The sequence below is a fragment of the Acidovorax sp. genome (assembly GCF_046314175.1).
Classification (GTDB): Bacteria; Pseudomonadota; Gammaproteobacteria; order Burkholderiales; family Burkholderiaceae_C; genus Acidovorax.
Genome location: NZ_JBKBXG010000027.1, coordinates 1 through 56,656 on the forward strand (window position 1 = coordinate 1; position 56,656 = coordinate 56,656).

The following is a 56,656-nucleotide window of genomic DNA, read 5'->3' on the forward strand; positions in this document are numbered from 1 at the left end:
TGGGCCGCGCGCCGCCACGGCGTGGCCTGCACCATCGTCGTGCCACGCGGCAATTCGGTCGAGAAAAACGCTGCCATGCGCGCACTGGGCGTCACGCTCATCGAACACGGCGACGACTTCCAAGAAGCGCGCGAACACGCCATCCAGCTCGCGGCCCAGCGCGGCGCCCACATGGTGCCCAGCTTCCACCCCGACCTGCTGCGCGGCGTGAGCACGTATTGGTGGGAGTTCTTGCGCGCCGTGCCTCAGCTCGACGTGGTGTATGTGCCCATCGGCCAAGGCTCGGGTGCGTGCTCGGCCATCGCGGCCAAGCTGGCCCTGCAGCACTCGGTGCGCGTGGTCGGAGTGGTCAGCAGCCACGCCACCACCTATGCCGATTCGCTGGCCGCCGGCCGCGTGATCGAGGCGCCCGTCAGCACCCATCTGGCCGACGGCATGGCCTGCCGCGTGGCCGACCCCGAGGCGCTGGCCGTGATGGCCCCGCACATCGACCACATCGTGCAGGTCAGCGACGCCGAAGTGGCCGCCGCCATGCGCGCCTTGTTCACCGACACGCACAACGTGGCCGAAGGTGCAGGGGCGGCTGCGCTGGCGGCGGCGCTGCAGGAGCGCGACGAGCTCAAGGGCTTGCACGTGGGCCTGGCGTTGACCGGCGGCAACGTGGATGCGCCGATGTTTGCAGGTGCGCTGCAAGCCGCCTGAGGCCAAACCTGCGGCGCACAAAAAAAGGGGCCAAAGCCCCTTCTCTTTCCGACCGCTGTGAATTTACTTCACTGGAGGGCGGCACTTGCCGCTTTCTGCCAGCTCCAGCTTGGCCACATCTGCCTTGCCTTGCTCTTCAGTCACTTGCTCCAAATCAGCACCGCCGACAAAAACGCCCATCTTGATGAACTGGCGAATGAAGTAGTTTTTGCCCGAATCAAAAAGCAGCTCGAGCTTGTTGGGCGAGAACTCCGACTCGGTCTCCACAACGTGCTTTTTACCGCCCTCGACCTCGGTGTAGAAAAACACATCGGGCGCGCTGGAGCCCACGCAAGCGCCGTCAATGCGCAGGTCCTTGGTCAATGCCTTGCCCACAAAGCTGTTGCGGTAAAGATAGACCCCGGCCTTGCCAGCTGGCGGTGGCTGAAACTGCTTGACCTTGGCCGACTCCTCTTTGGAAGCCATATTGACTGACGCGCAACCAGTCATCAGCACAGAAAGTGCCAGCGCGAGATAAATTGATTTCTTCATGATTGTTGTGAAATGAATGACAGCAAAGCCACCGAACTCCCGTCAAAGAGTCAAGCTTCCCTACGCCTTGCTTTGAGAATTCTAGCTACGGCATATGGCAAATCGCCACGCGCAAATCCGGGTGTTTGACCATCACGAGATTTGTTGCTTTGCAGCACACACGCTCGTTAATTGATAGCACCAGTCGCTCCAGCGACAAGCATTCAGAAGCTTTGTTTCCACAATGCTCCAGATGGGAACCCTCTACCTCGTGCGCCACGGCCAGGCCTCGTTTGGCGCTGAAAACTACGACCAGCTGAGCGCACGCGGCCGAGAGCAGGCGGTGCTTTTGGGCGAACACTGGCGAGCGCGCAGCATGCAGTTTGACGCTGTCATCACTGGCACGCTGCGCCGCCACACGCAAACGCTGGAGGGCATTGCAGAGGGCTTGCAGATCACGCCCGAGGTACTGCAACTGCCGGGACTGAACGAGTACGACAGCCATGCACTCATCAGCGCCATCCACCCCCAACCCCTGGGTCCGGCCGACACGCCCGAGCGCTACCGTGCACACTTTCGTGTTCTGTGCGACGCGCTGGCGCAATGGATGGCGGGCGTCATCAGCCCGCAGGGCATGCCGACGTGGAACGAATTTTCAGCCGGCGTGCGCGCTGCGCTGGACCATATACGCCAACACCACGCGGGCCAGAAAGTGCTGCTGGTGAGCAGCGGCGGCCCCATTTCCACGGCCGTGGGAGAGGTGCTGGGCACCGCACCCGAGGTGACCATTGCGCTGAACATGCGCATCCGCAACAGCGCGGTGACGGAGTTCTCGATCTCGCCCAAACGGTTGATGCTGCAGACGTTCAATACGCTGCCGCATCTGAATGAGCTGGAGCATGCGGAGTGGGTGACGCACGCGTGACCCCCTGAACATGAGTTTTTCTGGTCTCTAGCGCTTATTGGACAATCTTTTTTTGCTATTTAATTTATAGCTAACCCGCATGACAAAAAAATGGGTGATCAGACTTCGGGTTCTCCCAATGGTCATTCACTGGACAGGCCCGCATCGGTAAACCAAAGGCCGCGAGCATGTTTCGGCAAGCGGGAGGTTTGGGGTACGGACTCAGCCAGGAATCTGGGTAAATCGAGGCTGCGCAAGCCCAGTGAGAGAATCCCGCCGCCATGCCCACTTCAAGCACTAGCTACTTCCAAAACCAACATTCCGTAGAGTCCTTTTCCAAATGAACTGGGCAGACATCGCATTTCGCTTCGGGCCTGCAGAGTACGTGGCCATATTGACACTTTTGCTGCTTGTGGCTTGCGTAGCAGCGCCACAACCGCTGACCCGATCTAGCGGTATGGCGGTGATGGGTTTGCTTCTGGGCACTCAGGGGCTGGACGGGTTCGGTGACCCACGCCACTTGCCGGGACTGGAGCTGTTGCAAGAGGACCCTATGGTATTGGTGAGCTGCGTGGCTCTGTTTGCTCTAGTGGTACCTCAGATCGCGCGGCACGCCATGCCTCGGATCCCCGCGACATCCAGGAGGATGGCAATTTGGAACACGGTGTACCAATGTCTGGGCTTCTGGCCTGCATCGGCCGCGCTCATTGCCACCGCAGGCTGGTCGCAGCGTCCCGCTTGGACAGGACCGTTCGCTGCAGCGTGGTGTGGCGGGCTCATGGCTTGGTATGGATTGACGCCAGAGTTGTGGGGAGTTTGCGCTGTGGCAGCGGCTGCAGGCTTGGTGTTTATGCAGCTCGGTTGCGCCGTGGTACCGCTGTTGGTAGGCATGTTGGCATCCCCCCTGTTGGAGCAGAACCTGCGGCGTGCGTTGCTGTTGAGTCGCGGTGAATGGGCGCCGGGGTTGCTGCACCGTCCCATAGTGGCCGGACTGATTCTTGCGGGTGTGCTTGTGCTTGTATTGCGCGCCTATCTGCTCGAGCGTAGTCAAACTAGCCGCGTGGCGGCGAATCCCGTGCGTGGATAAAGCGATAAGCCGCCAGGGCGGGCGGCAGCGCTTGCTGACGTTTGAGTGCTGACAAAAATCTAAAGCGACCGAACCTCGTCCACCAGGGTCGAAAGCGGCAACGCCTGCAACTCCCGAAGCAGCGCCACCAGTTGCCCTGCCGCAGCGTCCACCACCGACCTCCCTTTGCCGGCCGTGGCTCCGGCCGCATTACCCACCGCACCGGCCGGGTGGTAGTCCTGCATCTGCCAGCCCAGCTTGGCGCTTTTTCCGTTACCCAGAATGGCGTAGCGCTCCGACCGGTCTTGCGACGTGGAGCGGAAATCCCGCGCATGCTCCATGTACACGGTGGCGGGCGCGAGGTGCAGCATCATCGATGTCTCGATCTCGCCCGCGTGGATGCCAAAGCGGTGCTCCTCGCCGCTGAACTGGCCCGCCACCGCCTCGGGCAGCGGCAGGCTGAACCAGCTGGCGCTGTAGACGATGAGGTCGCAGCGGGTGCGCAGCTCGCGCGCGACGATGTCCATCACGCTGACCTGGCCGCCGTGGCCGTTGAACAGCAGCAGCTTCTTGATGCCCGCACGGGCCACACACTCGCCGATCTCGGTCCACAGCGCAATCACGGTGGCGGGCGACAGGGTGAGCGTGCCGGGGAAGCGGATGTGCTCCGGGCTCAGGCCCACGTTCTGCGGGGGCAAAAACAGCACGGGCAGGTCGGCAGGCAGCTGCGGCATCGCGGCGTCGATCACGCCCTGCAGCAGCGTGGCATCTACCGACAGCGGCAGGTGCGGGCCGTGCTGCTCGATGGCCGCCACTGGCAGCACGGCGACCACCAGATCGGCCTGGCCCGTGCTTTGCAGCGCGGCAAAGTCGCGGGTGGACAGGTCGGCCCAGAAGCGCGAGGGCAGTACAGGCGAGGCGGAGGGGGGCGCAGCGGCAGCGGTCATGGCGTGATGGTAGTCGCAGCAGCGGTGCGCGCCCAGGCACCCGGCGGTTGCGCTATCGGAGTGCAGTGGTGCCCAGCCAGTAAAGCAGGTGCCCCGCGCCCATCACCGATATGCCTACAAACGCCAGCCCGCTGGTACGGGTGCCCAGGCCACGGCGGCGCTGCCACGCGCGCACCACCCATGCCACCACCCAGCCCACGGTGGCACACACGACCCACAGCATCCACATCAGCCCCTTGCCAATGCAGCCGAAGTTCTCGCAATACAGCGTGAAGCTGTAGTACGACAGCGCCACCAGCAGCGCACACAGAGCCAGCAAAAATCCGTCCAGCAGACAGGACCAACGCACCGCTGCGCGGGAAGGGCGCGGAGCAGATGGAGAATCAGACGGCGGTATGGGTGCAAGCGGGTTCATGAATAACAACACCACAAAGATACGGCAACAGGCCGCGCGGCCCAGCATATCGCCCGCCGCCTGGCAACGCGCCGCCGCCCATCCCGCTACCATCACCGCATGACCCAAGACCTCTTCCGACAAGACGCCTACCTGCGCGAATGTGGCGCGCAGGTCACTGCCATCACCGACATCGGCGGCATCGTGCTGGACCGCACGGTGTTCTACCCGCTGGGTGGCGGCCAGGCCGGTGACAGCGGCGTGCTGGTGCTGGCCAATGGCACCGAAATCGCCATCGCCGACACCCGCAAGGGCAAGGATGCCGAAGGCAACGCCACCAGCGACATCGTGCACATCCCCGCGCCGGGCCAGGAAGACCGCGTGGCACAGCTCGCACCCGGCGCCACCGTCACGGCCCGCATCGACTGGGAACGCCGCCACCGCATGATGCGCCTGCACACCACCAGCCACCTGCTGTGCCACGTGGTGCCGCAACTGGTCAACGGCTGCTCCATCACGCCCGACTATGCGCGGCTGGATTTTGCGATGACCGACCCGCTGGACAAGGAGCAGCTCACCGCTGCCATCGCCTCCCTGGTGGCCGCCGCGCACCCACTCACGGTGGCCTCGATCAGCGACGAAGAACTGGACGCCAACCCCGCCCTGGTCAAAAGCATGAGCGTGCAGCCCCCGCGCGGCAGTGGGCGCATCCGCACCATCCGCATTGGTGGCGACGACGCGCCGCTGATCGACCTGCAGCCTTGTGGGGGCACGCATGTGGCCAACACGTCGGAAATCGGTGCCATCGTGGTGACGAAGATTGAAAAGAAAAGCGCCACCACCCGCAGGGTGGTTCTGGGCTTCGCCCAGTGAGCGAAGCGAAGAGCATCCAACGCTACTGTCAACAATCTTGAGCCACCGCAGCCGCCGGTTGCATTGGCTTACTCGGGCTGGTGGACAACAGGGACAATAACGCCCGCGCGCAGCACCAGCCCGATTCTCGGGTTGCTGCGACCGGTTCTCCCGGCGCTGCAGCGCTCACCTTGCCTGCTGCCATGCCGATCTCCCTGCGCTCCGTGTCCTTTGCCTTCCTGCGCCAGCACCGCTGGTTCCGCCCTGCCCTCCGCGCAATGGCGGCTTTGATTGTGTTGTGGCTGGTCACCTGGCTGGCCGTTCCACCGCTGGCCAAGGGGCCCCTGGAGCGCATCGCCTCCGAGCGACTGGGCCGCGCAGTGACTATCGGCGCCCTCGACTTTCAGCCATGGAGCCTGGAATTTGCCCTGCGTGATGTGGCCGTGGCGGGTGCCAACGGCGCGCCGCCGCAGCTAACAATTGGCCGCATCTATGCCAATGGCGAGCTGCAATCCATTGTGCGCATGGCCCCGGTGGTGGACGCCTTCACCATTGAAAACCCGGTGCTGCGTATCACCTACCTGGGTGACGGCCGCTATGACGTGGACGACATCATCGCCAAGGTCACAGCGCCCCCCAGCGAGCCCGAGCCCGCCACGGGCCCCGCGCGCTTGGCGCTGTACAACCTGGCCCTGACCGGCGGCAGCATCGACTTCACCGACCAGTCCGTGGGCACCACCCCCACGACAAACGAAGTGCGCGCGCTGGCACTCACCGTGCCCTTTATCAGCACCCTGCCCTCGCAGCGCGAAGTCAAGGTCGAGCCGCACTTGGCGTTCGCGCTCGATGGCAGCCAGTTCGATTCGTCGGCGCAAGGCACGCCGTTTACCCAAACGGGCAAGGCCGACGCCCAACTGCGCCTGGACGGACTGAACCTCGCACCCTACCTGGCCTACCTGCCGGCCGACCTGCCCATCAAGGTGCAGGGCGCCACGCTGGATGCCGACGTGAAAGTGGCCTTTGAGCAGCACCCGCGCATGGCCGTCAAGCTGACGGGCACCGTGGTGGCCAGCGGCGTGCGGATCACCGACCGCCAGGGCGCCGACCTGCTGAGCTACGAGCGCCTGAAGATCGACATGGCCGACGTGCGCCCGCTGGAGCAGGTGGTGCGCCTGCAGCACGTGGAGCTGACCGCGCCTGTGGTCACCGCCACGCGCGACGCCGCAGGCGTGATCAACCTGGCGCAATGGGCGCCGCCCGCAGCGCCTGCCAAGCCTTCACTTCCCACCAAGGAGGAGCCCGCTGCACCGGTTGCACCCGCCACCACAAACGCATCTGCACCTGCATCAACAGAACCAGCCTCCTCGCCCGAGGCCGCGGCGAGCACAACATCGGCATCGGCCCCGGCCGTCACCGCCTCTGCAGCCAAAACCAAGGCCAAGGCCAAAGCCGCACCGTCCTGGGCCGTAGAAGTCGCCACTGCCGCAGTGCGCGGCGGCACCTTGCGCTGGTCCGACCAAACCACCCGCCCCGCAGCCGCTGTGCAGGCCACCGACTTCACGCTGGATGTGGCCGACGTGGCGCTGCCCTTCGCCCCCCAGGACGCCAAGCCTTTCACCTTCAAGGGCGGGATCAATCTGCAGGGCACCACGCACAGTTTTACCGGCGAAGCCACCGACCAGAAAGCGCAGGTCAATGCCACCCTGAATGCGCTGGCACTGCAACTAGCCGCCCCCTACCTGGCCCAGGCGCTGGAGCCCGTGGTGACCGGCCAGCTCACCGGCGAGGTGGGCGTGTTGTGGCAAGCACCCCCACCCCAAGCCGCACAAACCGGAGCCACCGGCGTCACGCTGACCGCTGGCCCCTTGGCTCTGGAGCAATTGGCCGTCAAGCAGGGCAAAACCACGCTGGCCAGTCTGGGCAAGCTGGAACTGGCCGGTGTACTGGTGCCGCTAGACACCCGCACCGCCACGCTGGAGCGCCTGGCCCTGAGCCAGCTCCAGGCCATCATCGAGCGCGGCGCGGACGGGCGCTGGATGTTTGAGCGCTGGCTCAAAGCTGCAGCCGCGCCCCAAGGCACGCCCCCCGCCACCGAGGCGGTTTCTGCGACCACCCCGCCCTGGAAGCTGCGCGTGGCCGATTTCTCGCTGCAAGGCGGAACCGTCTCTTTTGCGGACAACGCCCAGCAGCGCCCTGTGGCACTGGAAGTGACCGCCCTGGGCATCACCGCCCGCAACCTGGCCACCGACGGCAGCAAGCCCGAAGCTTTCCAGCTCACGGCCCGCGCAGCGGCGCCGGGCAAGGGCGGTAGTAACAACAAGGCTGCACCGGGCAAGCTCGACTACCAGGGCACACTGGCGCTGCAGCCGCTGGCCACAGAGGGCAAGCTCGACGCCACCCGCCTGCCCCTGCACGCCCTGGACGGCTACCTAGCCGGCCAGTTTGCGGTGGAGCTGCTGCGCGCCGATGTGGGCTATCGCGGTCAGGTCGCCCTGACGCAGACGGACAAAGGCATCAGCCTGCGCCTAGCGGGCGATGCGGTGGTCGAAGAACTCCAGGCCAACAGCACCGCCGCATCCACCCCCAAGACCGAAGCCCAGGTGGGCGAGGAACTGCTGGCCTGGAAGAGCCTGAACCTGCGGGGCCTGAGCGTCGCCACCGCGCCCGGCACCGCGCCGCGCGTGGAGGTTAAAGAAACCAGCCTGGTGGACTTTTTTGCCCGCGTCACCATCAACGAAGCGGGCCGTATCAACCTGAGCGACATTGCCAAGACCCCGGCGGAGGCCCAGGCCGCCAATGCGGCGAGCGCCAACGCACCTGCGGTGCCCCCCGCGAAGGCAGCGCCCGCAGCGTCTGCCCCAGCCGCTGCCGCCGTAGCCCAGGCCGACCCGCTGGCCCCTGTGGTGGTGTTTGGCCCAGTGAGCCTGGTCAACGGCAAGGTGTTGTTCTCGGACTTTTTCATCAAGCCCAACTACTCGGCCGACCTCTCGGAGCTGACCGGCAAGCTCAGCGCGTTCTCGTCCCAAGCGCCCGGTGGCGAGCCCGTGCTGGCCGACCTGGAGCTGCGCGGCCGCGCCGAGGGCTCGGCGTCACTCGAAGTCACCGGCAAGCTGAACCCGCTGGCCAAGCCGCTGGCCCTCGACATCGTGGGCAAGGTGCGCGACCTGGAGCTGCCACCGCTCACGCCGTACGCGGTCAAGTACGCGGGCCATGGCATCGAACGCGGCAAGCTCAGCGTGGACGTGAACTACAAGGTGCTGCCCAATGGCCAGCTCACCGCCAGCAACCGGCTGGTGCTCCACCAGCTGACCTTTGGCGAGCCCGTGGAGGGCGCCCCCAACAGCCTGCCCGTGAAGCTGGCCGTGGCCCTGCTGGCCGACCGCAACGGCGTGATCGACCTGGACCTGCCCATCAGCGGCTCGCTGAACGACCCGCAGTTCCGCGTGGGCCCCGTGATCTTCAAGATCATCGTCAACCTGATCGGCAAGGCGCTGACCTCGCCGTTCAGCCTGCTGGCCAGCGCCTTGGGTGGCGGCGACGAGATGAGCAACGTGCCCTTTGCCCCCGGCAGCGCCACGCTCACACCCGAGGCGCAGCAGAACCTGGGCAAGGTGGTCAAGGCACTGGCCGAACGCCCTGCGCTCAAGATCACCGTGACCGGCATGGCCAGCCTGCAAGACGAGCGTGAGGGCCTGCAGCGCGAAAGCCTGCAGCAAAAGGTGCTGGCCGAAAAACGCCGCGCCAACCCGGCGGACACCGCCCCCGTGTCGGCCGCTGAATACCCCGCCCTGCTCAAGGCGGTGTATGGCCGCGCCGACATGCCCAAGCCGCGCAACCTGGTCGGTCTGGCCAAGGAGCTCACGGTGCCCGAGATGGAAGCCCTGCTGCTGGCCAACCAACCCGCCACCGAGGCCATAGCGGCTGATCTGGCCACGCAGCGCGGTCAGGCCATCCGTTCGTATCTGGTGTCGCAAAAGCTGCCGGTGGACCGACTGTTTGTGGCGGCACCCAAATCGGGCAAGCAGCCCGAAAAGTGGACACCGCGTGCGGAATTGACCCTGGCGACACAATAGGCGGCTGGCTGGCGGGAGGTTCCGGGGAATCTCCCGCCAGCCAGCCTGATCGCCCCGCAGGCAGAGCGCTGGGCACAGGAACCAAAACCACCTGCCCCGCTCCCACACTGCAACCATGCCCTACCGCCTGCTCCACCGCCTTGCAGTTACTCTGCTTTTGATAGCTGCTAGCGCTTACTGGACGAGCGCTAGCGCCCAATTTAGCTCAAAAACCACCGGACAAGGCACCAGCGTGGTCACCACGCCGTATGTGCGCGCCGAGTTGCTGGCCCATGCGCCGCAGGGCGTGGCGCCGGGCCAGCCGCTGTGGCTGGGGCTGCAGATCACCCACCAGCCCGAGTGGCACACCTACTGGAAAAACCCCGGCGACTCCGGCCTGCCCACCGAGCTGGAGTGGCAGCTTCCCGCCGGGCTGGACGCGAACGAGATCGCCTGGCCCCTGCCCAAGAAGATTCCCATTGGCACGCTGGCCAACTATGGCTATGAGGGCACGGTGCTGCTGCCCATCCCGGTCACCGTGGCCAGCACCTTTGCACCCGGCCCACTGGTGCAGGACGCCACCATCAAGCTGCGCGCCTCGTGGCTGGTGTGCCGCAAGGAGTGCATTCCTGAAGAGGGCGAGTTCACACTGCAGTTGCCCATCAAAAGCACCACCGCACTGAACGGTGCCGCTTTCGAGGCGGCCGCCCAGGCACAACCCAAGCCCGTGATGGCGGGCACCAACGGCATCGTGCCCGACAGCCAGGCGCAGTTGGCAGACGACAGCAAGGCGCTGCAGGTCAGCGTGCAGGGCCTGCCCGTGGCGCTGCGCGGCAAGACGCTGGATCTGTTCCCTGAAACCAGCGAAGTCATCGAAAACGCCGCGCAGTGGAAACAGGCATGGAACGGCAGCGTGTGGACCGCCAAGATTCCCCTGTCAGCCCAGCGCAGCAACGGCCCCAGCCTGATGCCCGTGGTGCTGGCCGAGCAGACGCCCGCACACGCCCCCGGCCCCGACACCCGCACCGGCTACCGGGTCGAGCTAAAGGTGCTGGGCACCTGGCCCCAAGCGGCGTCGATGGCCACCGTGTCGCCCGCCCTGGAGGCGGCGCTCAAGGCCAATGCGGCGCAGGCTGTGGCAGCTTCAACTTCGGGTTCAGGCGCATCGTCCCTCACCCTCACCGCCGCACTGCTGGGCGCCTTGCTCGGCGGCCTGATCCTCAACCTCATGCCCTGCGTGTTCCCGGTGCTGGCGATCAAAGTGGTGGGTTTCACCCAGCATGCGCAGGACCGGCGCGCGCACCGCATCAGCGGCATCGCCTACACAGCGGGCGTGGTGCTGTCGTTCATTGCGCTGGGCGCGCTCATGCTGGGCTTGCGCGCGGCGGGCGAGGCGATTGGCTGGGGCTTTCAGCTGCAGTCGCCCGCCGTGGTGGCGTCGCTGGCAGCGCTGTTCACGCTGATCGCGCTCAATCTGGCGGGCGTGTTCGAGTTCGGGCATTTCCTACCCTCTTCGGTGGCCAGCCTGCAGGCGAGGCACCCTGTGGCCGACAGTTTTCTGACCGGAGTGCTGGCCGTGGCCGTGGCGTCGCCCTGCACCGCACCGTTCATGGGCGCATCGCTGGGCCTCACCGCTACTTTGCCCGCACTGCAGGCGCTGGCCGTGTTTGCGGCGCTGGGCCTGGGGCTGGCGCTGCCGTTTCTGGCCGCCAGCTTCATCCCCGCCGTGGCACGCGCACTGCCCCGCCCCGGCGCGTGGATGGACACGTTCCGCAAGCTCATGGCGTTTCCCATGTTTGCCACCGTGGTCTGGCTGGTGTGGGTGCTGGGGCAACAAAGTGGCATCGACGGCGCGGGTGCGCTGTTGATCCTGCTGGTGGGGCTGTCGCTGGTGGTGTGGGCGCTGTCGCTGGCCGGGCGTGCGCGTGTGTGGATGGCCACCGTATCGCTGGCGACGATGGCGCTGCTGGGTTGGGCCTTTGTGCCCCACATCACCAACGTGCCTACTAAGCAAAGCGCCACGCAGGCATCCGCCACCGACTGGCAACCCTGGGCACCTGGCGCCGCCGAGCAGATCGTGGCCGGTGGCCGCCCCGTGTTTGTGGACTTCACCGCCGCCTGGTGCGTGACCTGCCAGTACAACAAGAAAACCACGCTGGCCAATGCGGACGTCCTGGCCGACCTGCAGACCAAGAACGTGGCCCTGCTGCGCGCCGACTGGACGCGCCGCGACCCGGCCATCACCGCCGCGCTGGCCGCGCTGGGCCGCAGCGGCGTGCCCGTGTATGTGTTCTACCGCCCCGGCAAGCCGCCGGTGGTGTTGACCGAGGTGCTGAGCGTGGACGAAGTCCGCGCCACCATTGCACAGTTGTAGATAGATAGACAGAGGTTTCGCCCGCGTTCTTTTTTCAACCACCGACCCTTCAGGAGATTTGTCATGAAGATGCTTCGCCGTACGTTGATCGCCACCGCCGCCGCCCTGTTTGCCGCAGGCAGCGCCCAAGCCGCCGCCACCGTGGGCCAGCCCGCCCCCGACTTCACGCTCAAGGACGCCACCGGTAAAACCGTGCGGCTGTCGGACTTCAAGGGCAAACATGTGGTGCTGGAATGGACCAACCCCGGCTGCCCCTTTGTGCGCAAACACTACGACAGCGGCAACATGCCCGCCACGCAGAAAGACGCCACCGGCAAAGGCGTAGTGTGGCTTGCCATCAACTCCACCGAAAAAGCCAGCAGCGACTACCTGGAGCCCGCCAAGCTGGTGGCCTGGAAGGCAGAGCGCAAGTCCGCCCCCAGCGCCATCCTGATGGATGAAGAAGGCACAGTGGGCAAGAGCTATGGCGCGCGCACCACACCCCACATGTACATCGTCAACCCGCAAGGCCAGTTGGTGTATGCAGGCGGCATCGACAGCATCCCGTCGGCCCGCCCGGCGGACATTGAGAAGGCCACCAACTATGTGAAGGTGGGGCTGTCGGAGGCGCTGGCGGGCAAGCCGATTTCGGCGGCAACGACGCAGCCGTATGGGTGCAGCATCAAGTACAAGTCGCCCGCCTGAGGGGCTGCTCGTGGCGGTCTGCAGACGCAGAGCAGGCAGCGCTAAACCGTCTACGCACTCGACAACAAGTTGGCCTACGAACCGCCCCTGGGCGGTTCAGTGCGTTCAAGTGTTTCTCGATCAAGCGCTGCTCTACGGTGGAAATTACGGCGTCGTGAGTGCACCAGCGCCCCTCCTGCATCCGCATCGGATTTCATTTGTGCGCGCAGTTATCTCTTAAGGTCGTGTTAGTGCCCTGATCTGAGCCAGCCACGCAGCGAAGAATGCGCATTCAGCCTCGATTTTGGTAAGTCCAATCTTCTGGGCCGCGATGGGACCATGCGTACGCTTGCGATAGCTAGGGTTCTTCAGCTCACGCTCCAAGTGTGCGGCTGGTTTGGTTTCTGGTCGATCATTGATGTGCTCGGGCGACTCCGCTGCTGCGCGTGCCGCCGCCAACACACCATTGGCGGCTAGCCAGCCGGGCTCCACCTGCGTCAATGTCGGTACATCGCTGAATAGCAGAGCCTCGAATTCATATGGCTGGATGTGGGGGATGAAGCGGCCCGGTTGGCAACCCGCAGCGGCTACCACATCAGCATGCAACTCACGCCGAAGCAGATCGAGCTTTTGACCCAAATCAGGAGTGAACCTGGATTGCTCAAACCCCGGAAATCGCTTGTCGAGCTTGTATAGGTCAAACAGCGTTGTTACAACAGGCGCGCTCTTCTGGCGCAAAGTGTTGCGTAAATGGGGCTTCACCCTGTCATAGTTCAACGCGCCACCGCGATGTCCTGGCGAGGTTTCCACCATTTGCGGTTCAAGGTACAGGCCGACGCCATAAAAGCCCGGCGCCAACACATCTCGGACGAATTCTTCTTCGGTCTCGCCCTCGCAGACCACGACAACGCGGCTCATCGGGTTGGCCTCCCGCCCAGCACGTTGCGCTTCCACAATTCGCCCAGGCTGTAGTCATCGGTCAGCCAATCCGCCAGCTCGTCGGCATCCAGGCGTTTAAAGACGGAGGCATCGCCCTCTCGTTGCACAACCACCACATCTTCCGGCTGAAAGTTGTTCAACAACTCCACTGACTGCGTGGAAACGATTACCTGTTTCGAATCTGCGGCGCCCTTCAACATCTCGGCCAACAAATTGATCGCAAACGGGTGCAAGCCCAGTTCAGGTTCATCAATCAGCACGGTCTCCGGCAACAGTGCCTTGGGCTGGAGCAGCAATGTGGTCAGGCAAATGAAACGCAGAGTGCCATCAGAAAGCACATGAGCTTTCCAAGGCGTGTCGGGGCGCCCACGTTCAGTCCACTCCAATTCGATGAACTCGGTCGCTTCATCACGGAACACAAAATCACCAAAGAACGGTGCCGCTCGGCGTATGGTTTCCACAATGCGGTCATAACTGGCTTCGAAGGCTGGTGTGGTCTTGAGCTTGCGCAGATAGGCAGCCAGATTGGCTGCATCTGGCTTCAAACGCAGGTTGTCATTGACTGCATGGATGCGCTTAACCGCCGCCATGTCACCCGTGTCATGGAAGTGGTACTGCCGCCAGATTTGCAGCTTTTCCAGTACATATCGGCTGACGGTGGCGCTGGAACTGTCTTTGTCGGTTCGAATTCGTGCGCTGTCATGCCCGGAACCCAGCGAATAAGCCTTAGGAAAGCTGTAGGCCGTCCCGCGAACCGTGGGCTCCTCCCGCGAGAAAACCAAGCGGTTGTCTTGTGTGGCCTCCAGCGTTACGCGATAGCCATTTTCAAACGACCCAGTGAACCCTGAATTCGCCGAGAACTGAATCTCCAGATCCATTCGAGGTGTCACCTTGCTACCGTAATGCAGCAGCGCCTCAGGCCCACCCCATTTTTGAACATCGACCGGAAAGTTATCACCCACCACCGAAGCGAGGAACCGAAACAGTCCGATGAAATTGCTTTTGCCTGCACCGTTGGCACCAATCAGAACGTTCAGCGGGCGCAGCGCAAAGCTCTCCAACTTGGCGATGGATTTGTAACCCTTGACGGTCAGCTTTTGGATTTGAGTCATGCCGAGACCTGTGATTCGGGGACGATATTTTGAACAGCCAACGCACCGGAGGGGAATTCGAGGAGAAGGGTGTCATGCGTTTCGCCGAGTTCGGTGAAAAATTCTTGTTCGGCGGGATTCATTGCATGCGCTGGATAGATTTCTCTGCGCTATTTTGGCCCATACGTAAACTGACCCCATGCTCCACACCCCCGACACCATCAGCACCTTGCGTGATCTGCTCACCCACTGCCGCACGATTGCGGTAGTAGGCCTGTCGCCGCAGTGGCATCGGCCCAGCTACTTTGCGGCCAAGTACATGCAGGCGCATGGCTATCGCATCGTGCCGGTCAATCCGCTGGTGGCGCGCGAGGGCGGGCTGATCCTGAGCGAGACGGTTTATGGCAGCGTGACCGAGGCCGCGACAGCCCTGGCAGCGCAGGGCGTGAATATCGACATGGTGGACTGCTTTCGCAAAAGCGAAGACATCCCGCCGCTGGCCGACGAGGCGATCGCTATCGGCGCAAAGTGCCTGTGGCTGCAACTGGGTGTGTTCAACGAGGTGGCCGGTTTGCGCGCCGAAGCGGCGGGGTTGCAAGTGATTCAGAACCGCTGCGTAAAGATCGAACACGCGCGGCTGTTTGGCGGGCTGGGCTGGATGGGTGTGAACACCAAGGTCATCAGCGCCAAGCGCCTGCGGCAGTTGCCTTACTAGCAAATTAATAGCTGCTAGCGCTTATGGAATAAGCGCTAGAGGCCAATTTGGCTTAAATCTTCAACCCCTACCACCGCGCAGCGTCTGCGCCACTGCCATGACCGAGCCCCTCTCGAACAGCACCCCCGCAGCCTCCGGCGCCGACCGCGACTTCGGCTTTGGCACCCGCGCCATCCACGCGGGCGCCCAGCCCGACCCAGTGACCGGCGCGCGCGCCACGCCCATCCACCAGACGACCAGCTTTGTGTTCGACAACGCTGAACACGCGAGCAGCCTGTTCAACCTGCAGACCTTTGGCAACGTCTACAGCCGCATCAGCAACCCCACGGTGGCGGTGTTTGAAGAGCGCATCGCCAGCCTCGAAAACGGTCGTGCCGCGCTGGCCTGCGCCAGCGGCATGGCCGCGCAGATGGCGGCGCTGCTGGCCATCCTGAAGACCGGCGACCACATCGTGGCGGCCAGCACGCTCTATGGCGGCACGGTGGGGCAGCTGGGCGTGGGCTTCAGCCGCTTAGGGATAGAGACCACGTTTGTGGACCCGGCCGACCCCGAGAACTTTGCCCGCGCCATGCGCCCCAACACCCGCGCCGTGTATGGCGAGACCATCGGCAACCCGCTGGTCAACGTGCTCGACATCGCGGCCGTGGCCGAGGTGGCGCATGCGCACGGCGTGCCGCTCATCATCGACAACACGGTGGCCAGCCCCTACCTGTGCAACCCGCTGGCGCTGGGCGCCGACATCGTGGTGCACAGCGCCACCAAATACATCGGTGGCCACGGCACCACCATGGGCGGCGTGGTGGTGGAGGGTGGCAAGTTCCCCTGGGACAACGGCAAGTTCCCCGAGATGGTGGAGCCGAGCCGCGCGTACCACGGCGTGAAGTTCTATGAGACCTTTGGCGACTTTGGCTACACCATGAAGGCGCGCATGGAGGTCAACCGCACCTTTGGCGGCGTGCTGTCGCCCATGAACGCGTGGCAGCTGCTGCAGGGCGCCGAAACGCTGCACCTGCGCATGCGCGAACACTGCCGCAATGCACTTGCCGTGGCGAAGTTTTTGCAAAGCCATCCACAGGTGGCGTGGGTCAACTACCCCGGGCTGCCGGATTCGCCGTATTTCGACCTCGCGCAAAAGCAGTTCCGCACGGTGGACGGCACGCCCGGCGCTTCGGGCATCCTCACCTTTGGCGTGAAGGGTGGGACCGCAGCGGGCGAGAAGTTCATCGACGCCTGCGAATTTTTGAGCCACCTCGCCAACATCGGCGATGCGAAGACGCTGGTGATTCACCCCGCATCAACCACGCACCGCCAGCTGAGCGAAGAAGAACTGGGCCGTGCGGGCGTGAGCGCGGACATGGTGCGGCTGTCGGTGGGGATTGAGGACTTGGACGACATCCTGTGGGATGTGGACCAGGCGCTGGGGCGGGCGACGGCCTGATCGCCCAGGACGACTACGCGGCGGTTACCGGCGCCCCCAGCCGCTGCGACAGACTCCGCGCCGCCTCCCTCAGATGCTGCGCTGCCGAACTCGTTGGCCCCGTATGTAGCGTTGCGCTCGGCCCGATCACCGCAAGGCACAACACCAACTGCCCAAACCCGTCAAACACCGGCGTCGCCAACGCGCTGATGCCCGGCAGAAGCTGATCCGTGACTTCCGCAACCTCGTGTTGGCGCACCGCATCCAGCTCTGCTGCAAACGCAGACTCGTCCAGTGCCCCCGCAAATCCCTCTGCCGCCAGCGCCGCAGCCGCGCGATCGCGTGGGCCGAAAGCCGCAAACACCTTGCCCGTGGCCGTGTGCCGCACCGATGCCGTGGTGCCATGGCGCATCGCCACGTACACCGCCGTAGGGCCTTCTTCGACGCGGATGATGACCGGGCCGCTGTCGCCCCAGACCGAGGCCGACACGGTGTAGCCGATGCGCTGCGCCAGGGCGGGCAGCTCGGCAATGGCAAGGCGCACGGGGTCCACCTGCTGCAGGCTGATGAGGCCCAGCTGCATGGCCAAAGGGCCCAGGCCGTAGTGGCCGCTCACTGCATCTTGCTCAACCAAGCCGAGCTTGCCAAAACTCACTAGGTAGGGGTGGGCCTTGGCGGCCGTCATGTCCGCCGCACGGGCCAGGTCTTTGAGAGCCATGCGGCGACCGGTGCGCGCCAGCACTTTCAGCAACTGCCCGCCCACCTCCACGCTCTGGATGCCGCGCGGCGTACGCGGGCTGCTGTCGTCTTCGTCGTCGGGGCGGGGCAAGTCGGGGGCGTGGGTGGGCATGGGGTGATTGTCCACCGCGCAGCAGTCGCCCTGCCTCTTCGGGTTTTCACCTAAACAAATGCATTAGACATTAACGAACGTTGTGACTAACATCAAAACATTCCGTTTAGTTAAACGCATTCATCCATAGCAAACTCACCCATGACCACCACCAAAACCTTTGCCTCCGCCGCCGACCTTGAAGTCAAGAAGGTGAGCTTCGACAAGCTCTCCGACCACGCCTACGCCTACACGGCCGAGGGCGACCCGAACACCGGCATCATCATTGGCGATGACGCGGTGATGGTCATCGACACCCAGGCCACGCCCGTGATGGCGCAGGACGTGATCCGCCGCATCCGCGAGGTGACGGACAAGCCGATCAAGTACGTGCTGCTGAGCCACTACCACGCCGTGCGCGTGCTGGGCGCCAGCGCCTATGGGGCCGAGCACATCATCGCCAGCGAGGACACGCGCGACCTGATCGTGGAGCGCGGCCAGTTCGACAAAGACAGCGAGATTGGCCGCTTTCCGCGCCTGTTCCAGAACGTGGAGAGCGTGCCGGACGGCCTGACCTGGCCGACCATGACCTTCAACAAGAAGATGACGCTGTGGCTGGGCAAGCTCGAAGTGCAGATCCTGCAGCTGGGCCGGGGCCATACCAAGGGCGACACGGTGGCCTGGCTGCCGCAGGAGAAGATTCTGTTCAGCGGCGACCTGGTCGAGTTCGACGCCACGCCGTATGCGGGCGATGCGTATTTCAAGGACTGGCCGCAGACGCTGGACAACTTGGCGGCTTTGAAGCCCGAAAAGCTGGTGCCCGGCCGCGGCGCCGCGCTGCAGACGCCCGAGCAGGTGCAGGCTGGCCTCGCTGGCACACGCGCGTTCATCAGCGACCTGTATGAGAGCGTGAAGGCCAGCGCGGCCCAGGGCGAAGACCTGCGCAAGGTGTACGAGGCCACGTTTGCCAAGCTGCAGCCCAAATATGGCCACTGGGTGATCTTCAACCACTGCATGCCGTTTGATGTGACTCGCGCTTACGACGAAGCGACCCAGTACCCGGACCCACGCATCTGGACGGCTGAACGCGACGTGCAGATGTGGAAGTCGTTGGAAGGCTGAGCGCAGGGGACGGAGGAGACAAGAACATGAACCCCAGATACATCCCTGCCGAGGCCTTCCAAGCCAGCGGCGCCGAGTTGCAGGCCATCGACTTTGGCTATGTGCGCTCGCCCGACCAGGACAGCGCCACGCCCGCACAGCACCCCGTCGTGATCGTGGGCGCGGGCCCCGTCGGCCTCTCGCTCGCCATCGACCTGGCCCAGCGGGGGCAACACGTGGTGGTGCTGGACAACGACCACAAGCTCTCCATCGGCTCGCGCGCCATCTGCTTTGCCAAGCGCACGCTCGAAATCTGGGACCGCCTGGGCGTGGGCCAGCGCATGGTGGACAAGGGCGTGTCGTGGAACGTGGGCAAGGTGTTTCTGAAGGACGAGCAGCTGTACGAGTTCAACCTGCTGCCCGAAGCGGGCCACGAGCGTCCGGCCTTCATCAACCTGCAGCAGTACTACGCCGAGGCCTACCTGGTGGAGCGCGCGCTGCAGCTGTCGGGCATCGACATCCGCTGGCACAACAAGGTGACGGCGGTGGCCGCGCGGGACGATGGAGCGTTGCTCAGCATCGAGACGCCTGAAGGCACCTACCAGATCGACGCGCAATGGGTGACGGCCTGCGATGGATCGCGCTCGCCGATGCGCCGGATGATGGGACTGGAGAGCAAGGGTCGCATCTTTCAGGACCGCTTTCTGATCGCTGATGTGAAGCTGGCGGATGAGGCGAACTTCCCGACCGAGCGCTGGTTCTGGTTTGACCCACCGTTTCACCCCAACCAGAGCGTGCTGCTGCACCGCCAGCCCGACAACGTGTGGCGCATCGACTTCCAGCTGGGCTGGGATGCGGACCCCGAGGAAGAGAAGAAGCCCGAAAACATCATCCCGCGCGTAAAGGCACTACTGGGCGAGGACGCACAGTTCGAGCTGGACTGGGCCAGCGTCTACACCTTTGCCTGCCTGCGCATGGACCGCTTTGTGCACGGCCGCGTGGTGTTTGCGGGTGACAGCGCGCACGGGGTGTCGCCCTTTGGCGCACGCGGCGCCAACAGTGGCGTGCAAGATGCCGAGAACCTGGCCTGGAAGCTGGACTGGGTGCTCAAGGGCCGCGCCAGCGCTGCCCTGCTGGCCACCTACGGACCCGAGCGTGAATACGCGGCCGACGAGAACCTGTGCAACTCGACCCGCGCGACGGACTTCATTACGCCCAAGAGTGAGGTGAGCCGCCTGTTCCGCGACGCCGCGCTGCACCTGGCACGCGACCACGCGTTTGCACGCCGCATCGTCAACAGCGGGCGCCTTTCGGTGCCGGCCACGCTGCACACATCGCCATTGAACACGCCCGACACCGACGCTTTTGCAGGCACGCAGGTGCCCGGCGCCGTGCTGCTGGATGCGCCGTTGACGAAACAAGGCCAACCCACCTGGCTGCTGCGCGAGCTGGGGCACAACTTCACGCTGCTGGTGTTTGGCCCCGCGCCCACGTGGGCACAGGCCTTGCCGCAGGTGAAGGTGCTGCAGATCGGCATCGACGTGATCGACCACCAAGCCCTGGCCGCCCAGCGGCTGGACGCCTTGCCGCGCACCATGTACCTGGTGCGCCCTGACCAGCATGTGTGCGCGCGCTGGCGCATGCCTACCGAATCGACTGTGCGCGCGGCAATGGCTCGCGCCACGGCCACCAGCCTCTGACAAGGAAACCGCACATGCTGAACACCCAGCCCCATCTGCAGGCTTGCGACGATTTTTATGAGGCGCTGATCACGGCACACCAAGGCCTGTCCACGCCAGACAGCCACGCCATGAACGCCCGCCTGGTGCTGCTGCTGGCCAATCACATCGGCCACCAGGCGACGCTGCTGCATGCGCTGCAACTGGCGCGTGGAAACGCGCTGCACAGCGCCGCACCCATGGCTGCCACTGCAGCTGCAGAACTCAAGGCCATCATGCCCGTGGTGCCCACCCACACCACGGCCTGACACGCCAGCCGGACACGCCGGTCCCAACCCTTTCCATCGCGTTATTGACTGACACGCGCACCGCCCGAGCGCCGCACAGACGGCGCAGGCACCGCTTCGCCCTTTCACAACCCACCACTGGAGACAAACCACCATGCTGCGCAAACACTTTCTCGCCACCCTGGCCGGGCTCGCTATGACAAGCGCCCTGCCGTTGGCCCATGCCCAAGACACCAAGCCGCTCGAATGGGTGGTGGGCTATGCCGCAGGCGGCGGCTCGGACATCGTGGCGCGGACCATTGCCGAGTCGATGTCGGCCACGCTCGGTCGCCCCATCGTCATCAACAACAAGCCCGGCGCAGGCACCAACATTGCGGCCGAATACAGCGCCCGCAACAAGGACTACGGGAACCTCATCTTCTCGGCCGACTTCGCCACGCTGGCGGCCAACCCGTTCTTGTTCAGCAAGCTGAGCTACAACGCTGAAAAAGACTTTCAACCCGTGGGCCTGCTGGTGCGCTTTCCGATGTTTCTGGTGGTGTCCAACAACGTGCCCGCCAAGAACCTCAAGGAGTTCACGGCCTGGGCCAAGGGGATGCCTGACGGCGTGAACTGGGCATCGGCGGGGCCTGGCAGCCCGCACCACTTGGTGGGCGAGCTGTTCCGTGAGCAAAGTGGCCTCAAGCTCACCCATGTGCCGTATCGCGGCGCGGCGCCCGCCATTCAGGACGTGATTGGGGGGCAGGTGTCGGCCATGTGGATCGACAGCGCCACGGTGTACCCGTTTCTCAACGGTGGCAAGGTCAAGGCCATCGGCGTGGCCAGCCCGCAGCGGGTGCCCACCATGCCGGATGTACCCACCATGGCAGAGCAAGGTCTGCAGGGTTTTGAGGGGTTTGCATGGCAAGGCATCGTCGCGCCCACGGGCACCTCGGCCGACGCCGTGACAAATTTCAGCAAGGCCTTGCAGACTGCACTGGCCGACACACGCACCAAGGCGCGCCTGCAGGCGCTGGGCGTAGAGCCCATGCCCGGTACGCCCGCGCAGATGGGTACGTTTGCGCGCACGGAGCGCGAAAAATGGGGGCGCGTGATCACCAAGGTGGGCGTAAAACTCGATTGAGCCCCCTGTGTCACCTTCGGTGCCTTCCCCCTGAAGGGGGACGCCACCAGCGCGGCGGGGCGGCCCTTGCGCGGTGGCCGCTGGTTTCAGGCAACGCCCGCTTCAAGCGCTCAAGGTTACCCCCAGCGGCTGCGCGCGAGCCGCCGCTTGCGCTGCAGGGCGGGTGCCAGCCACAGCAGCTGCACCGTGGCATACCCCAGCACAGCCAGCAGCAGGCCCAGCGTCGGCAGGCCCACCAGCAGCGGCGTGCCCAGGGCCTGCACCCACGTGGCCAGCGCCTGCACCGACAAATCGCCGCCCGGTGCCACGCTGCCCCAGGCGGGCAACACCTGCTCGCCCGGCATCACCAGCGCGCCCAGGTAAAAAGCCAGCGCGTACAGCGGCACCGTGGTGAGCGGATTTGTATAGAAGGTGGCCACACCGCCCGCCACAATATTGCCGCGCAACCAGGCACAGACCAGCAGCGTTCCCGGAATCTGCAGCGGCCCGGGGATCAACCCGCAAAACATGCCCGCCGCCACCCCGCGCGCCAGCGGCTGGCGCTGAAAGCGGAACAATGCGCGCTGCTCCAGCCAGGGCTGGAACTGCGCCAGCCAGCTGCGCTCCAGGTAGGTGCGCGCTTTGGGCTCCAGCCCACGCAACCAGCGGCGCAGGGAACACAGGGTCTGGCTCACCACAGCGTTCAGTCTTTGCGGGGCGCTGCAGGAGCGCCGTGGGCGCTTTCGCCCGAGTTTCTCAGCGACAGCAGGATGGACCCTGCAATCAGCGTCGCTGTCACCAGCAGCGCGTAGCCGATTGGTATCTTCACCAGGTCGATGAGCAGCATCTTGCTGCCGATGAACACCAGCACCAGCGCCAGGCCATAGGCCAGCAGGTGGAAGCGGTTGGCCAGGTCCGCCAGCAGGAAGTACAGCGCGCGCAGGCCCAGGATGGCGAAGATGTTGGCAGTGAGCACGATGAACGGGTCGTTCGTGATGGCGAAGATGGCGGGAATGCTGTCCACCGCAAAGATGATGTCGGTGGTGCCGATGAGCACCAGCACCGCGAACAGCGGGGTGTAGTGCTTGACGCCGTTGACCATGGTGCTGAGCTTTTCGCCATCAAACTGGTCGGTGATGCGGATGCGCTTTTTCAGGAACTTGAGCACCGGGTTGGTGGCAATGTCAGGCTCTTGCCCCGCGGCAAACCACATCTTGGCGCCGGTAATGACCAAGAACGCCCCAAACACATACAACAGCCAGTGGAAGGTGGCCAGCAGCCAGGCACCGGCCAGGATGAGCAGCGTGCGCAGCACAATGGCGCCGATGATGCCGATGATGAGCGCGCGCTTTTGGTACTGTGGCGGCACGGCAAAGTAGCTGAACAGCATCAAGAACACAAAGATGTTGTCGATCGACAGGCTCTTTTCCACCAGATAGCCGGTGATGAACTGCATCGACACGGTGTTGGCCACCTCCCGGCCCTGGCTGCCGTCGAGGTACCACCACAGAATGGCTACAAACACAAAGGCCAGCGAGAACCACAGCAGGCTCCAGCGCACGGCCTCGCCCATGGTGACCTTGTGCGCGCCCTGGCGCTCCATCACCAGCAGATCGACGCCAATGGCGACGATCACAAAGACGGCAAAACCCGCCCACATCCACCAGGTACCTATGGTTTCCATGAATCTTCACTCCGAGGGGAAATTGGTATGCGCGGCGCAGAGTGCGCCAACGTTGACCCAGCGGACTGTAGGGTGGTCAGCGTTTCTTAAAAACCTGTGGTTTCGGTAGTATTGGTTCGGTTTTTACGAACCAAACAGTTCACTTTGAGGGGCACCCATGAGCCAGAGCTTCAATTACCGCCATCTTTTCTACTTTTGGGTGGTGGCCAAAGAGGGCGGCATTGCCCGCGCCGCCGAACGGCTGGACATGGCCGTGCAGACCATCAGCGCCCAGGTGCGCGAGCTGGAAAAGTCGCTCGGCGTGAGCCTGCTGCGCACCGAAGGCCGCAATTTGGTGCTGACCGATGCGGGCGTGGCCGCGCTGCATGAGGCGGACCACATCTTTGCGCTGGGTGAGCAACTGCCCCTGCGCGTGCGCGAGGCCGCCAGCGGGCAAACGCTGCGGCTGAACCTGGGCATCTCCGACGGCATTGCCAAACTGGCCGTACACCGGCTGCTGACCCCCGTGCTGGACGAGCCGCACCTGCGGCTGTTGTGCCACGAGGGCGAGTTCCAGCCCCTGCTGGGCGAGCTGGCCCTGCACAAACTCGACGCCGTGCTGGCCGACCGCGCGGCCCCACCCAACCCTGCCCTGCGCACCACCAGCCAACTGCTGGGCACCAGCGCCATCGCCTGGTACGCGCCCCCGCTGTGGGCCGAGGCGGCGGCCCACAACTTCCCGCACAGCCTGGCCGTGGTGCCCGTGCTGCTGCCCACCGACCATGCGGCCATGCGCGCACGCATCGACCACTGGATGGAGCGCGAACGCATCCGCCCGCTCATCGCCGGAGAATTTGAAGACAGCGCTTTGCTGAGCACTTTTGCCGCCACCGGTATGGGCGTGATGCCCGCGCCAGTATCGCTGGGCGAGCACCTGGCCACCACACACGGGCTGGTGCAGGTAGGCACCACGACCGACGTGCAGGAGCAGTTCCACCTGATCTTCAGCGCGCGCAAGGTGATGCACCCGCTGCTCACGCGACTGCTGGAGGCAGGTCACGGCGGAATGCTACTCAATTGATAGCTATTAGCGCAATACTGAAAAGCGCTAGAGGCCAAAAACACTTAAAACTTCAGCGTTGTGGATAGTCTTTGGCCGAATAGCCCAGGCTGACCGTGGCGTCGCCTGGGATGGCAGGCATCGACGCATTCCACGCCTCCCATGCTTCGCGCATGGCCTGCAGCCGCTCGGGCTCCACAGGTGCGCGGTTGGCGCGCTCGCGCTCGTCCTGCGACAGGTTGAACAGGTAGTCGTTGTCATCCACCCGCAGGTACTTCCACACGCCCTGGCGCATGGCGCGCTGGCCGCGGTGGTTCATGCGCCAGAACAGCGGGGGCTCGTCGTGCACGGCGACACCAGAAGCATCGCGCAGCAACGGCATCAGCGAGCGGCCGTCCAGCGGGTAGTCCGGCGCAGCGGGCACGCCAGCAGCGTCCAGCATCGTGGCGGACCAGTCCATGGTCATGCAGGTCTGGGCGCTCTCGCTGCCGGCGGCGATCACCGCAGGCCAGTGGGCAATCCACGGCACGCGGATGCCGCCTTCGGTCAGGTCCATCTTGCCACCCACCAGCGGCCAGTTGTCCGAGAAGCGCTCGCCGCCGTTGTCGCTTGTGAAAACCACCAGCGTGTTGTGCGCCAGGCCCTGCTTTTCCAGCAGCGCCATGAGGCGGCCGATGCCCTCGTCCATGTGGTGGATCATGCGGCGGTAGGTCTCGATGTTGCCGCCGTGCAGGTGGAACAGGTTCGTCTTCACCTCTTGCGCCAGCGCCTCGTCGTCGCGCGTCTCCCACGGCCAATGGGGGGCGGTGTAGTGCAGGCTCAGAAAGAACGGGGCACCGGCCTGCGCGCCGGGCGCCATGCGCTGCACGTAGTCGAGTGCGTGGTCGGTGATGAGATCGGTGAGGTAGCCGTCCTGCTGCTTCTCCTCCTCGCCCAGGTACAGGTCGTGCTGACCTCCAGAACTGCAGTGCGTGAAGTAGTCCACCCCGCCCGACATGGGGCCAAAGAACTCGTCATAGCCCGACTGCAGCGGCCCGAACGCAGGCGGGTAGCCCAGGTGCCACTTACCCATCAGCGCCGTGCGGTAACCCGACGCGCGCAGCAACGACGGCAGCGTGGGGTGCTCGGGCGGCAGGCCCAGCGTGGTGCTGCCCCGGCTTTTACTGTTGATGGGTTCCTCGGCCGCGCCGCGCAGACGGTACTGGTAGCGCGCCGTCATCAGCGCAAAACGCGTGGGCGAGCAAACAGGGGAGTTGGAATAGCCCTGCGTGAGCTTGAGACCGTTGGCTGCCAACTGGTCCAGCACCGGCGATACCGGACCAAAGGCGGCCTCGCGCCCGCCATAGCAGCCCAGGTCGGCGTAGCCGAGGTCGTCGGCGACGATGAAGATGATGTTGGGGCGCTGGCCGCTCATGAATACGTCCTCAAGGTTTAAAGCCAGAGCGCTGCACCACCGGCGCCCACTGCGCGCGGTAGGCCTTGAGCATGGCTTCGGTCTGCGCCATGGTCGCCACCACCGGCTCCATCTTGGCGGCCTCGAACTTGCGCTGGGTGTCGGGGTCTTTCATCACGTCATGTATCAGCCCGGCCAGGCGTTCGGCCTGGGCCTTGGGCATGCTCATGGGCGCAAAGAAGGTGTTCCAGCCGGTCGCGGCCACATCCAGGCCGCCTTCCTTGAAGGTGGGAATCTTCGGGTCCAGCGTACTACGCTTGGTGCCTGACACGGCCAGGATGCGGATCTTGCCGGCTTCGTGCTGGGGCAGCAGGGTGTCGAAGGTGTCAAACGCCACAGGGATCTGCCCGCCCAGCAGGTCGTTAAGCAGCGGCGCCGAGCCCCGGTAGCCCACCACCTCGGCGCGCACCTTGGCGGCGTCGCCCACCATCAGGCCAAAAAAGTGCGGCAGGCTGCCCGTGGCAGGCACGCCAAAGTTGGCCTTGTCGGGGTTGGCGCGCAGCCACGCCATGAGGTGCGGCAGTTCTTTGACGGGCACGGCGCTGGCCACGGCCACGCCAAACTCGTAGCTGTTGACGTGGCTCACGGGGCGGAAGTCGCGCTCGGGGTCATAGCCCGCGTCCGGGAACACCAGGGGCGCCACCAGCATCACGGCCGGGTTGGCCAGCAGCAGCGTGGGCTGGTTGGCGGGCACGGCTTTGACGGCCTGGGCCGACAGGCGCCCGCCCGCGCCGGTCTTGTTTTCCACAATGACTGGCGTGCCGAGCTTGCTGCCCAGCTTGTCGGCCACGATGCGCGCCACGCGGTCGGTGGCGCCGCCAGGGGCGTAGCCCACCACGATGCGCAGCGGGGCTTCTTGCGCTTGCGCGATGGAAGCGGCCAGGGCCAGCCCGGTGGCCAGAACAGAGGCAAGGGGTTTCCACATGGTCGAAACATCTCCAGGGGCAATGACGGGCCTGCACCACCGTGCAGGTTGATGGGCGCACTGTATTGGCCACACAATCGATTGATCTAATCAACTGTTGCCCGGAAATACCCTGATGCCCACCCCTGAGCCTGGCCAGCGCCTGACGCACCCGGTGGCCGCCAACGACCTGCTGATGTACCGCCTGAACCGCCTGCTGGCCGTGGCGGGCAGCCTGGTGGTGCGGCTGTGCGAAGGGGGCTACGGCATCACGCGGCGCGAGTGGGGGCTGCTGATGATGCTGGCGCAGCACCCCGGCATGCCACCGGCTGAACTGGCGCAGCGCCTGGGGCTGGACCGCTCGCGCACGTCACGCGCCATCACGTCGCTGCTGGCCAAAAAGCTGCTGACACGCGATGCGATGCCGGGCGACCGGCGCCAGGCTGTGCTGTCGCTCACCGCAGCGGGGCGGGCGCTGCACGACGACCTGTTCCCGCAGGTGAAGGCGCTCAACCTGGATCTGCTGGCGGGGCTGGACGCGGGTGCGGTGCAGGCGCTAGACCATGCGCTGGCCGATATGCAACAGCGGGCGGAAGCACTGGTGGCCCGCCGCACCGATGTGCCGCGTACCTACCGGCTGCGGGGTGGGCGGCATACAGAGTAAGTGGTCGCAGTAACGGCCGCGGCGGCTGTGACGACTTAAGTCGTTGGGTCAAGAGGCGGGCTGTGGTCTGCAAGGGACTAGCGGAACACGATGCCCCAAAACAGGGATGTGGCTATATCCTCGAACACTCGGGGCGCGCCAGCATGACCAGAACGACCGGTACGCCATCCCCTTTGTCCTACCCAGACCTTTTCTCCTCCCCCCACATCCTCCATGTCGTCGCACTCAACCTCTTTGTGGAGCCCCCTGCGCCAACCCGCGTTCCGGGGCCTGTGGATTTGCGGCGGCATCTTTTTTGTGGGTAGCGGCATGCAGTCCATGGCGGCCGCCTGGCTGATGGTGGAACTGACGGGCTCGTCGTTTCTGGCGGCGCTGGTGCAGACGGCCGTGTTCATGCCGATGTTTTTGCTGGCGTTGCCCGCCGGCGTGCTGGCCGACACCACCGACCGGCGCCGCTTGATATCGGGCGCACTGATGGCGCAGGTGTGTGCGTGCACCTTGCTCACGCTGCTGGTACTGGGTGGCTGGGGCGGTCCGGCGTCGGTGCTGTTCCTGGTGTTCATCTGCGGCTGCTGCACGGCGGTGCTGACACCGGCGTGGAATTCTTCGGTCATCGACCCCGTGCCGCGCGACGAGTGGCCCCAGGCCATCACCGCCGTCAGCATTGCCTACAACGCCGCGCGCGCCGTGGGCCCCACGCTGGCCGGGCTGGTGTTTGCGCAGTTGGGCGCGGGGTGGGTGTTTGCCGTCACGGTGGCCACCACGCTGGTGATGTGGGAGTCCATTCGCCGCTGGCCGCCCAAAGCGCACCCGCCGTCCAAACTGCCCGCTGAGCGGCTGTGGGGCGGTACTTTGAGCGGCCTGCGGTTTGCCTGGCACTCGCGCATGATCCTGGCGCAGCTGGTGCGCGTGATGGCGTTCAGCGCCGCGGGCTCGGCCCTATGGGCGCTGCTGCCGGTGATTGCGCAGCGACTGGGCACCGGGGCGCCGGGGTTCGGCCTGCTTATGGGGTGCATGGGCACCGGTGCAGTGTGCGTGGGCCTTTTCCTGGGCCGACTCAGGGCGCGTTTCGGCATGGAAGTCATCGTCGGCGTGGGCGGCGTGGTGTTTGCCGCCGCCATGCTGGCGGCCGCCCTCACGCAGATCGCCTGGCTGGTCTATGTATCCATGCTGTTTGCGGGCGCGGCGTGGATGTCGGCCATGTCCACCTTCAACACCGCAACGCAGGCCAGTGCCCCGCAGTGGGTGCGCTCGCGCGCCGTGGCCATGCACATGGTGGCGGCGCTGGGCGCGTTTGCCATGGGTTCGGCCGTCTGGGGCGCGGCGTCCGACATCGTGGGCCTGGCACCCACGCTGTGTGTGGCGGCGGCGCTGATGACCGCAGGCCTGCTGCTGGCACGCCCCATGCCCCTGCGCATGGGCGCCTTGCACGAGGTCACCCAGGCCACGCCCTGGGACGAACTCTTTATCGAAGCCGAGCCCCTGCCCGATGCGGGCCCGGTGGCGGTGGAGGTGGGTTACCGCATCGCACCCGGTGCGGACGCCGCGTTTCTGGACACCATCAGCCGCATGAAAGCCCCCCGCCGCCGCGATGGCGCCACGTTCTGGCGCGTGTACAAAGACCTGGGCGACCCCTCGCGCTATGTAGAGCGCTTCATCGTCACGTCCTGGGCCGACTACCTGCACCAGCGCGCCCGCGCCACGATGGCCGACCAGGCGCTGGAGACGGAAGTGCGCACATTTTTGGCGCCGGGCGAGACGGCAAAGATGTCGCACTACATCGCTGAAAGATAGCTCCCCCCTGAGCCGCTGCGCGTCTTCCCCCCTGAGGGGGGACGCCTCCAGTGGACCGGCGAAGCCGGATCCACGGTGGTGCTGGCGGATGCCGCACTCGCTGCGCGAGGCGGCGCAACGCGCGCATGACTCAGCTCAGGTCGGCTGGCGATCCACCCTGCGACAATCTCCGCATGACCTTCGCTCCCCTGCAAAACGACACCTTCCTGCGCGCATGCCGCCGCCAGGCCACCGACTACACCCCCCTGTGGCTCATGCGCCAGGCGGGCCGCTACCTGCCTGAATACAAGGCCACGCGCGCCAAGGCTGGCAGCTTCATGGGCCTGGCCACCAACGTGGACTACGCCACCGAGGTGACCCTGCAGCCGCTCGAACGCTTCCCGCTCGACGCAGCCATCCTGTTCAGCGACATCCTGACCGTGCCCGACGCCATGGGCCTGGGCCTGACGTTTGCGGAGGGCGAGGGCCCGCGGTTTGCGAAGGTGGTGCGCGACGAGGCTGCGGTGAATGAATTGGCCGTTCCCGACATGGCCAAGCTGCAATATGTATTTGACGCCGTGACCAGCATCCGCAAGGCGCTCAACGGCCGCGTGCCACTCATCGGCTTCTCGGGCAGCCCCTGGACACTGGCCTGCTACATGGTCGAAGGCAAGGGCAGCGACGACTACCGCCTGGTCAAGAGCCTGATGTACAGCCGCCCCGACCTGATGCACCGTATCCTGGCCATCAACGCCGACAGCGTGGCCGCCTACCTGAACGCCCAGATCGACGCGGGCGCCCAGGCCGTGATGATTTTTGACAGCTGGGGCGGCGTGCTGGCCGATGGTGCGTTTCAAGATTTCAGCCTGGCCTACACCACGCGCGTGCTGGCGCAGCTCAAGCGCACCGGGGTGGACGGCACCGACGTGCCCCGCCTGGTCTTCACCAAGGGCGGCGCGCTGTGGCTGGAAGACATGAAGCCGCTGGACTGCGAGGTGCTGGGCCTGGACTGGACGGCCAACCTGGCCAAGGCCCGCGCGCTGGTGGGCGGCGCTGTGGGTGGCCCCGGCAAGGCGCTGCAGGGCAACATCGACCCGAACGTGCTGTTTGCCCCCCCGGCGCAGATCGAGTTGCAGGTGCGCAAGGTGCTGGACAGCTTTGGCGCACCCCACACAGACCGTACCACCACCGGCCCCACCCACATCTTCAACCTGGGCCACGGCATCAGCCAGTTCACGCCGCCCGAGCATGTGTCGGCGCTGGTGGAGGCGGTGCACGGCTACTCGCGCAAACAACGGCTGGGCTGAGCGACAGGGCCACAGAGAGACTGATCGGCTTTTATCCACGCCTGTCTTGAACGGTTAAAAACTTCAGCCTCTAGGCTCCCGCGCTTCCCACCTTCGACTTATGCACAAAACTGGAGCACATGCCCGGCGAACCACGGGCAGTGCACTGGTTTCTAAAAAAACCTTTCCAGAAACGTAAGTGGTTGATTCATAAAGCATTTAATTCCCTGCTTTTTTGACAGGCAATCCACCGAAAGCACGATTTTTCAAGGGTTTGCGGTGCAAACCCAATGGATATCCACAAAGTTATCCACAGAAATTCTGGATTTCTCTTAAATTCCCAGTCAAATCAAGCACTTGCGGCGTAAATCGAAAAAATGAGTGAGCATGGCGCCGGGTGGCTAGCACAAATTTGGGGCTTGCCACCCCCTTGACGGATGGTTGGTGTCCGACTTATGCACACAAAAGTTGATGCGACGCAACATGAATGGCTCTCAGGCCCATAGCACAGAATTTGCAGCAAAATTTCCTCAGATGATTGATTCATAAGGATTTTTTGGGCGTGCTGGTTTTCTGTGCAATCTGTTCGCACCCAGGATTCATGCGGGTTGGGCGGGGGTCCGGGCAGGATGTCAACAAAGTTATCCACAGAAATTCGGGATTACTCACACACCCTCGTCAAATCAACCACTTAGCCTGCAAAGCTCTACGCAACATCCACAACCCGCCGCAAACGCCGCCCCATCGTCATAGTTCGTGCCTATCCATCCAGCCATCGTCCAAGTTGCATTGCATACGCCGTCCCACAGCGGTGTGGGCGATCTGCTGAGCTACGCCAGTGAGCGCCCGCTCGCGCCCGGCACGCTGGTGCGCGTGCCACTGGGCACCCGGGAGGTGCTGGGCGTGGTGTGGGATGCCGACGAAGCCACCGGCGAACTGCCCGAAGGCGCGACCCTGCGATCCATCGCCGGGGTGCTGGACGGCGTGGCGCCGCTGGACCTGCCCTGGCGTCGCCTGGTGGCGTTTGCCGCGCGCTACTACCAGCGCGCGCTGGGCGAGATCGCCACCGCCGCCCTGCCCCCGCAGCTGCGCGACCTGCGCCCCGAGCAGCTGGCGCGCCGCCTGCGCCGCCCCGTCAAAGCCGCTGGCGACAATGCAGACGCTATTCAAAACATAGCACTCACCGCAGAGCAGGAAAGCGCTAGAGCCCGAATTTCCTCTGAAACCGGCCCTTTCCTGCTGTTTGGCAGCACCGGCAGCGGCAAGACCGAGGTGTATTTGCGCTGCGTGCAGGAGATGCTGGAGGCCGACCCCACCACCCAGGCGCTGGTCATGGTGCCCGAGATCAACCTCACACCCCAGCTTGAAGAACGCTTTGTGGGCCGCTTTGCTCCCCGGTTTGGTGCGGGCGCCGTGGTGTCGCTGCACAGCGGCATGACCAACCCGCAGCGTCTCAAAAGCTGGCTGGCCGCGCACAGCGGCACGGCGCGCATCGTGCTGGGCACGCGCATGGCGGTGTTTGCCAGCCTGCCGGGCCTCAAACTCATCGTGGTCGATGAGGAGCACGACCCGAGCTACAAGCAGCAAGAAGGCGCCCGCTACTCGGCGCGCGACCTGGCCATCTGGCGCGGGCGCGAGCAAGGCGCCAAGGTGCTGCTGGGCTCGGCCACGCCGTCGCTGGAGAGCTGGTACGCCAGCCGACCGCCCACACCCGAAGACCCCGAGGGCGGCCGCTACGTGCGCCTGCACATGCCCAGCCGGATTGGCGCGGGCGCCCTGGCCCGCGTGCGGCGCGTGGACATGAACCAGCAGCCGCGGCGCGCCGTTTTCAGCGCGCCCTTGCTCGCCGCCATCACCGAACGCGTAGCGCGCGGCGAGCAAAGCATGATTTTGCTCAACCGCAGGGGCTACGCCCCCGTGCTGCACTGCGTGGACTGCGGCTGGAAAAGCGACTGCCCGCACTGCAGCGCCCACCAGGTGTTCCACAAGACCGACCGCACGCTGCGCTGCCACCACTGCGGCTACACCGTGCGCGTGCCTTACCACTGCCCCACCTGCGGCAGCCCCGACATCCACCCCATGGGTCGGGGCACCGAGCAGCTCGAAGAACAACTGGGCGCTCTGCTGTCCGAAGTGCTGCGGCCCGACCGCACACCCGCACGCATCGCCCGCATCGACGCCGACACCACCAAGGCCAAGGGGGCGCTGGAGGCGCAACTGGCGCAGGTGCATTCGGGCGAGGTGGATGTGCTGGTGGGCACGCAGATGATTGCCAAGGGGCACGACTTTCGGCGCATCACGCTGGTGGCGGCCGTGCAGCCCGATGGCGCATTGTTCAGCAGCGACTTTCGCGCGTCGGAGCGCTTGTTTGCACTGCTGATGCAGGCGGCGGGCCGCGCCGGGCGTGATGCGGCCTACATGGCGGCCCAAGCGGTGCACGGCACGCAGCCCGAGATGTGGGTGCAGAGCTTTCACCCCCAGCATGCCGTGTTCGAGGCGCTGCGCACGCACGACTACCCCGCCTTTGCCGCCCAGCAACTGAAAGAGCGCGAAGAGGCCGCCATGCCCCCTTTTGCCTACCAGGCCCTGGTGCGCGCCGACGCCCGCACCCAGGACGTAGCGCAAGGCTTTCTGACCGCGGCCACCGCCGCTGCGCACGCGACCGGGCTGCCAGGCCTGCCCGACGGCACGGTCATCCTGTTTCCGCCCGTGCCGCTGACCATTCAGCGCGTGGCCAATGTCGAACGCGCCCAGATGCTGATGGAAAGCTCCAGCCGCGCTGCGCTGCAGCGTTTTCTGGCCGCGTGGCAACCGGTGCTGCAAACCACGCGCAGCCAGTCCGAGCACAAGGGGCTGATACGGTGGCTGGTGGATGTGGACCCGCTGGCGATCTGAAGAACCCTATCGCAAGATGGACAAGGCGCCGCACAAGCGGGCGCCCAAAAACCAACGGGGGCTGCGCTCATCACGCAGCCCCCGTTGGCTATGACAGACGCAGCATCAACGCGTCATGCGGTTACAGCGCCCCGTCGCCCAGCACGATGCCTTCACGTCGCGGGTCCACGCCGCCTTCCAGCCGGGTCTGGCCGTTGCGCTGCACGCGCATGATGGTGGACACACCGCTGGACTGCGCACCACTGTTCACTGTGTGCCCCTTGGCCTTGAGACCGTCGATCAGCCCCGTGAGGTCGAGCGCAGTGTTGGCGCCGTCCACGTTGGTGGTGGCACTGTTGGTGGCGCCAAAATTGACCAGCGACGTGGCCTGCTGCGCGTCCAGCCCCCAGTCCACCGCGCCCACCACCGTCTTGAGCACGTACTGGATGATGGTGCCGCCGCCGGGCGAGCCGGTGGCCATCACAAAGTCACCGGGCTCAGTGCCCTTGAACACCAGCGTGGGCGCCATGGTGCTGCGGGGGCGCTTGCCGGGGGCTACGCGGTTGGCAATGGGCACACCGGCGCTGTCAACAGGCTGGGCCGAGAAGTCGGTGAGCTGGTTGGTCAGCAGAAAGCCACCCACCATGTGGTACGAGCCCATGCTCGACTCGACCGTGGAGGTCATCGACACCACGTTGCCGTACGCATCGACGATGGAGAAGTGCGTGGTGCCGTACTCCACCGTTTTGTCCACACCCAGCGGCACGGTGCCCAGGTCACCCGCCGCGACCACGCCCATGGAGTTGCCATCGGGCTTGATCAGCGCGGCGCGCTGCTTGAGGTAGGCCTTGTCCAGCATGGTGGACACGCCCTTGCCCGGCAGCGGGATGAAGTCGGTGTCGGCCACGTACTTGTCGCGGTCGGCATAGGCCAGGCGCTCGGCTTCGGACACCAGGTGCACGCCCATCACGCTGGGCACGCCGCCTTCGTTGGTGGGGTTGGCCGGGCCGTATTTGGACAGCTCGAAGTTCTCCAGAATGCCCAAGCCCTGCGCGATGGCGATGCCGCCCGAGGACGGCGGCGACATGGTGCAGATGTAGTAGCTGGCGCGGTAGGTGGTGCACACCGGCTCGCGCTTCTTGGCCTGGTAGTTCTTGAGGTCGTTCACCGTCATCAGGCTGGGGGTGATGGGCGTCTTGGCCGCATCGTCGCCGACCGACTGGGCGGCCTTGGCCACGATGGCTTCGGCCATGGCGCCTGAGTACATGGCATCAGCCCCGCCACTGGCCAGCGCGCGCAGTGTCTGCGCGTAGGGCAGGTTGGTGGTGATGCTGCCCGTGGCCTTGGGTGTGCCGTCGGCGTTGAAGTACGCGGCCACGGCATTGCTGTCCAGCATCAGGCTGCTGGCGCTGCCGCTGATGGCAGAGCCCATGCGGCCGGGGATACGGTAGCCGTTGCTCGCCAGGTTGACGCCTTCATCAAACAGCTTGTTCCAGGCCAGCTTGCCGTGTTCCTTGTGGGCCATGTCCAGCATGCGCATGACACCCGGCACGCCAATGGACCGGCCGCTGCGGCGTGCATTGGGCACCGGCGCAGGGGACGACGCATCGCCCTGATCTTGCCGCACCAGGTAGTGGCCGGTGGCCGCAGCCGGGGCAGTTTCGCGGCCGTCATACGCCACCACCTTTTTGGTGCGGGCGTCGTAATACATCATGAAGGCACTGCCCGCGATGGTGCTGGACTGCGGCTCCACCAGGCCCAGCACGGCCTGCACGGCCACCGCGGCATCCACCGCCGTGCCACCGGCCTTGAGCACATCGCACCCAGCCTTGGTGGCCAGCGGCGTGTTGGCCACCACCATGTACTTGCTCGACTGCTTGGCCTTGTAGCCCAGGCGGTAGCCCGATGCGGCCTCGGGCGCTGCCGGGTCGCCTGCCACGCCCGAGCCCACCACCACGGCAGAGCCGGAGCTGGAGACCACCGAGCAGCTTTGCGCGTTGTTGTCGACGGCCAGGTCCGAATCCGAACCACTGCCGCAGCCATACAGGCCCAGCGAAAGGGCCACGGGCGTCATCACCCAAAGCCAAGTTTTCTTCACCTTCATTTCAGAACTCCTTGCTGTTGTTGTCCGTTGTGTGTGGCCATCCGCTGACCACCGCACATCGTCCGCGCAAAAAGCATGCCGAAGTCATATTCCCGTCATATCTATTTCGCAAAGCAGCCATCACCCAATAGCAATGGCAAGGTCGCAGAGAGACGCGAGCCGATCAAATGACAGGAAAAATATGATTGAAAACAGCCTCTAGCGCTTACTGGCAAAGCGCTGACAGCTATCAATTTCTTACAGCTTGTACCCGCCCGCCTCGGCCACGGCACCTACACTGGCGCCAGACCCACGCAGGAGACCCCAATGACCCCCGATCAATTCGCCACCCTGCTCGAACAGGAAGGTTTCGAGCCCGCCGTCACCATCACGCGCGACGCGGGTGGCATGCTGGCCGACCACACACATCCGTTTGAAGCCAAGGCGCTGGTCCTGTCGGGCGACATCCGCATCGCCACCGCCACCTCCGAGCGTGTGTACCAGGCGGGAGAGGTGTTCCACCTTCAGGCGATGGAGCCCCACTCCGAGTTTTATGGGATGTTTGGCGTGAGCTACCTGGTGGGGCGCAAGACGCCCGCCTGATCAGGCCGCAATGAACTGCCCGTGCAGGCCCAGCGGGAGGCCGTAGGGCAGCGTGACGCTGGCCAGCGGCCCGGCATTGACCGCCTGCGCATCGAACACGGACAGCGTGGTGCGCTCGCTGGGCCAGTGGTAGGCGGTGCCCAGCACCCAGCCTTTGCCTTCGGGCGCCGTGGGGCTGGCTGGTACATAGACATGCTCCTCCGCAATCCAGCCCGCGCCGTACCGATGGCGCTGCGGTGTTTTGTCCCCTTGCAGGGTCATCACCGTGTCAAAACCCTGTACCTGCACATCCATGCCCGCGCTGCGCGCCAGCAGGGTGGTAAAGCGCGTGGGCAAACCATTGCGCGCCGGGTGAATGCGCGGAAACTCTACATGGGCCAGCCCCGGAGTTTCCAGCCGCGCCTGCCCGGTGGACGGGGTGAGCGTGATGTGCGCCCACTGGGTTGCCGCCGCTGGCGGGGTGCTGCGCGCGCCATCCACATTCAAGTCGTGCAGCGTGTTCAGGATGTCGGGCTGCGCCACAAACCGCACCTGCACCGTGCCGCCCTCCTCCCAGGCGTTGGCCAGGTGGAACAGGCCGGTGGCGGGCAGCTCGAAGCGCTGGACCTTGAAGTCCGCCTTGTCGACCAGCAGCACCACCAGCGGTGCCTTGTCGTCCCAGCGGTAGTTCGGCAGCGGGCTGCCCGCGCCGGGATGTCCGGTGAACTTGAGCGGCATGAGCAAGAACACCAGGTGCCGTTCGGTGATGGCGAAGTCATGCACCATGTCGGCCTGCACCGCGTCCAGCACATGCTGGCGGCGCAGCTGGCCGGTGGGTGCAATGTCGTACACCAGCAGCTTGCCAGAGCCGGGCATGTAGCCAAAATTCCACACCGAGCCATCCGGCGCCACACGCGGGTGGGCCGAAAACGGCGCGCCCCGCGTCTCGGGCGACCAGGCCTTGAACCCCTGCGCCTGCAGTGTGACGGGGTCTACCGCCAGCGCAGAGCCCGCTTCCCACAGCGCAAACAGCTCTTTGCGCGCGGGCAGAGCCAGCAGGTTGATGTTGGCGGGGTTGACGTCGTCGGGCCCGCTAAGCGGCGGCGAACCGGGCAACGTGGTGGCAAAACCCGAGTACAGCAGCCGCCCAGCAGACTCTTCGGCCGTGAGCTTGGGGGTGGCCAGCAGGGCGCCCCGGTGGGATATGCGGGGCGGTGTTTGCGTTGACGCCTGACCGCCCTCAAAACGAAACGCCTGCAGCATGCCGTCGCCGTCAAACCAGTGGTTCATGGCCACACCGCCCATTTCACGCCGGGCGGGGCCAATGCGGTACAGCGTGCCCTGCAATGCAGCGGGCCAGCGCCCATGCACGGTCAGCGGGCCACTGGCCAGCGGCGCTTTGAGGGGCCCGTTGTACGGGGCATAGCTGCTGCGCCAGGCGTGGGGCGCATCGGCGCTGTGGCCCAAAGTGGGCAACATGCTGGCGCCCAGGGCAGCCAGAACAGTGCGGCGCTGTGGATGGGGGTGGGTCATCGCGGGCTCCTTGCGGGATTACTTGAGTTCGACGGGCTGCATGACAGGCTCTGCGCCCACGCGAAACGCGGCGTCGGCAAACAGCGGCGGGCCAACGGGGCTGCGCGCGTTGCGGCTGAAGCCGTACAGCTCGGTGGGCAGGCCGAACAGGTTGGCGTCCAGCTTCATGTTGGCGTTCTCGTCCAGAAACACCGAAACGGCATAGTCGCCTTCGGGCAGGCCCGCAAACTGCACCACGGCTTTGCCGTCGCTAGGCTGGGCCGAGGAAACCTGCAGCGGCTTGCCACGCGGGAACCCCTCGCTTTTGTCAAATAGTGCCGCCAGCACGGCGCCTTGCTTGTTGGCGGGCAAGGACACTTCAATGCTCAGGTCTGCTGCATGGGCGGCCAGGGCAGCCATCGCGGCCAGGCCAAGGATCAGGTTTTTCATGAAAGGGCTTTCAGTGGGTGGTCGACGAGCTGGGTCACGCCCAGATCGACACGCACTGTGCCCAGCCCGCCATGGAACGGCGAGGCGATTGCGACGAAATGCAGAAAACACGGCGCGAGGTGCCCGCCACGCGCGTGAGGCACGCCGGTGCAGCAACGGCGTCAAGGCGCCGCTGGGGGCGCGCCAGGGGTCAGGTCAACAGCGCCACCGCCGCCGAAAAGCTCACAAACGCCAGCGCTGTGGACACCAGAATGATGCGCGCCACGCGCCCGTTGTTGGCACCAAACTTTTCGGCCAGCAGCGACACATTGCTGGCGCTGGGCAGCGCAGCCAGCAGCACCAGCACTGTCAGCGAAAACGGCGTGAGCGGCACGCCCAATGCCATGGCGGCTGTGCCCACCGCCCACACCAAGAGCGGGTGCACCAGCAGCTTGGCCAGCGCCACGGGCACATAGTCGCGCGCGGGCACCTGTTCGTGCTGGTTCATTTGCGAGCGGGCCAGCACGGCGCCAATAGTGAACAGCGCCACGGGCGATGCCGCATCGGCCAGCATGGCCACGGTTTTGTCGACCGGGCCGGGCAGCTGAAACTGCATTGCAGAAGCCAGTGCGCCCAGTGCAATCGACCACGGCATGGGGTTGGTGGCCATGCCCTTGAAGGCATTGCGCAGCGCCACGCCCACGCCGTGGGTGCCCGCGCCATCAAGCCGCGACAGCGCAATGCACAACGAGCTGGTGATGACCATGTCCACCACGATGGTCACGATGGCGGGGCCTGCACTCTGTGCGCCCAGCAGCGCTACCAGCAGCGGAACCCCCATGAAGCCGGTGTTGGGGAAGGCCGCCACCAGCGCGCCAAAGGCGGCGTCGTTCCAGCCAATGCGCGCATTGCGCGTGAGCGCCACCGTGCCGCCCACCATGATCAGCGCACACACGACATACACACCCGCCACGGCCGGGTCCAGCAGCTGCGCTATGGGCGTACTGGCGCCAAAGCGGTACAGCATGCACGGCAGCGCAAAGTACAAAACAAAGGCGTTGAGCCCCGGAATGGCGGGCTGGGGCAGCACCCCGCGCCGGGCGGCCAGATAGCCGCAGAGCACCAGCGCGAAGAAGGGGAAGGTGATGAGAAGGACGGAAAGCACGGGCGCTATTGTCTGTGCAGCGCCGGGCAAGCCGTTGCACAGCCAGCAGGCGGGGTCAGCGCAAAGTCAGGCGGGAGCCATCGCACAGGGCGACTGCGCAGCGGATCGCAGGCTTTGAAGGTCTTCAAACCCGTTTCACTGCTTGCGCTGGATGATGAGGTTGCGCTTGGCGTCTTCGGGGTAAGCAAACGTGATGGCACCGTTCTTGACCGCGCCGATGACCAGCATGTTGCGGGTGATGGCGTCCTTGTCCTCCACACTGAACGGTTTTTCGTAGGTGGACACCACGCCGTAGTAGGTCTTCATCTTGCCCTCCAGCGACTCTTTGATGGCTTTACCGTTCAGGTTGCCGTCGCGGATGCCCAGCAGGGAATACATCAGCAGATAGGTGGCGTCGTAGGCGTTGGCAGCGGCCATGGGCACCGCCACCCGGCCCTGGTATTTGCGGGTGTAGCTCGACAAGAACGAGGCCCGACGTTCGTTGCTGGGCTCGGCAATGAAGGTCTGCACCATCAGCGCGCCCTCGGCCGCGTCCTTGGCGCCGTCGATGAAATTGGGGAACGACAGCGGCCACGCGCCCACCTGAGGCACCTTCCAGCCCAGGGCCTTCTTACCGTTGGCGATGACCGCGTTTTCGGGGCCGACGGTGTAGCTGAAGACCACATTGGCGCCTGCATTGCGCGCAGCCGTGAGTTCGGCCGACAGGTCTTTGACACCCAGTGCAAAGCGCGACGCATACACGGGCTTGAGGTTTTTGGCGGCCAGCGCGGCCACCACGTCGTTGTAGCCGCCCTCGCCATAGCCGGTGGTGTCGGCAAAGATGGCGACCTTGTCCCAGCCGCGCTTCAAGATGTCGTCCACCATGAAGGGGGCCTGCAGCGCATCCCGCGCCTGCACCCTAAAGATGTAGCTGTCGGCAGGCGGGTACTTGGCCGTGACCGCAGTGCCGGACGAACACGGCACGATGAGCGGGGTCTTGGCGTCCTGGAACAGGTCGATGGCCTTCATCGCCACGCCCGTGTTGCAAAACCCGATGGCCGCGACCACTTTTTCCTTGAGCAGGTCCTGGCTGACCTTGCGGCCTTCGTCGGGGTTGGCGGTGTCGTCCTTGACGACCAGCTCCAGCGGCCGCCCCAGGTAGCCGCCCACGGCGTTGATCTCATCGACCGCCAGCTTGATGCCGTTGAGCATGGGCACGCCAAAGTCTGCCGACGGCCCGGTGAACGGGCCGACCACGCCAATGCGCACGGGGTTGGCGCTGCCGGTCTGGGCATTCAGCTGCGCAGGCAAGACCACAGCGCCGACAACGAGCGCACAGCCCACCCTACGACAAACAGACAAAACAGACAAAACAGAAGCGAACGAAACAAACGGGATCATGGTGGTGCGTTTCCAGGTGCCGCCCTTGGGACGGGCAGTCAGTAGTCCGCAGTATCAAAGTGTGACAACCGGCGCCACCAGCGGGGTTTCCCGCAGCGACGCGGCTGAGCCTGGGGTTTGCCGCGGTTGGGGGGCTTCCACGTCAGGGCAATGTCAGGCGCAAGCCGGTCGCCAAGACTGGGCCGGTATCATTGCGCGCTTCGCAGGCCCGCCCCGACGTCACCGCTTTTCGCTTCTCGGGGCTCCCGGTACGCCTGCCCACACCCCCACCTTCTCGCCTCCTTACCGCCTCTCGCGCCCCCCTCTGCATGTCTGCCGGTCTCAATCTCGCCCAGCTTCAGGCTGTTCATTACACCGATGGGGCCTGCCTCGTGTTGGCAGGGGCGGGCTCGGGCAAGACGCGGGTGATCACCATGAAGATCGCCCACATGATCGAAAAGGGCATGGACCCCAAGCGCATTGCGGCCATCACCTTTACCAACAAAGCGGCGTCCGAAATGCGCGAGCGCGCCAAGGGACTGATCGGGCGGCGCGCCAAGGATGTACTGGTGTGCACTTTTCACGCCCTGGGCGTGCGCATGGTGCGCGAGGACGGCGCCGTACTGGGCTTGAAGCCCCAGTTCTCCATCATGGACGCCGACGACGTGACCGGCATCCTGAAAGAAGCGGCGGGCGGCACCACCGACATGGCCACTGCGCGCCAGTGGCAGTGGGTGATCAGCAAGTGGAAGAACATGGGGCTGACCTCGGAGCAGGCCCTGGCCCAGGCGGCGGACGACAGCGAGCGCAGCATTGCCGTGCTGATGGCGCGCTATGAAGAGCGCTTGTCCGCCTACCAGAGCGTGGACTTTGACGACCTCATCGGCATGCCGCTGCGCCTGCTGCGCGACTTCCCGGAGGTGCGTGCCAAGTGGCAGGCGCTGCTCGGCCATGTGCTGGTCGACGAATACCAGGACACCAACGCCACGCAGTACGAGCTTTTGAAGCTGCTGGTGGGCGAGCGCGGGCATTTCACCGCGGTGGGCGACGATGACCAGTCCATCTATGGCTGGCGCGGTGCCACGCTCGATAACCTCAAAAAACTGCCCATCGACTTCCCGGCGCTCAAGGTCATCAAGCTGGAGCAGAACTACCGCTCCACCAGCGCCATCCTGCGCGCGGCCAACAACGTGATCGGACCCAACCCCAAGCTGTTTCCCAAGACGCTGTTCAGCGAACTGGGCGAAGGCGAACCGGTGCGCGTGGTGGACGCCGACAGCGAAGAACACGAGGCCGACCGCGCCGTGGCCCGCATCCAGAGCCTGCGCGCGGCCAGCAACCCGCCGCCGGACTGGAAGGGCTTTGCCATCCTGTACCGCGCCAACCACCAGGCCAAGCCGTTTGAAAAAGCACTGCGCAAGGCCAACATCCCGTACAAGGTGTCGGGCGGCACCAGCTTTTTCGACCGCGCTGAAATCAAGGACCTGTGCGCCTGGTTTCGCCTGTGGATCAACAACGACGACGACCCGGCGTTCTTGCGCGCCATCACCACGCCCAAGCGCGGCATCGGCCACACCACGCTGGCGTCGCTGGGCGCGTTTGCCACGCAGCACAAGCAGAGCATGTTTGGCGCGCTGTTCAACGGCATGCTGCCGGCGGCCGTGCCCAAACGCGCCATGGACGGCCTGCACGAGTTTGGCCGCTACATCAATTACCTGGAATACAGCGCCCGCCGCACGCATGGCGCCGAAGACGCCCGCACCTTTCTGAACGAATGGCTCAAGGAAATCGGCTACGAGCAGCACCTGTACGACGGGGAAGACAGCGAGAAGGTGGCCGCCGCCCGCTGGAGCAACGTGATGGAGTTCTGCGACTGGATGGCGCAGCGCGCGGGTGGGCAGATCGACGACACGTCCGGTGCCGTGGTGGCCAAAGAGACCAAAAGCCTGCTGGAGGTGTCGCAGACGATTGCGTTGCTGTCCACCATCTCCGAGCGCGAGAAGGACCAGGACATGGTGACGCTGTCCACCCTGCACGCCAGCAAGGGGCTGGAGTGGCCGCACGTGATTTTGGTGGGCGTGACCGAGGGCATGTTGCCCTTCAAGCTCGACGACGACGAAGGCCGCCAGCACAAGATCAGCGACGACACCCTGCAGCGCCTGCAGGAAGAGCGCCGCCTGATGTATGTGGGCATCACCCGCGCCCAGCGCACGCTGGCCGTGAGCTGGACCAAAAAACGCAAGAAGGGCCGCGAGATGGTGGCGGCACAACCGAGCCGTTTCATCGCCGAGATGGGCCTGGACAAAACCACCGCCCGCGAAGACCCGCGCGAAAAGCTCAAGGCCCTGCGCGCAGAATTTGCGGCCAAGGCCCAGGCCAGCAGCGCCGCCAACGCCGCAGCGGCAGCCAACCCTGCGCCGACCGCCTGAGCGCGCCATGCAGCGCCCTCATCCCCAGGCCACAGACCACCCGCCGATGGCGCCATCTGCCCCTTGGTATGCTGCACCGGCCAGTATCGCTTTAGTTTTGATAGCTATCAGCGCTTATCCTACAAGCGCTAGAGGCCAAAATGACCCAAAATCCACGTCGGCTTGCCCTGCAGCGGCCGACGTGACACACCAGCACCTGCAAGGCCGGTGGCGTGCCGAGCTGCAAAGCCCTGGCGCCAACACCACGCCTGCGACCGCGACCACCGTATTGCAATGGGGCCCACACCCTGAACTGGCACAGAGCGTGCGGGTGCCATGCAGCACGGCAACACCACGGCGCAGGTCAGTGGCGATGTCGATGCAGGCGAGCTGACTCTGGAAGAATCGATCAACGGTACCAACATCAGCGCCACCTGGATGGGCCAGGTCGTGGCTGGCAGTTGCGGCAAGGAAATACGCGGAACATGGAACAACGCCCTACCCTCCCCCTCGGCGCCTTCGGCACCCACCATCCCGTTTGTGCTGCGCAAGCAGTTGGGCTGGCAATGACCGCCGCCTCTCCCGCGGCACCCCGCTCGGCCCGCCGCCTGCACCGCACGGCAGCCCTGGTGCTGGCTGCCTTTGCGCCCGCGGGCGCAGCGCTGGCGCAGACGGCGCCTGCTGCCACGTCCCCGGCCGACAGCGCACTGCGGCGATGCACCGCGTTGTCGAGCGACAACCAGGCCCGCCTGGCCTGTTTTGACCAATGGGCCGCCCAGCAAGCCTGGCAGGCGCCTGCGGCATCGGCCGAAGCCGCTACCGCAGTGCAGCCCCCCGTGGACACCACGCTGCCCGCCACCCGCGTCATCGACGTGGCCCGCACCGAGGGCTGCCGCGACCCGCAGTACAGCGACCTGTCGCGCTTTTGGGAGCTGGAGTCGGGCAGCGACTGTGGCACCTTCAGCTTTCGGGGCTACCGGCCCATCACCGTGTCGGTGGTGGCATCGAGCAACGTGAACCGCCAGCCCACGTCCGACGCCGAAAACGGCTCGGCCACAGAATCCACACCCTACCGCCGGACTGAAAACCGCATCCAGCTGTCGGTGCGCACCAAGGTGGCCCAGGGGCTGCTCACGCAAGGGCATCCCACACTCAAGGACTCGGTGTGGTTTGGCTACACGCAGCAGTCGTACTGGCAGCTGTTCACCCCCGAGATCTCGCGCCCCTTCCGCGCCACCGACCATGAACCCGAAGTGATGTATGTCTACCCCACCACGGCCGAGCTGCCGTTTGGCTGGAAGTGGCGCTACAGCGGCATCGGGCTGGTGCACCAGTCCAACGGCCAGAGCAAGCCCCTGTCGCGCAGCTGGAACCGCGTGTACCTGATGACCGGCATGGAGCTGGGCAACAGCTGGAGCGTGAACGCGCGCCTGTGGCGCCGCATCCCAGAGAGCGCGGGCAGCGACGACAACCCGAACATCAGCGACTACGTAGGCCGTGGCGAGTTGTCGGCGCTGTGGAACTACGACAAGAACAACACCGTGAGCGCCACCCTGCGCAGCTCCTTGTCCAGCTCGGGCCGCGGGTCGATGCGTGTGGAATGGATGCAGGCCATCGGCACGGGGCTTTTCGGCGGCAAGAGCAATTTGCGCCTGCACACCGCACTGTTCAACGGCTATGGCGACAGCATGATCGACTACAACCGCAAGCGCACCGTGTTCAGCGTAGGCTTGAGCCTGGTGGACTTCTAGAGTTCATTCCCCTGAGGCGCTGCGCGCCTCCGCATAGGGAGCGCCAGTTTTTCAGCCCGTGGACGGTGCAATCGCAGCGCGAAGCCCGGCCACCGGCAGCCACCAACTCACTCACAACTCGTTACGACATCGTCCTCAAGTTTTGCGGCATGGTGCCGAAGCGCCGCCACAATGGCACGCGCACCCAGACGCCATGGCCCGCAGCGCGCCACGCTTTTGATAAGAGCGGTTTTCCCGCCGTTTACCCTGCCATTGCCCCGGTGTGCACCCCTCCAAAATGCAAGCAGAGAGGAACACCCCATGGACATGCAATACCAGCTCAAGGCAGGCAGCTACTACCTGTACGACATGCGCGACACGCCCAGTGCCGTCACGGGTGAACGCCGGTTCAAGCTCAAGACGGACACCGTAGCCATTGCGTTTGACGCGCACACGGGCCAAGTGCACCAGCATGGCAGCCCCACGCGCATCCAGTCGTGGGCCAACAACACCCGCCGCCGCCTGCGCGCTGCCGGGGCGCAGGACATGGCCAATGACATCGTTGTGGTGTCGGGCCCGCTGCCGGTGGATGAGCTCAATAAATGCCTGTGGGTCAATGGCTACGTGCGCCGCATGTTCTCGCGCCTGGCCACCCTGCCGCACGGCAAACTGCAGCGGCCTGCGGCCGAGCCGTTCCGCAAGGCGGCCTGATCCGAACGCCTGGCGCTATTCACACCCCTATCACAAGGGCCGCACACAGCGGCCCTTGTTGTTGGTGGCGCCGTTCAAAGCCGGTGATCAGGCCTGCGTGTCCTCTGCCGCATCACCGTCCATCACCTCCAGCACCTCGGCGTGTTTGACGATGGTGACCGGCACGGGGCTGGCATGCGCCACCTCTTGCGACACCGAACCCAGCAGCGCGCTGGTGATGGCGCCCTGGCCCTTGGCGCCAATGACAACCATGTCGCAGCCCGAGCGCTCGATCATGTCCACCAGCGTGTGCGCCACATCGCCCACCCCCACATCGGTCTCATAGGCCACCCCAGCCGCATCCAGCAACGCCCGGGCAGATGCCATGAGGTGGTCGCCCGCCTCCAGGCTGGCGGCGGCGATCAGGTCGGGGTCGCGGGTGGTGACCAGTTCGTACAGCGTGGCGGGCTCCTGCACATTGGCCAGCACGATGGAGGCCTTTAGCCCCTGGCCCACCAGTGCCAGCGCGTGGTGTACGCCATCCAGCGCGAGTTCGGAGCCATCCACGGCGATGAGGATCTTGAGCATGTTGTTCTCCTTGAGTCAGTGAAGTCCAGTGTAGCGACGCCCTGTGCCAGCGCGTGCCCATACCCTTGAGCCAGGTCAGGGCAGCGCATATCAGCCCGTCTGGGACAATCGCCCCATCATGCTGCAGTTCGACCTCCTCAAAACCGACCCCACCAGCCACGCACGCCGTGGCACGCTCACGCTCAACCACGGCGTGGTGCAAACCCCCATCTTCATGCCCGTGGGCACCTATGGCACCGTCAAGGGCGTCATGCCGCGCAGCCTGCACGACATGGGCGCGCAGATCATCCTGGGCAACACCTTCCATTTGTGGATGCGCCCGGGCCTCGATGTGATGCAAAGCTTTGGCGGCCTGCATGGCTTTGAAAAGTGGGACAAGCCCATCCTCACCGACTCGGGCGGCTTTCAGGTGTGGAGCCTGGGCGCCATGCGCAAGATCACCGAAGAAGGCGTGACCTTTGCCAGCCCCGTCAACGGCGACAAGCTCTTCATGTCGCCCGAGGTGAGCATGCAGATCCAGACCACGCTCAACAGTGACATCGTGATGCAGCTCGACGAGTGCACGCCGTACGAGACCAAGGGGCATCTGACCACCGAAGCCGAAGCGCGCAAATCCATGGAGATGAGCCGCCGCTGGGCGGTGCGGTCCAAAGCCGAGTTTGAGCGTCTTCAGAACCCCAACGCCCTGTTCGGCATCGTGCAGGGCGGCATGTTCGAAAGCCTGCGCCAGGAGTCGCTCGATGCGCTGGTGGAGATGGATTTCCCCGGCTACGCCATTGGCGGCGTGAGCGTGGGCGAGCCCAAGGACGAGATGCTCAGCATCATGGCGCACACGCCCCACCGCCTCCCCGCCCACAAGCCGCGCTACCTCATGGGCGTGGGCACGCCCGAGGATCTGGTGCAGGGCGTGGCCGATGGCGTGGACATGTTCGACTGCGTGATGCCCACCCGCAACGCGCGCAACGGCACCCTGTTCACCCGCTTTGGCGACCTCAAGATCCGCAATGCGCGCCACAAGACCGACCACCAGCCCCTGGATACCAGCTGCACCTGCTACGCCTGCGCGGGCAACTCGGGGGTCTCGTGGGACGACGGCGGCCGCGAGGGCTTCAGCCGCGCCTACCTGCACCACCTGGACCGCTGCGGCGAGATGCTGGGCCCCATGCTCACCACCGTGCACAACCTGCACTACTACCTGAACCTGATGCGCGAGGTGCGCGAATCGCTGGACGCGGGCGAATTCGCCCAGTTCCGCGCACGCTTCAAGTCCGAGCGGGCGCGGGGCGTCTGAGCCGTACGCCCCTCCGAAAGCCTCGCATGTCCAGACTCACCAAATTCGCGGGTTTCGCGCCACACTCCCGTCGCAGCGCCTGGGGCGGGCTGTGTGCACTCCTCGTCATAGGGCTGGTAATAGGTATGGGGCTGGGCGGCTGCGCTACGCGCATCGACCGCCATCCAGACAGCGGCGTGCCAACACTTCAGTTGCAAAACCGCTTGCTGCTCACGCCCATCAACGGAGGACGGACCATCGTCGGGGAGGACTTGCGCGCTGGCGACATTGTCCTGTCAGCCACCCATGGCATCAACTCGCTCGGCATCCGCATCTTCACGGTATCGCCGGTGAGCCATGCGGCACTTTATCTGGGTGACGACCGCATTATCGAAGCCGTGGGCTCAGGCATCCGCACGCGCAGCACCGCCGAATTCATGGCCGACGAAGCCACCATCGTCGCATTCCGCCACCCTGGCATGACCGATGCGCACACCGAAGCCATGCTGGCTTTTGCACAGGCCCAGAACGGCAAAAAGTACAACACCACGGGCATCGTGCTGCAAGCGCCGTTCACGTTGCAACGCCAATACTGCGAGCTGCCGCTGGTGCCGGGTGTCTTGCGCGACGCCTGCATCCGCGGAATCGCGGCCGTCCAGCTTGGCGCTGCACGCAACGACCGCTTCTTTTGCTCGCAGCTGGTGCTGGAGGCCTACCGGGCTGCCAACCTGCCGCTGACCGACGCCTCGGCGCTGCTGGTCACCCCTGCCGATCTGCTGCACATGCGCGAAGGCGATGTACCGTCGGTGCAGATCAAGCAGGCGCTGCAGTACGTGGGACACCTCAAGGGGGGCTACCTGGAGACCGATGTAGCAGCCGCCGGGCAACCCACCCCGTGATCCACATCAGCCGCCCACATGCATCGTGAACAACGCGCCGTTTGAAAGGCGGCACGACCCCATACCCAGAGTGGACGAGTTCATCGAGTACTGGCATGACAGGTAGCCTCCCCGTGTGCCCGTGCCGCTGGCCAGCCCCTCGCGCGATGAGCCCGCCTTGCGCGTCGCTTCACCGACAAAATTCTCGCCCTGGATCGTCGCCTGGAAGGTGCCCCGACCGTGCAGATCGTTGGTCACCACCGCATGCACCAAGCCCAGCGATGTGGCCTGGTCATTGGCCGGATAGAGGCGCACCGCCAGGGTGACAGCCGATGGGGGTACGGGTGCCTGCACCACCACCGGCGCAGGCACGGGATACAGGGGCGCCACGTAACACCCGCTGAGGGCCGCAATGGCAGAGCAAAGAAACACGCCCGCAACGGCACGATGAGCCGTTGGTGAGGAAAACGACAAGCCCATAAGGCTCCTAATGACCCAAGCACATGCTTGTGGCGCCGATGGTTCCGGCGTTGCGCGGCGCGCACGCAGGATTTCAAGGCCGGTAGCGCCGCGCGACACCTCGGGTATCACGGCCGAATACTTCGGAGCGTCGTTGCATGGGCGGCCAATGCTTTAAAGCACGTACGCGCCATGTCGCACCCCTTCTGCACCCCTCATGCCCTTGGCACCCAAGAGATCTTGGACCCGCAGACGGCGAAGCGCCTTGGGCAACGGCACCCGCATGCAGCTGTATGCTGGCAGCGCGAGCGGGGGCTACGAGTGTTCGGACCTCTCCACTTGACTTACTATCAATTCAATAGCTACTCGGAGTTTATCTACCTGCGGTGGAGAGCAAAATCTTTCAAAACCTGCTGACCCAGTTGCCGCGCCGGTTCTGGCGCTTACTTACCGGCGTAGGCAGCGGGCTGCTCGCCTTGCTCATCTTGTTCGAGGAATGGGGCTGGGTGCCGCTGCAGCGGCTGCTGGCACGCATCGGCCGCTGGCCGGGCCTGCGATGGGTGGAAGGCTGCGTGCGCCAGCTCCCGCCTTGGGGCGCCGTGGCCGTTTTTTTGCTGCCCACCGCCTTGTTGCTACCCGTCAAACTGCTGGCGCTCTGGGCCATGGCGCGCGGGCATCTGGCGCTGGGCGTGCTGGTCATTCTGCTTGCCAAAGTCATTGGCACTGCAGTGGTGGCCCGCCTGTTTTCGCTAACGCACCCGGCGCTGATGCAACTGCGCTGGTTTGCCTGGGCCCCCGCGCACTGGATGCGCCTGAAGACCGGGGTGCTGGTGAGAGCACGCGCGTCCTGGGCGTGGCGCATGGCCCAGGTGGCCAAGCGGCAATGGAAGCGGTGGTGGCAGTTGCGCAGAGCGCACTGTGCAACAACGCCACCGGGGCCGCTGCCCCTTCTGTGATCGTCGTCGCTGCCGTGGACAGGCAACCTGACGGGCCCGCACAACACGGCCTTGGGAATTTGTCAATAAATGTATTTATATGCAAAGCCCATTCGCCGTGAATCGGCGAGCGCGATGACAATCGCGAGCAACTTCGCCGCCCCCGTCCCGCACCATGACCCCCTCCTTTGCGCTCCCTCGGTCGCTGCCCCGGTCCTGGCTGTGGTTGGGTCTGGGGTTGCTGGTCTTTGCGGCCTGCCTCGTCGGCATTTTTGCGCGGCCCATCGGCTTTCTGTCGGCGTTCTGGCCCGCTAACGCCCTGTTACTGGGGGTGCTGGTGCGCTACCCCGCCATTGCACGCCCGGCAGCCTGGGGCTCGGCGGCCATCGCCTATGTGGCGGCCGACCTGCTGACCGGCAGCTCACTGGGCATGGCGCTGTGGCTCAACGGCGCCAACCTGCTGAGCGTGACAGTGGGCTGGCTGGTGCTGCGCCGGTTGAGCGAGCCGGTGCTGCGCCTGCGGCGCACGGTGTCGGCCATGTACCTGCTGCTCGCCGCCTTGGCGGCCAGCGCTGCCGGTGCGCTGGCGGGCAGCGGCGCGGCGCCTGTGTACTTCAATTCGCCATGGACCGACCTGCTTTCGCTGTGGTTCAGCACCGAGCTGATGAATTACATGCTGATCGTGCCCGTGGTGCTGGCGGCACCGCGCGATGACGACCCGCCTTCGCCGGTACGCGGCGCACCACTGTTCTGGCGTGTGGCGCCGGTCGGATCGCTGCTGATGGCCGAAGGCATCCGGGGGCTGGTCGGCGGGCCGGGCGTGCTGGCTTTTGCGGTGCCGGGCCTTCTGTGGTGTGCATTGAGCTACAGCACCTTTGTGGCCAGCCTGCTGTCGCTGGTGGTGTGCCTGTGGACGATGGCGGGCGTGGCGATGGGCGTGCTCAATTTCACCCCGGCGCACGCGGGCGATGTGTTCTCGCTGCGGGTGGGCGTAACGCTGCTGGCGCTGGGGCCCCTGGCCGTGGCCTGCGCCAGCGCCGCGCGCGCGGAAACCCTGCGCCGTCTGGACCACGCCGTGCGCCACGATGAACTGACCGGCGTTCTAGCCCGCCGCGCCTTCATGCGCCAGGGCCAGCGCCTGCTTACCCGCTACGGACGCGAAACCGCGGGCGTGGCGGTGCTGATGCTGGACATCGACCATTTCAAGCAGGTCAACGACCAGCACGGGCACAGCGCTGGAGACCAATTGCTCATCGGCATCACCCAGGCCATGGCTACCGCCCTGCGAGCGCAGGACGCACTGGGCCGCATGGGCGGCGAGGAGTTTGCCGTGGTGCTGCCCGAGGTGTCACATGCCGAGGCACAGGCCATTGCCGAACGCCTGCGCAGCGCAGTGGCGCAACACCCGTTCGAAGTGGCACCGGGTGGGCAAAGGCTGCACGCCACGGTCAGCATCGGCATGGTGCACAGCGCCTCCATGAGCGGTGATGCGGACATCGACACCCTGCTGATGGCCGCCGACGCCTCGCTGTACCGCGCCAAGACCGAAGGGCGCAACCGGGTGGCGCCGGCCTGAGTCCCCCGGCTGAACTCGCCCTCCGCTTACGGCGTAACGCGCTCTCTTCCTCTTACTCGTCCCGCGCCAGCCGCACCCCGGCACTGGTGCCGCACGCATGGCAGAACTTGGCAAACGCGCTCTTGCGCGTGCTGCATTGTCCGCAGTGGTCAAACAGGCCAATGCCGCAGTGGGGGCAGAAGTCGATCTTCTCGTTCTTCAGGTCCACCGGGCGCTCGCAGCCGGGGCAGACGCTTTTGGCCAGGCGCGCCAGGGCGACGTCGTAGCTCAGGTCCTTGCGGCGCTCCTGGTCGGGCAGGGTTTCGGCCAGCTTCTGGCGTTCCAGGTAGCGGTTGAGCGCCAGGATGGCGTAGCGGCCCACCACGGCCGTCACGGCAATGCCCACCACATAGCGCACGTAGCCGCCGTAGCTGGGCAGGTAGGGCACCAGTTCCACAAAAAACGCGAACAGTGCAAAGAAGATAAAGCCCCACACAAACGGCCAGTAGGTGCCCTTGCGCTTTTTGACAAACAGCCAGCCCGCAATGGCCAGAAGCGGCAGCGTCAGGGCCAGGCGGTACAGAAACACACGCAGCTCAACCTTGCGCTGCTCGATGCGCATCCGCTCATAGCCGTCGGCTTCCAGCTCGCTCAAGCGGTTTGCTGCTGCGGCGGCGGCCTGGCGCGCATCGAGTGCCGCCTGCTGCTGCTGCTCCACCGCCTGCTGGGTTTTGCGCTCGTTGATGCGCAGCGCGTCCAGGCCTTGGGTGCGTGAGAGCACTTCCGGGTCCTGGTCAGCGCGCTGGGTGGCGCTGCGGGCGGCCAGCCAGCTGTTGAAGCTGTCGCGCGCGGTGCGGCTTTCGCTTTGGGCCTTGCTGCGCTGCAGCTGGGCCTGCTCCAGCGCGGTCTGCGCCTCCTGCTCGGCATCGCGCGCGTCGCGCACCTGCTTGCGCAGGGTTTGTGCGGCCTGCTTGTCCAAAAAGTCGTCCAACTGCAGCTGGCTTTCCACCTTGGGCAGGTCTCCCACAATGGTGCCCCCCAGCCCAATCAGGAAGCTGGCGAACACAAAGGCCACCAGCCACAGGCCACGCCGAAACCATTTTTCAGACAAACGCAGTGATTTGCTCACGGTCTTCTCCTCTCAGAGGGATCGATCAACAGGGTCGCCATTGCTGCGCCGCGCCCCATCGACAAACGATGTGGCGGCAATCGCAAACGCTTCATTTTTTATAGCTGCTAGCGCTTATTCATCAATCGCCAGAGCCCGTTTTTATTCAATTTTTCAGGGTCAACACCACCGGCGGCGCTGCCAGCTGCGCGCGCTGCAGCCAGGCCAGCACCGAATCGACAGTGACGGTCTCGATGCGGTCTGAAAAGCGCTTGTCGCTGGGGTGGTCGTCAAACGCAATGTTGGCTGACCCGACGCGGCCCCCCATGCGCGTGAGCGGGCCAAGCTTGAGCGTGGTGGGCGTGTAGCCCTTGAACTGCAGCCACGCCTGCGCCTGGTCGCGTGTCGACACGGTGGCGGGCTCCATGGCCACGGCCAGTGTCTCCAGCGCCCACTGGTTGGACTGCTGATACTTGCGGCCCCACACGTAGCTGACCATGCTGTAGGCGGGTTGCTGCAGCGTGCGGGTGCGGCCAGTGTCCTGCAGCACGGCCAGCAGGCGTTGCTGCACGTCGGGGGTGGGCACGGCATAGACGGCCTCATAGCGCCACAGATCGTCCAAGAAGAACTCGCCCAGCCCCTGGCGGTAGAGGTGGCCCACCGCAGTGCCGCATTCGTTGAGCTTGTGCGCAACGCGCCAGGGCCCCTCGGTGGTTTTGTAGGCCCAGCCCAGGTGCGAGTAGCGCAGGCCGTATTTGCTCAGGTCCTGCCCCGCCCGGGCCAGCACCACCACGCGGGTGCCCGAGCGTGCGTGTTCGGCATCCAGCGCGGCGGCGGTCTGCTCTGCCAGCTTCATGCCGCGCTCCACCACTTGGGGTGTGGTCTTGCGGGGTTCGCACGACCGGCCAGCGTATGCCTGGGTCGCGGTGAACAGCGCCGCGCCCGCGACGAGGGCAATGCCCCAGACCAGGGGCGTGGTCGCCAGTCGGCGCGTGGTGGGCGCGCCATTGCGCGGTGTCGGCAGGTGTGTATGGGTGGCCATGGTGTGCACCCTCACAGGCGTTCGTTGTGCAGCAGCGCACGGCCCATGGCGTTGGGGATGAAGGCAATCGCCTCACCCGCTACCGACAGCACGACGCCGGTACCAATCACGCTGCAAGTCACCACCGTGCCCACGCCGTAGGCCGACGCTGCCACGCCGCGGCCCGCAACTTCCACGCTGGCCTGGGCGCCATCGGATGCGCGCTCCAGCAAATACACCGTACCGGTGGCCGAGGCCTCCACGGTCTTGACGGTAAGCACGGCACCTGCCACTGACAGCGCAGCAGGCAAGGCCACCACGGCACCGGCGGCAGTGGACGCCACCGAAGCAGTGCCCACCACCGACGCGACAGGCAACATCGACAGCGCCGCCGACGCTTCACTTTGCGCACGCGCTGGCAACACCACAACGGCACACAGCAGGCCAGCGGCCAGCAGCCATCGCGCCAGGGTGGAGTTCAGGCTCCGGTTGCTTACATTGGATTGCGACATAGTTTCACTCCTCATTCATTTTTGGGTCCCTGCCGCACAGCAATGGGCGGCAGGGCATTGACTCGGTTCAGACCCGCCCCGGAGCATCGCCCAGGCCAGGTGCTGCGGCGCGATGATCTCAGTTCGCGTTGTTACCAGACGTTGCAGAGTTGGTAGACGCAGAGGCAGCCGCTTCGCGGCGGCCCTGAAGGCGGGCCTCAGCCAAATCGGCCTCGTGGCGGTCGCGAAGCATCTTGGCCAGGGTGAATGCGGTGGTGATCAGGTACAACCAGCTCACCCCCAGAAAAGCCTTGTACGTCACGTTGATGTCCATGCCCAGCAGGCCCCAGCCCGTCAGGCCCATGGCCACGGTGAACCCGCCCCACACCACCAGCTTCCACATCGGCGTGTCCCCGGCGCCGCGGCGCGTGGCGCTTTCGTTGTCCCGCACAAACTTGGCCAGCACAAATGCGGCAGACAGACAGAACACATACCCCATCACCATGAACGCCTGCTCCAGCTGCTGACCGGGCAACCAGGCCAGCCCCACGGCACACAGAAACACAGCGATACCGAACGAGACCCACACCTGCAACTGCCAGGCACGGGTGTCACGCTGAACGATGAGGGGAGAGGTAGTAGACATACAGTGGGTTGGCCACAGGGGCCTTGGTTGAACACGGAGCGAATGGTGACGGAGCGCCGCGCTGGCGTCTGCGTCCAGATACTGCAGTGGCCCTGCACCGGCCGTCAGGTATCGAATGGCGATACTTTTTGCGAATGCAGCACCTTTATTCGCTCCAAAATGCCCAGAACATGGGTGACAGGCGGTGCTGCGCTTGTCTCCCACAATCCCGGCCACGACACCAGTTGCACCACAAAACGGAGACACCCACACCATGACCACCACCAAACCTTTTGACCTCGTCGTCCACGGCGCCACCGGCTTTACAGGCCGCTTGGTGGTCGAATACCTGCTCAAGCGCTATCCCGCTGGCAGCGGCCTGCGCTGGGCCATGGGCGGGCGCAATGCCGACAAACTGGCCGCCGTGCGCGACGAACTGGGCGCACCGGCAGACACCCCGCTGGTCGTGACCGACACCAGCACACCCGCCAGCCTGCAAACGCTGATGGAGCAGACCCGCCTGGTGCTGACCACCGTAGGCCCCTACCAGCTTTACGGCAACGAACTGGTGGCCGCCTGCGCCAAGTCCGGTGTGGACTATGTGGACCTGTGCGGCGAGCCCGCCTGGATGCGCCACATGATCGACGCCCACGAAGCCACGGCCAAGGCCAGTGGCGCACGCATCGTGTTCTCGTGCGGGTTCGACTCCATTCCGTTTGACCTGGGCGTGTACCTGTTGCAAAACGAAATGAAAACCCGCTTCGGCCACCCCGCAAGCCGTGTGCGCGGCCGCGTTCGCAAGATGAAGGGCACCTTCTCCGGCGGCACCGCCGCCAGCCTGAAAGCCACCATGGCCGCAGCCGCCAGCAATCCCGCCGTGCTGGACCTGCTGAAGAACCCCTTCTCTCTGACCCCCGGCTTCGAGGGACCGCGCCAGCCCACGGGCCACAAGCCCATGGTGGACGAAGCCCTGGGCGATGGAATTTGGGTCGCGCCGTTCGTGATGGCCGCCATAAACACCCGCAACGTGCACCGTTCCAACTTCTTGCTGCAGCACGCGTACGGCACCGATTTTGTGTACGACGAGATGCTGATCACCGGCCCCGGTGAAAAGGGCGAAGCCATCGCCAACGCGGTGGCGGGCGACAAGTCGCTGGGCTCGGACAAAGGCCCCAAACCCGGCGAAGGCCCGTCGCGCGAGGAGCGTGAGAACGGGTTCTACGATGTGCTGTTCCTGGGTACCGACGATGCAGGCAACAACTTGCGCGTGGGCGTGAAGGGTGACCGCGACCCGGGCTACGGCTCCACCTCCAAGATGATCACCGAAGCCGCGGTGTGTCTGCTGCAGGACGCGAGTGAAACGCCCGGCGGTATCTGGACGACGGCACCCGCGATGGGCGAGAAGCTGATTGCGCGGCTGCAGGCGAATGCGGGGCTGAGCTTTGAGGTCGAAACGCAGGCTTGAGGCTTGCTTCAAAAACAGTAGCTGCTTGCGCTCTATCTACGGTACTTTCAGATGAAAATCTATTGATAATCCATACCTATCAAGCGCTACCAGCTACTTTTTCAATAGCAATGCAGCCCACTACACGGCCAGCGGCAGTTCGGTGGTCGATAAGACGTTGCGCAGCACCATGAACGACCGCACCTGCCGCACGCCCGGCAGGTAAATCAGCTGCTCTGCGTGCAGGCGGTTAAAGCTCTCGCTGTCTCGGGTGCGCACCAGCATGAAGTAATCGAACTCGCCGGTGACCACATGGCATTCCATGCAGCCCGAGATTTTGACGGCCGCTTTTTCAAACTCGGCAAATGACTCGGGCGTGGAACGGTCCAGCACCACGCCGATCATCACCAGCATTCCAGCCCCTACCGCCTTGGGGTTGAGCAGCGCCACCACCCCATCGATAAGCCCCAGCCGCCGCAGGCGCTCCACCCGGCGCAGGCAGGCGGGTGCGCTCAGGTGCACCTTCTCTGCCAGCGCGACGTTGGATAACGACGCATCGCGCTGCAGCTGGCGCAGGATGGTTTTGTCGGTGCGGTCCAGCTCGGCAGACACATCGGGCTGCGGCACATTCTTGGCACGAACTTTTGTTGCGCACATTTCTTACTTCAAGAAATTTTGATTGCCTCAATTCTGATTCAAGAACAAAAAACTCTGAAATCAAAGCGAAATTCGCAACCACTTGATGCGCGTGTTTTTCTACGATGAAGGCACTGCAAGCACCCTTGCACCCACCGCCTTTCCATCGACCGGAACACATCCATGAATCTGCAGAAATTTCCCCGCCACCCACTCACCTTTGGCCCGTCGCCCATCACGGCGCTACCGCGTCTGTCGGCCCATCTGGGCGGCAAGGTGCACCTGTACGCCAAGCGCGAAGACTGCAACTCGGGCCTCGCGTTTGGCGGTAACAAGACGCGCAAGCTGGAATACCTCATCCCCGAGGCGATTGCCGGCGGCTACGAC

General features: G+C 65.0%; 52 protein-coding genes (1 of these 52 cut by a window edge). 29 read left to right on the forward strand and 23 right to left on the reverse strand.

The annotated features are described in order from the left end of the window. Window positions 1-702 (forward strand): threonine dehydratase (locus ACK4OE_RS09750; RefSeq protein ID WP_409884614.1); only part of this gene is annotated, 702 nt, incomplete at its 5' end. Between the two features lie 63 nt (window positions 703-765). On the opposite strand, the gene ACK4OE_RS09755 is transcribed toward ACK4OE_RS09750, so the two are convergent. Beyond that, complete coding sequence (locus tag ACK4OE_RS09755; protein ID WP_409884615.1) at window positions 766-1,233, reverse strand: DUF2846 domain-containing protein; 468 nt, start codon at window positions 1,231-1,233, stop codon at window positions 766-768. 232 nt (window positions 1,234-1,465) lie between these two features. Between ACK4OE_RS09755 and ACK4OE_RS09760 the strand changes: the two genes are divergently transcribed. Next, window positions 1,466-2,137, forward strand: a complete 672-nt coding sequence (locus ACK4OE_RS09760; protein WP_409884616.1) for a histidine phosphatase family protein — start codon at window positions 1,466-1,468, stop codon at window positions 2,135-2,137. A 319-nt stretch (window positions 2,138-2,456) separates the two neighbouring features. Further along, complete coding sequence (locus ACK4OE_RS09765) at window positions 2,457-3,203, forward strand: tripartite tricarboxylate transporter permease (RefSeq protein WP_409884617.1); 747 nt, start codon at window positions 2,457-2,459, stop codon at window positions 3,201-3,203. Window positions 3,204-3,262: 59 nt separating this feature from the next. Here ACK4OE_RS09765 and ACK4OE_RS09770 read toward each other — a convergent pair whose 3' ends face one another. Both ACK4OE_RS09770 and ACK4OE_RS09775 read right to left on the reverse strand, forming a co-directional pair. After that, entirely contained in the window at window positions 3,263-4,129 is an 867-nt protein-coding gene (locus ACK4OE_RS09770) for a creatininase family protein (RefSeq protein WP_409884618.1), read from the reverse strand. Window positions 4,130-4,181: 52 nt separating this feature from the next. Next, window positions 4,182-4,544 (reverse strand): hypothetical protein, encoded by a 363-nt coding sequence (locus tag ACK4OE_RS09775; protein WP_409884619.1) that lies wholly within the window; start codon window positions 4,542-4,544, stop codon window positions 4,182-4,184. 99 nt (window positions 4,545-4,643) lie between these two features. On the opposite strand from ACK4OE_RS09775, the gene ACK4OE_RS09780 reads away from it, so the two are divergent. From ACK4OE_RS09780 to ACK4OE_RS09795, 4 genes are all read left to right on the forward strand, one after another. Then, on the forward strand, window positions 4,644-5,396 hold the full coding sequence (locus tag ACK4OE_RS09780) for an alanyl-tRNA editing protein (protein ID WP_409884620.1): 753 nt from the start codon (window positions 4,644-4,646) through the stop codon (window positions 5,394-5,396). Between the two features lie 182 nt (window positions 5,397-5,578). Further along, entirely contained in the window at window positions 5,579-9,448 is a 3,870-nt protein-coding gene (locus ACK4OE_RS09785) for a DUF748 domain-containing protein (RefSeq protein WP_409884621.1), read from the forward strand. Between the two features lie 115 nt (window positions 9,449-9,563). Next, window positions 9,564-11,801, forward strand: coding sequence for a protein-disulfide reductase DsbD family protein (locus ACK4OE_RS09790; RefSeq protein ID WP_409884622.1), 2,238 nt, complete (start codon window positions 9,564-9,566; stop codon window positions 11,799-11,801). A gap of 63 nt (window positions 11,802-11,864) precedes the next feature. Further along, entirely contained in the window at window positions 11,865-12,485 is a 621-nt protein-coding gene (locus ACK4OE_RS09795) for a thioredoxin family protein (protein WP_409884623.1), read from the forward strand. A gap of 216 nt (window positions 12,486-12,701) precedes the next feature. Here ACK4OE_RS09795 and ACK4OE_RS09800 read toward each other — a convergent pair whose 3' ends face one another. From ACK4OE_RS09800 to ACK4OE_RS09810, 3 genes are read right to left on the reverse strand one after another with little or no spacing between them, the layout of a single operon-like run. Further along, window positions 12,702-13,382, reverse strand: a complete 681-nt coding sequence (locus ACK4OE_RS09800; RefSeq protein ID WP_409884624.1) for a DUF4276 family protein — start codon at window positions 13,380-13,382, stop codon at window positions 12,702-12,704. After that, window positions 13,379-14,515, reverse strand: coding sequence for an AAA family ATPase (locus ACK4OE_RS09805; protein WP_409884625.1), 1,137 nt, complete (start codon window positions 14,513-14,515; stop codon window positions 13,379-13,381). Before ACK4OE_RS09805 ends, ACK4OE_RS09800 begins: the two co-directional genes overlap by 4 nt. Further along, complete coding sequence (locus ACK4OE_RS09810; protein ID WP_409884626.1) at window positions 14,512-14,637, reverse strand: hypothetical protein; 126 nt, start codon at window positions 14,635-14,637, stop codon at window positions 14,512-14,514. Before ACK4OE_RS09810 ends, ACK4OE_RS09805 begins: the two co-directional genes overlap by 4 nt. 56 nt (window positions 14,638-14,693) lie before the next feature. Between ACK4OE_RS09810 and ACK4OE_RS09815 the strand changes: the two genes are divergently transcribed. Both ACK4OE_RS09815 and ACK4OE_RS09820 read left to right on the forward strand, forming a co-directional pair. Further along, entirely contained in the window at window positions 14,694-15,209 is a 516-nt protein-coding gene (locus ACK4OE_RS09815) for a CoA-binding protein (protein ID WP_409884627.1), read from the forward strand. A gap of 97 nt (window positions 15,210-15,306) precedes the next feature. After that, a complete protein-coding gene (locus tag ACK4OE_RS09820) occupies window positions 15,307-16,647 on the forward strand; it encodes an O-acetylhomoserine aminocarboxypropyltransferase/cysteine synthase family protein (RefSeq protein WP_409884628.1) in 1,341 nt (446 codons plus the stop codon). Between the two features lie 13 nt (window positions 16,648-16,660). Here the strand turns inward: ACK4OE_RS09820 and ACK4OE_RS09825 are convergent, their stop codons facing one another. Then, a complete protein-coding gene (locus tag ACK4OE_RS09825) occupies window positions 16,661-17,476 on the reverse strand; it encodes an IclR family transcriptional regulator (protein WP_409884629.1) in 816 nt (271 codons plus the stop codon). 141 nt (window positions 17,477-17,617) lie between these two features. On the opposite strand from ACK4OE_RS09825, the gene ACK4OE_RS09830 reads away from it, so the two are divergent. The 4 genes from ACK4OE_RS09830 to ACK4OE_RS09845 all read left to right on the forward strand — a co-directional run bounded on the left by ACK4OE_RS09830 (window position 17,618) and on the right by ACK4OE_RS09845 (window position 21,645). Beyond that, entirely contained in the window at window positions 17,618-18,577 is a 960-nt protein-coding gene (locus tag ACK4OE_RS09830; protein ID WP_409884630.1) for an MBL fold metallo-hydrolase, read from the forward strand. Window positions 18,578-18,603: 26 nt separating this feature from the next. Continuing rightward, window positions 18,604-20,256 (forward strand): FAD-dependent oxidoreductase, encoded by a 1,653-nt coding sequence (locus ACK4OE_RS09835; protein ID WP_409884631.1) that lies wholly within the window; start codon window positions 18,604-18,606, stop codon window positions 20,254-20,256. A 14-nt stretch (window positions 20,257-20,270) separates the two neighbouring features. Further along, window positions 20,271-20,543 (forward strand): DUF2783 domain-containing protein, encoded by a 273-nt coding sequence (locus ACK4OE_RS09840; RefSeq protein WP_409884632.1) that lies wholly within the window; start codon window positions 20,271-20,273, stop codon window positions 20,541-20,543. A 133-nt stretch (window positions 20,544-20,676) separates the two neighbouring features. Then, a complete protein-coding gene (locus ACK4OE_RS09845; protein WP_409884633.1) occupies window positions 20,677-21,645 on the forward strand; it encodes a Bug family tripartite tricarboxylate transporter substrate binding protein in 969 nt (322 codons plus the stop codon). A 116-nt stretch (window positions 21,646-21,761) separates the two neighbouring features. Here the strand turns inward: ACK4OE_RS09845 and ACK4OE_RS09850 are convergent, their stop codons facing one another. Both ACK4OE_RS09850 and ACK4OE_RS09855 read right to left on the reverse strand, forming a co-directional pair. Continuing rightward, window positions 21,762-22,319, reverse strand: coding sequence for a DUF2062 domain-containing protein (locus tag ACK4OE_RS09850; RefSeq protein ID WP_409884634.1), 558 nt, complete (start codon window positions 22,317-22,319; stop codon window positions 21,762-21,764). An 8-nt stretch (window positions 22,320-22,327) separates the two neighbouring features. Then, window positions 22,328-23,308: a TerC family protein gene (locus ACK4OE_RS09855; RefSeq protein WP_409884635.1), complete on the reverse strand. Its 981-nt coding sequence runs from the start codon at window positions 23,306-23,308 to the stop codon at window positions 22,328-22,330. A gap of 157 nt (window positions 23,309-23,465) precedes the next feature. On the opposite strand from ACK4OE_RS09855, the gene ACK4OE_RS09860 reads away from it, so the two are divergent. Beyond that, a complete protein-coding gene (locus ACK4OE_RS09860) occupies window positions 23,466-24,368 on the forward strand; it encodes a LysR family transcriptional regulator (RefSeq protein ID WP_409884636.1) in 903 nt (300 codons plus the stop codon). Between the two features lie 52 nt (window positions 24,369-24,420). Here ACK4OE_RS09860 and ACK4OE_RS09865 read toward each other — a convergent pair whose 3' ends face one another. Together ACK4OE_RS09865 and ACK4OE_RS09870 are read right to left on the reverse strand one after the other, a co-directional pair. Continuing rightward, on the reverse strand, window positions 24,421-25,761 hold the full coding sequence (locus ACK4OE_RS09865; RefSeq protein WP_409884637.1) for a sulfatase-like hydrolase/transferase: 1,341 nt from the start codon (window positions 25,759-25,761) through the stop codon (window positions 24,421-24,423). A 10-nt stretch (window positions 25,762-25,771) separates the two neighbouring features. Next, on the reverse strand, window positions 25,772-26,725 hold the full coding sequence (locus ACK4OE_RS09870; RefSeq protein ID WP_409884638.1) for a tripartite tricarboxylate transporter substrate-binding protein: 954 nt from the start codon (window positions 26,723-26,725) through the stop codon (window positions 25,772-25,774). 115 nt (window positions 26,726-26,840) lie between these two features. On the opposite strand from ACK4OE_RS09870, the gene ACK4OE_RS09875 reads away from it, so the two are divergent. From ACK4OE_RS09875 to priA, 4 genes are all read left to right on the forward strand, one after another. Continuing rightward, entirely contained in the window at window positions 26,841-27,368 is a 528-nt protein-coding gene (locus ACK4OE_RS09875; RefSeq protein WP_409884639.1) for a MarR family winged helix-turn-helix transcriptional regulator, read from the forward strand. Between the two features lie 213 nt (window positions 27,369-27,581). Then, entirely contained in the window at window positions 27,582-29,162 is a 1,581-nt protein-coding gene (locus ACK4OE_RS09880) for an MFS transporter (protein ID WP_409884640.1), read from the forward strand. Between the two features lie 173 nt (window positions 29,163-29,335). After that, window positions 29,336-30,448, forward strand: a complete 1,113-nt coding sequence (hemE, locus tag ACK4OE_RS09885) for a uroporphyrinogen decarboxylase (RefSeq protein WP_409884641.1) — start codon at window positions 29,336-29,338, stop codon at window positions 30,446-30,448. 735 nt (window positions 30,449-31,183) lie between these two features. After that, complete coding sequence (gene priA, locus ACK4OE_RS09890) at window positions 31,184-33,322, forward strand: primosomal protein N' (RefSeq protein WP_409884642.1); 2,139 nt, start codon at window positions 31,184-31,186, stop codon at window positions 33,320-33,322. Window positions 33,323-33,443: 121 nt separating this feature from the next. Here priA and ACK4OE_RS09895 read toward each other — a convergent pair whose 3' ends face one another. Continuing rightward, a complete protein-coding gene (locus tag ACK4OE_RS09895) occupies window positions 33,444-35,405 on the reverse strand; it encodes a gamma-glutamyltransferase family protein (protein ID WP_409884643.1) in 1,962 nt (653 codons plus the stop codon). Between the two features lie 306 nt (window positions 35,406-35,711). On the opposite strand from ACK4OE_RS09895, the gene ACK4OE_RS09900 reads away from it, so the two are divergent. After that, a complete protein-coding gene (locus tag ACK4OE_RS09900; protein WP_409884644.1) occupies window positions 35,712-35,987 on the forward strand; it encodes a cupin in 276 nt (91 codons plus the stop codon). On the opposite strand, the gene ACK4OE_RS09905 is transcribed toward ACK4OE_RS09900, so the two are convergent. From ACK4OE_RS09905 to ACK4OE_RS09920, 4 genes are all read right to left on the reverse strand, one after another. Next, a complete protein-coding gene (locus ACK4OE_RS09905; protein ID WP_409884645.1) occupies window positions 35,988-37,499 on the reverse strand; it encodes a carotenoid oxygenase family protein in 1,512 nt (503 codons plus the stop codon). Between the two features lie 18 nt (window positions 37,500-37,517). Then, the gene (locus ACK4OE_RS09910) at window positions 37,518-37,928 is read right to left on the reverse strand and encodes a DUF2141 domain-containing protein (RefSeq protein WP_409884646.1); all 411 of its coding nucleotides are present in this window, start codon (window positions 37,926-37,928) and stop codon (window positions 37,518-37,520) included. 190 nt (window positions 37,929-38,118) lie between these two features. Then, complete coding sequence (locus ACK4OE_RS09915) at window positions 38,119-39,072, reverse strand: AEC family transporter (RefSeq protein WP_409884647.1); 954 nt, start codon at window positions 39,070-39,072, stop codon at window positions 38,119-38,121. Window positions 39,073-39,207: 135 nt separating this feature from the next. Then, on the reverse strand, window positions 39,208-40,452 hold the full coding sequence (locus ACK4OE_RS09920; protein ID WP_409884648.1) for an ABC transporter substrate-binding protein: 1,245 nt from the start codon (window positions 40,450-40,452) through the stop codon (window positions 39,208-39,210). A gap of 308 nt (window positions 40,453-40,760) precedes the next feature. Here ACK4OE_RS09920 and ACK4OE_RS09925 point away from each other — a divergent pair, with 308 nt between their 5' ends. The 4 genes from ACK4OE_RS09925 to ACK4OE_RS09940 all read left to right on the forward strand — a co-directional run bounded on the left by ACK4OE_RS09925 (window position 40,761) and on the right by ACK4OE_RS09940 (window position 45,280). Further along, window positions 40,761-42,860, forward strand: coding sequence for an ATP-dependent helicase (locus ACK4OE_RS09925; protein ID WP_409884649.1), 2,100 nt, complete (start codon window positions 40,761-40,763; stop codon window positions 42,858-42,860). A 315-nt stretch (window positions 42,861-43,175) separates the two neighbouring features. Continuing rightward, a complete protein-coding gene (locus ACK4OE_RS09930; protein ID WP_409884650.1) occupies window positions 43,176-43,409 on the forward strand; it encodes a hypothetical protein in 234 nt (77 codons plus the stop codon). Then, on the forward strand, window positions 43,406-44,590 hold the full coding sequence (locus ACK4OE_RS09935) for a phospholipase A (RefSeq protein WP_409884651.1): 1,185 nt from the start codon (window positions 43,406-43,408) through the stop codon (window positions 44,588-44,590). Before ACK4OE_RS09930 ends, ACK4OE_RS09935 begins: the two co-directional genes overlap by 4 nt. Window positions 44,591-44,890: 300 nt before the next feature. Next, complete coding sequence (locus ACK4OE_RS09940; RefSeq protein WP_409884652.1) at window positions 44,891-45,280, forward strand: hypothetical protein; 390 nt, start codon at window positions 44,891-44,893, stop codon at window positions 45,278-45,280. An 87-nt stretch (window positions 45,281-45,367) separates the two neighbouring features. Here the strand turns inward: ACK4OE_RS09940 and ACK4OE_RS09945 are convergent, their stop codons facing one another. Continuing rightward, window positions 45,368-45,847, reverse strand: coding sequence for a universal stress protein (locus tag ACK4OE_RS09945; RefSeq protein ID WP_409884653.1), 480 nt, complete (start codon window positions 45,845-45,847; stop codon window positions 45,368-45,370). Window positions 45,848-45,965: 118 nt separating this feature from the next. On the opposite strand from ACK4OE_RS09945, the gene tgt reads away from it, so the two are divergent. Further along, entirely contained in the window at window positions 45,966-47,138 is a 1,173-nt protein-coding gene (tgt, locus tag ACK4OE_RS09950; protein ID WP_409884654.1) for a tRNA guanosine(34) transglycosylase Tgt, read from the forward strand. Window positions 47,139-47,164: 26 nt separating this feature from the next. Beyond that, complete coding sequence (locus tag ACK4OE_RS09955) at window positions 47,165-48,016, forward strand: YiiX/YebB-like N1pC/P60 family cysteine hydrolase (RefSeq protein WP_409884655.1); 852 nt, start codon at window positions 47,165-47,167, stop codon at window positions 48,014-48,016. A 6-nt stretch (window positions 48,017-48,022) separates the two neighbouring features. Here ACK4OE_RS09955 and ACK4OE_RS09960 read toward each other — a convergent pair whose 3' ends face one another. After that, a complete protein-coding gene (locus ACK4OE_RS09960) occupies window positions 48,023-48,385 on the reverse strand; it encodes a hypothetical protein (protein ID WP_409884656.1) in 363 nt (120 codons plus the stop codon). Between the two features lie 455 nt (window positions 48,386-48,840). On the opposite strand from ACK4OE_RS09960, the gene ACK4OE_RS09965 reads away from it, so the two are divergent. Beyond that, on the forward strand, window positions 48,841-49,410 hold the full coding sequence (locus ACK4OE_RS09965; protein ID WP_409884657.1) for a hypothetical protein: 570 nt from the start codon (window positions 48,841-48,843) through the stop codon (window positions 49,408-49,410). A gap of 154 nt (window positions 49,411-49,564) precedes the next feature. Beyond that, a complete protein-coding gene (locus tag ACK4OE_RS09970) occupies window positions 49,565-50,965 on the forward strand; it encodes a diguanylate cyclase (protein ID WP_409884658.1) in 1,401 nt (466 codons plus the stop codon). 52 nt (window positions 50,966-51,017) lie between these two features. On the opposite strand, the gene ACK4OE_RS09975 is transcribed toward ACK4OE_RS09970, so the two are convergent. The 4 genes from ACK4OE_RS09975 to ACK4OE_RS09990 all read right to left on the reverse strand — a co-directional run bounded on the left by ACK4OE_RS09975 (window position 51,018) and on the right by ACK4OE_RS09990 (window position 54,210). Beyond that, entirely contained in the window at window positions 51,018-52,073 is a 1,056-nt protein-coding gene (locus ACK4OE_RS09975) for a serine endopeptidase (protein ID WP_409884659.1), read from the reverse strand. Window positions 52,074-52,218: 145 nt separating this feature from the next. Then, a complete protein-coding gene (locus ACK4OE_RS09980; protein WP_409884660.1) occupies window positions 52,219-53,094 on the reverse strand; it encodes a DUF2145 domain-containing protein in 876 nt (291 codons plus the stop codon). Between the two features lie 11 nt (window positions 53,095-53,105). Further along, entirely contained in the window at window positions 53,106-53,585 is a 480-nt protein-coding gene (locus tag ACK4OE_RS09985; RefSeq protein ID WP_409884661.1) for a hypothetical protein, read from the reverse strand. A gap of 118 nt (window positions 53,586-53,703) precedes the next feature. After that, a complete protein-coding gene (locus ACK4OE_RS09990) occupies window positions 53,704-54,210 on the reverse strand; it encodes a YiaA/YiaB family inner membrane protein (protein WP_409884662.1) in 507 nt (168 codons plus the stop codon). A gap of 253 nt (window positions 54,211-54,463) precedes the next feature. Here ACK4OE_RS09990 and ACK4OE_RS09995 point away from each other — a divergent pair, with 253 nt between their 5' ends. After that, window positions 54,464-55,654 (forward strand): saccharopine dehydrogenase family protein, encoded by a 1,191-nt coding sequence (locus tag ACK4OE_RS09995; protein ID WP_409884663.1) that lies wholly within the window; start codon window positions 54,464-54,466, stop codon window positions 55,652-55,654. A gap of 120 nt (window positions 55,655-55,774) precedes the next feature. On the opposite strand, the gene ACK4OE_RS10000 is transcribed toward ACK4OE_RS09995, so the two are convergent. Then, entirely contained in the window at window positions 55,775-56,290 is a 516-nt protein-coding gene (locus ACK4OE_RS10000) for an Lrp/AsnC family transcriptional regulator (protein ID WP_409884664.1), read from the reverse strand. A gap of 162 nt (window positions 56,291-56,452) precedes the next feature. On the opposite strand from ACK4OE_RS10000, the gene ACK4OE_RS10005 reads away from it, so the two are divergent. Continuing rightward, the coding region annotated (locus tag ACK4OE_RS10005; protein ID WP_409884665.1) for a 1-aminocyclopropane-1-carboxylate deaminase crosses the window boundary (this coding region is incomplete at its 3' end): on the forward strand, window positions 56,453-56,656 show 204 of its 1,000 nt. 796 nt of the annotated region lie beyond the right edge of the window.

Bases quoted from the DNA above. Each gene is read 5' to 3' on its own strand.
- ACK4OE_RS09755 (WP_409884615.1), bottom strand. From the start codon at position 1,233: ATGAAGAAATCAATTTATCTCGCGCTGGCACTTTCTGTGCTGATGACT.
- ACK4OE_RS09760 (WP_409884616.1), top strand. From the start codon at position 1,466: ATGGGAACCCTCTACCTCGTGCGCCACGGCCAGGCCTCGTTTGGCGCT.
- ACK4OE_RS09765 (WP_409884617.1), top strand. From the start codon at position 2,457: ATGAACTGGGCAGACATCGCATTTCGCTTCGGGCCTGCAGAGTACGTG.
- ACK4OE_RS09770 (WP_409884618.1), bottom strand. From the start codon at position 4,129: ATGACCGCTGCCGCTGCGCCCCCCTCCGCCTCGCCTGTACTGCCCTCG.
- ACK4OE_RS09775 (WP_409884619.1), bottom strand. From the start codon at position 4,544: ATGAACCCGCTTGCACCCATACCGCCGTCTGATTCTCCATCTGCTCCG.
- ACK4OE_RS09780 (WP_409884620.1), top strand. From the start codon at position 4,644: ATGACCCAAGACCTCTTCCGACAAGACGCCTACCTGCGCGAATGTGGC.
- ACK4OE_RS09785 (WP_409884621.1), top strand. From the start codon at position 5,579: ATGCCGATCTCCCTGCGCTCCGTGTCCTTTGCCTTCCTGCGCCAGCAC.
- ACK4OE_RS09790 (WP_409884622.1), top strand. From the start codon at position 9,564: ATGCCCTACCGCCTGCTCCACCGCCTTGCAGTTACTCTGCTTTTGATA.
- ACK4OE_RS09795 (WP_409884623.1), top strand. From the start codon at position 11,865: ATGAAGATGCTTCGCCGTACGTTGATCGCCACCGCCGCCGCCCTGTTT.
- ACK4OE_RS09800 (WP_409884624.1), bottom strand. From the start codon at position 13,382: ATGAGCCGCGTTGTCGTGGTCTGCGAGGGCGAGACCGAAGAAGAATTC.
- ACK4OE_RS09805 (WP_409884625.1), bottom strand. From the start codon at position 14,515: ATGACTCAAATCCAAAAGCTGACCGTCAAGGGTTACAAATCCATCGCC.
- ACK4OE_RS09810 (WP_409884626.1), bottom strand. From the start codon at position 14,637: ATGAATCCCGCCGAACAAGAATTTTTCACCGAACTCGGCGAAACGCAT.
- ACK4OE_RS09815 (WP_409884627.1), top strand. From the start codon at position 14,694: ATGCTCCACACCCCCGACACCATCAGCACCTTGCGTGATCTGCTCACC.
- ACK4OE_RS09820 (WP_409884628.1), top strand. From the start codon at position 15,307: ATGACCGAGCCCCTCTCGAACAGCACCCCCGCAGCCTCCGGCGCCGAC.
- ACK4OE_RS09825 (WP_409884629.1), bottom strand. From the start codon at position 17,476: ATGCCCACCCACGCCCCCGACTTGCCCCGCCCCGACGACGAAGACGAC.
- ACK4OE_RS09830 (WP_409884630.1), top strand. From the start codon at position 17,618: ATGACCACCACCAAAACCTTTGCCTCCGCCGCCGACCTTGAAGTCAAG.
- ACK4OE_RS09835 (WP_409884631.1), top strand. From the start codon at position 18,604: ATGAACCCCAGATACATCCCTGCCGAGGCCTTCCAAGCCAGCGGCGCC.
- ACK4OE_RS09840 (WP_409884632.1), top strand. From the start codon at position 20,271: ATGCTGAACACCCAGCCCCATCTGCAGGCTTGCGACGATTTTTATGAG.
- ACK4OE_RS09845 (WP_409884633.1), top strand. From the start codon at position 20,677: ATGCTGCGCAAACACTTTCTCGCCACCCTGGCCGGGCTCGCTATGACA.
- ACK4OE_RS09855 (WP_409884635.1), bottom strand. From the start codon at position 23,308: ATGGAAACCATAGGTACCTGGTGGATGTGGGCGGGTTTTGCCGTCTTT.
- ACK4OE_RS09860 (WP_409884636.1), top strand. From the start codon at position 23,466: ATGAGCCAGAGCTTCAATTACCGCCATCTTTTCTACTTTTGGGTGGTG.
- ACK4OE_RS09865 (WP_409884637.1), bottom strand. From the start codon at position 25,761: ATGAGCGGCCAGCGCCCCAACATCATCTTCATCGTCGCCGACGACCTC.
- ACK4OE_RS09870 (WP_409884638.1), bottom strand. From the start codon at position 26,725: ATGTGGAAACCCCTTGCCTCTGTTCTGGCCACCGGGCTGGCCCTGGCC.
- ACK4OE_RS09875 (WP_409884639.1), top strand. From the start codon at position 26,841: ATGCCCACCCCTGAGCCTGGCCAGCGCCTGACGCACCCGGTGGCCGCC.
- ACK4OE_RS09880 (WP_409884640.1), top strand. From the start codon at position 27,582: ATGTCGTCGCACTCAACCTCTTTGTGGAGCCCCCTGCGCCAACCCGCG.
- hemE (WP_409884641.1), top strand. From the start codon at position 29,336: ATGACCTTCGCTCCCCTGCAAAACGACACCTTCCTGCGCGCATGCCGC.
- ACK4OE_RS09895 (WP_409884643.1), bottom strand. From the start codon at position 35,405: ATGAAGGTGAAGAAAACTTGGCTTTGGGTGATGACGCCCGTGGCCCTT.
- ACK4OE_RS09900 (WP_409884644.1), top strand. From the start codon at position 35,712: ATGACCCCCGATCAATTCGCCACCCTGCTCGAACAGGAAGGTTTCGAG.
- ACK4OE_RS09905 (WP_409884645.1), bottom strand. From the start codon at position 37,499: ATGACCCACCCCCATCCACAGCGCCGCACTGTTCTGGCTGCCCTGGGC.
- ACK4OE_RS09910 (WP_409884646.1), bottom strand. From the start codon at position 37,928: ATGAAAAACCTGATCCTTGGCCTGGCCGCGATGGCTGCCCTGGCCGCC.
- ACK4OE_RS09920 (WP_409884648.1), bottom strand. From the start codon at position 40,452: ATGATCCCGTTTGTTTCGTTCGCTTCTGTTTTGTCTGTTTTGTCTGTT.
- ACK4OE_RS09925 (WP_409884649.1), top strand. From the start codon at position 40,761: ATGTCTGCCGGTCTCAATCTCGCCCAGCTTCAGGCTGTTCATTACACC.
- ACK4OE_RS09930 (WP_409884650.1), top strand. From the start codon at position 43,176: ATGCAGCACGGCAACACCACGGCGCAGGTCAGTGGCGATGTCGATGCA.
- ACK4OE_RS09935 (WP_409884651.1), top strand. From the start codon at position 43,406: ATGACCGCCGCCTCTCCCGCGGCACCCCGCTCGGCCCGCCGCCTGCAC.
- ACK4OE_RS09940 (WP_409884652.1), top strand. From the start codon at position 44,891: ATGGACATGCAATACCAGCTCAAGGCAGGCAGCTACTACCTGTACGAC.
- ACK4OE_RS09945 (WP_409884653.1), bottom strand. From the start codon at position 45,847: ATGCTCAAGATCCTCATCGCCGTGGATGGCTCCGAACTCGCGCTGGAT.
- tgt (WP_409884654.1), top strand. From the start codon at position 45,966: ATGCTGCAGTTCGACCTCCTCAAAACCGACCCCACCAGCCACGCACGC.
- ACK4OE_RS09955 (WP_409884655.1), top strand. From the start codon at position 47,165: ATGTCCAGACTCACCAAATTCGCGGGTTTCGCGCCACACTCCCGTCGC.
- ACK4OE_RS09970 (WP_409884658.1), top strand. From the start codon at position 49,565: ATGACCCCCTCCTTTGCGCTCCCTCGGTCGCTGCCCCGGTCCTGGCTG.
- ACK4OE_RS09980 (WP_409884660.1), bottom strand. From the start codon at position 53,094: ATGGCCACCCATACACACCTGCCGACACCGCGCAATGGCGCGCCCACC.
- ACK4OE_RS09985 (WP_409884661.1), bottom strand. From the start codon at position 53,585: ATGTCGCAATCCAATGTAAGCAACCGGAGCCTGAACTCCACCCTGGCG.
- ACK4OE_RS09990 (WP_409884662.1), bottom strand. From the start codon at position 54,210: ATGTCTACTACCTCTCCCCTCATCGTTCAGCGTGACACCCGTGCCTGG.
- ACK4OE_RS09995 (WP_409884663.1), top strand. From the start codon at position 54,464: ATGACCACCACCAAACCTTTTGACCTCGTCGTCCACGGCGCCACCGGC.
- ACK4OE_RS10000 (WP_409884664.1), bottom strand. From the start codon at position 56,290: ATGTGCGCAACAAAAGTTCGTGCCAAGAATGTGCCGCAGCCCGATGTG.